This window comes from Streptomyces sp. Ag109_O5-1 (genome assembly GCF_003814875.1).
In the GTDB taxonomy this organism is placed as follows: Bacteria; Actinomycetota; Actinomycetes; order Streptomycetales; family Streptomycetaceae; genus Streptomyces; species Streptomyces sasae.
On record NZ_RKQF01000001.1, the window covers coordinates 8726605 to 8782920 of the forward strand.

Consider the following 56316-nt stretch of genomic DNA (forward strand, 5'->3'; position numbering starts at 1 on the left):
TGCCCTACGGGCGCAACGCGCACCACATCGTGGAGTGCCAGTTCAAGGCGCTGGCGAGGGCGCTGCGCTACGCCTCCGAGCGCGACCCGCGCGCGGCCGGCATCCTCCCGTCCACGAAGGGTGCGCTGTAAAGCCATGAACGGGCTGTCCACCGTCCTGATCGTCGTCGGCCTCTTCCTGGTCGGCGGAATCATCTCCTTCGTCAAGCAGAAGATGCCCACCAGCCTGATCGTGCTGCTCTCGATCGGCGCCGCGATGTGCCTGGTGGCGGGTGTCGTGAGGCTGGAGGTGTGGAATTGAGCGGATCCTCCAAGAAGGTCGTCGTCTTCGACTACGGCTTCGGGAACGTCCGGTCCGCCGAGCGGGCCCTCGCCCGCACCGGGGCCGAGGTCGAGATCACCCGTGACTTCGACAGGGCCATGAACGCGGACGGGCTGCTGGTGCCGGGCGTCGGCGCCTTCGCCGCCTGTATGCAGGGCCTGAAGGAAGCTCGGGGGAACTGGATCATCGACCGCCGGCTGTCCGGCGGGCGGCCGGTGATGGGCATCTGCGTCGGTATGCAGATCCTGTTCGCGCGCGGTATCGAGCACGGCGTGGAGACCGAGGGCCTCGACGAGTGGCCCGGCTCGGTCGAGCCGCTCCAGGCCGAGATCGTGCCCCACATGGGCTGGAACACCGTGGACGCGGCGCCCGGCTCCCAGCTGTTCGCCGGCCTGGACGCCGACGCGCGCTTCTACTTCGTGCACTCCTACGCCGTCCACGACTGGTCCCTGGAGACCCACAACGCCTCGATGCGGGCCCCGCTCGTCACCTGGTCCACGCACGGCAAGCCGTTCGTCGCCGCGGTGGAGAACGGCGCCCTGTGGGCCACCCAGTTCCACCCCGAGAAGTCCGGCGACGCCGGCGCCCAGCTCCTCACCAACTGGATCGGAACACTGTGAGCAAGCTCGAACTCCTCCCCGCCGTCGACGTCCGCGACGGCCAGGCCGTCCGCCTCGTGCACGGCGAGTCGGGAACCGAGACCTCCTACGGCTCCCCCCTCGAAGCCGCCCTCTCCTGGCAGGCGTCGGGCGCCGAGTGGCTCCACCTGGTCGACCTGGACGCCGCGTTCGGCACCGGCGACAACCGTGCGCTGGTCGCCGAGGTCGCCCACGCCATGGACATCAAGGTCGAGCTCTCCGGCGGCATCCGCGACGACGCCACGCTGGCCGCCGCCCTCGCCACCGGCTGCACCCGGGTGAACCTCGGCACGGCCGCCCTGGAGACCCCCGAGTGGGTCGCCAAGGTCATCGCCGAGCACGGCGACAAGATCGCGGTGGGCCTGGACGTCAAGGGCACCACCCTGCGCGGCCGCGGCTGGACCCGCGACGGCGGCGACCTCTACGAGACGCTGGCGCGCCTCGACAAGGAGGGCTGCGCGCGGTACGTCGTGACCGACATCGCCAAGGACGGCACGCTGCAGGGCCCGAACCTGGAGCTGCTGCGCAACGTCTGCGCGGCGACGGACCGGCCGGTCGTGGCCTCCGGCGGCGTGTCGTCGCTGGACGACCTCCGCGCGCTCGCCGAACTGGTACCCCTCGGTGTCGAGGGCGCCATCGTCGGAAAGGCGCTGTACGCCAAGGCGTTCACCTTGGAAGAAGCACTGGAGGCAGTGTCACGATGACGTCCGATGCCGTGCGGCGTGTGCAGAGCGGGAGTCCCTGGGAAGAGTCCTTCGGTTTCGCACGCGCCGTGGCGGCGGGCGACCGTGTGCTGGTGGGCGGTACGACGTCCTTCAAGGGCACCGTGCTGTACGGGGAGGGCGACCCGTACGAGCAGGCCAAGGTGGCCTTCACCAGCGCCGTCGAGGCGATCGGCGAGTTCGGGCTGGACATCGGGTCCGTGATCCGCACCCGGATGTACCTGACCCATGTGCGGGACGTGGACGCGGCGGGCCGGGCCCACAAGGAGATCTTCGACGGGGTGCGCCCGGTGTCCACCCTGCTGGTGGTGGAGGGTTTCGTCGACCCGCGCATCCTGGTGGAAGTAGAGCTAGAGGCATACAGAGGAGCCGTGGATTCATGACCCTGGCGGTCCGAGTCATCCCCTGCCTGGACGTGGACAACGGCCGGGTCGTCAAGGGCGTCAACTTCCAGAACCTGCGCGACGCGGGCGACCCGGTCGAGATGGCCAAGGTCTACGACGCGGAGGGCGCCGACGAGCTGACGTTCCTGGACATCACCGCGTCGTCCGGCAACCGGGAGACCACGTACGACGTGGTGCGCCGCACGGCCGAGCAGGTCTTCATCCCGCTGACGGTCGGCGGCGGTGTGCGTGCGGCCGAGGACGTGGACAAGCTGCTGCGGGCGGGCGCCGACAAGGTGGGCGTCAACACGGCGGCGATCGCGCGTCCGGACCTGATCCGGGAGATCGCGGAACGCTTCGGCCGCCAGGTGCTGGTCCTGTCGGTCGACGCGCGCCGCACCGAGTCGGGTTCCTTCGAGGTCACCACCCACGGCGGCCGCCGCGGCACCGGCATCGACGCGGTCGAGTGGGCACACCGGGCCGCCGAGCTGGGCGCGGGCGAGATCCTGCTCAACTCGATGGACGCGGACGGCACCAAGGACGGCTACGACCTGGAGATGATCGCGGCCGTACGCAAGCACGTCACGGTCCCGGTCATCGCCTCCGGCGGTGCCGGGAAGCTGGCCGACTTCGCCCCGGCCGTCGCGGCGGGCGCGGACGCGGTCCTGGCGGCCTCCGTCTTCCACTTCGGTGACCTCAGGATCGGCGAGGTGAAGCAGACGCTGCGGGAGGCTGGCCACCCCGTGCGGTGACGACGCTGCGCAGAGCTTGAGCCCCGGTGCCCGCGGCGGGCGCCGGGGCTTTTCGCCGGGCAGATGTGAAAGAGAAGTTGCGCAAAATATATTGCGCAACTTTTCTTTCGTATCTAGGGTCGGTGGCATGACGGGCAAGGAGCGAGACCTCCACATCACCGACATCGGCACGCTGAAGGCGCTGGCCCATCCGCTGCGCATGAAGCTCTACCGGGGCCTGATCGTGGCCGGCAGGGCGACCGCCTCACAGCTGGCCGAGCAGGTGGACGAGGCCGTCTCGCTGGTCAGCTACCACCTGCGCAAGCTCGCCGAGCACCACCTGATCGAAGAGGCCGAGCCGCAGAGCGCGGACGGCCGGGAGCGCTGGTGGCAGCCCGCCTCCGACGGGATCAGCATCCGGGACCGCGATTTCCGGGACGCGCCCGAGAAGACGGCCGCCCACCTGGCCGCCACCCGGCTCTTCCACGAACAGCGGGCCGACATGTACCGCCGCTACCTCGACGAGCGCGCCACCTGGAGCGCCGAGTGGAACGCCGCCGCGCCCGACAGCGAGTCCCTGCTCCGCCTGACCGCGGTCGAACTGGACGAACTCCGCGAGGAACTGGTCGCGCTGGCCAGGAAGTACGACGAGAAGGGCCGGTCCGCCGAAGCGAACGGCGACACCGAGGGGCGCGAGCACGTCGCGCTGTACATGTACGGCTTCCCGTTCCGCGTCTGAGAAGGGCTCACGTCCATGACCGCGACCCTCGTACCCCCCACGGCCCACCGCCTCGCCCACCGCGACCCCAACGTCCTGCGCTGGCTGGGCGCCTACGCCTCGTCCATGGTCGGCGACAGCGTCTACTACATCGCCCTGTCCTGGGCCGCCGTCCAGGCCGGTTCGCCCGCCCAGGCCGGGGTGGTGATGTCCGTCAGCGCGCTGCCCAGAGCCGTACTGATGCTGTTCGGCGGAGTGGTTGCCGACCGGCTGGGGCCGCGCCGGGTGGTCATCGGCAGCGACGCCGTGCGCTGCGCGGCCGTGCTCGCGGTGGCGGCGCTGCTGTTCCTGACCGGCCCGGGGCTGTGGCCGCTGGCCGCGCTCGCCCTGGTCTTCGGCACCGTCGACGCCGTGTTCATGCCCGCGGTCGGCGCCCTCCCCGCGCGCGTGACCAGCCGTGACCAGCTCGCGCGCGTGCAGGGCATGCGCGGTCTCGCCATCCGCTTCGCGAGCGTCGTCGGCGCCCCGCTGGGCGGCCTCGGGGTCGCCGTCGGCGGCGCGGCGGCCGCCTTCGGCCTGGCCGGGCTGCTGATCGCAGTGTCCGTCCCCCTGCTGATATCCGTACGGGTGCGGGAACTGCCCGCCGAGGACCGCGCCGCCGCGCCGACCCCCTGGCAGGACCTGCGGGCCGGCCTCGCCCATGTCCGCCGCCATCGGGTCCTGGCGCCGCTGATGCTCGCCATCGCACTCGGCGACCTGGGCTTCGTCAGCCCCCTCAACGTCGGACTGACCCTGCTCGCCGACCGGCGCGGCTGGGGCGCCGCCGGGATGGGCTGGGTGCTCGCCGGGTTCGGGGCCGGCGCCGGTGCCGTCTCGCTGCTGCTGACCGTCCGGGGCCGGCTGCCCCGCGCCGGTCTGGTCGCCGCGTACGCGATCCTCGCCGGTTCGGTCGCCATCGGCGCCCTCGCCTTCGTGCCGAGTCTGGTCGGCGCGGTCGGCGTCGCCGTACTGATCGGGCTGCTCGCCGGGCTCAGCGGCGCGATGTGCGGGGCGCTGCTGCAGACCCAGACCGACCCCGCGTACCTGGGCCGGGTGACGGCCCTCTCCGGCCTGGTCAGCCTGGGGCTGGCCCCGCTGAGCATGCCACTCACCGCCACCGCGATCGGCGCCTTCGGGCTCGGACCGGTGTACGTCGTCAGCGCCGCCGTCTGCGGGCTCGGCGGGGTCGTCGCCCTGGCCGCACCGGGACTGCGCCGGGCCGAGCTGCCCCGCTGAGGCCTCCCGGACCGCGCAGCCCTTCGGCTCCTCAGCCCTTCGGCTGGGCCAGCTGGATCAGGTTGCCGACGGTGTCGTCCAGGACCGCGGCGATGATGGGGCCCTGCTCCTGCGGCCCGTGCGTGAACCGGACACCGAGGGCGATCAGCCGCTCGTACTCCGCCTGGATGTCGTCCACCGAGAAGACGATGGCCGGGAGCCCCGCCTCGTACACGGCCTTGCGGTACGGCTCCGCGATGGGGCCCTGGCCGGGCTCCAGGAGCAGCTGGAGGTCCTGCTGGGCCCCGTCGGCCGCGCCGACGGTGACGAACAGGGTGCCGCCGCCCAGGTCGAGGTGGGTGCGGGTCTCGAAGCCGAGGACGTCCGTGTAGAAGGCGTGCGCCCTGGTCACGTCGTCGACGTAGACGCTCGTCATCGCGACCTTGATCATCGTGCGCTCCTCGGATGCCCAGATGCCCAGATGCCCGGCTGCTCGGATACTCAGATGCCCAGCTGCTTCGAGTCGTGCAGCTTGGTGATCGCGTTCTCGTCACCGTCCAGCTCGACCTTGGCCGCGTTCACCCGGCCGAAGGCGAACATCAGCAGTTCGGAGGGCTCACCGGTCGCTGTCACCACGGGAGCGCCGCGGTGGGCGACCGCCGTCTGGCCGTCGGGGCGGCGCAGCACCAGGCCCGTCGGCACGCCCCGGCCCAGCAGCCGCGCCGTGCGCTCCAGACGCGCCCACAGGGCGTCCTGGAAGACCGGGTCCAGCTCGCGCGCCGACCAGTCCGGCTGGGCCCGGCGGACGTCCTCCGTGTGGATGTAGAACTCCACGGTGTTGGCCGCCTCGTCGACCTGCTTGAGCTGGAACGGCGAGAACCGCGGCGGCCCGGTACGGATCAGCTGGATCAGCTCCTCGTACGGCTTCGCGGCGAACTCCGCCGTCACCTTCTCCAGCCGTGGCGCGAGCTGCTTGAGCACCGTGCCCCCGGCCGCGTCGGGCCGGCGTTCGCGCACCACCACGTGCGCGGCCAGGTCGCGGGTCACCCAGCCCTCGCAGAGGGTCGGCGCCTCGGGACCGGCGGTCTCCAAGAGGTCGGCGAGCAGAAGCCGTTCACGCTTGGCGAAGGTCGACATGGAGCCAGCCTACGACCCCACACACGGTCCGGACAGTGGACACGGACCGTGACTGTCGGTGCCGCGCGGCACAATGGCACCCATGACCAGTACGACCGGTACGCCCCAGCCCAGCGGCCTCGCCCCGGAGCTCGCCGCCCGCCTCAAGCGCAGCGCCGACGGGCTCCTCCCCGCCATCGCCCAGCAGTACGACACCGGCGAGGTACTCATGCTGGGCTGGATGGACGACGAGGCCCTGCACCGCACCCTCACCACCGGCCGCTGCACCTACTGGTCGCGCAGCCGCCAGGAGTACTGGGTCAAGGGCGACACCTCCGGCCACTTCCAGTGGGTCAAGTCGGTCGCCCTCGACTGCGACGCCGACACCGTGCTGGTCAAGGTCGACCAGGTCGGCGCCGCCTGCCACACCGGCGACCGCACCTGCTTCGACGCCGACGTGCTCCTCAAGGACGCCGAGCACGCTCACGAAGCCGCCGATTCCGGCGTACCCGCCTCGGATCAGTAAGGTCTGCCGCCATGGACCTCGAGACCTTCCGCAAGCTGGCGACCGACCGGCGCGTCATCCCGGTCACCCGCAAGCTCCTCGCCGACGGCGACACCCCGGTCGCGCTCTACCGCAAGCTCGCCGCCGAGCGCCCGGGCACCTTCCTGCTGGAGTCCGCCGAGAACGGCCGCTCCTGGTCCCGCTACTCGTTCGTGGGCGTGCGCTCCTCCGCCACCCTCACCGCCCGCGACGGCCAGGCCCACTGGCTCGGTGCCCCGCCCGTCGGCGTGCCCGTCGAGGGCGACCCGCTGGCCGCCCTGCGCGCCACCATCGAGACCCTGCACACCCCCCACCAGGAGGGCCTGCCGCCCTTCACCGGCGGCATGGTCGGCTATCTCGGCTACGACATCGTGCGCCGCCTGGAGAAGATCGGCCCCGGCGAGCGGGACGACCTCAAGCTCCCCGAGCTGACCATGCTCCTCACCAGCGACCTCGCCGTCATGGACCACTGGGAGGGCTCGGTCCTGTTGATCGCCAACGCGATCAACCACAACGACCTCGACACCGGCGTCGACGAGGCCTACGCCGACGCGATCGCCCGCCTCGACGCCATGGAGGCCGACCTCTCCCGCCCGGTCGCCCAGCCCCCGGCCGTCCTGCCGCCCTCCGAACTCCCCGAGTACACCGCCCTGTGGGGCGGCCCCGACTTCCGGGCCGCCGTCGAGGACATCAAGGAGCGCATCCGCGCGGGCGAGGCCTTCCAGGTCGTCCCCTCGCAGCGCTTCGAAACCCCGTGCACGGCGAGCGCGCTGGACGTCTACCGCGTCCTGAGGGCCACCAACCCGTCCCCGTACATGTACCTGTTCCGCTTCGACGGCTTCGACGTCGTCGGCTCGTCGCCCGAGGCCCTGGTCAAGGTCGAGGACGGGCGGGCCATGGTCCACCCCATCGCCGGCACCCGGCCGCGCGGGGCCACCCCGCAGGAGGACCAGGCCCTCGCCGACGAGCTGATGGCCGACCCCAAGGAGCGCGCCGAGCACCTGATGCTCGTCGACCTCGGACGCAACGACCTGGGCAGGGTCTGCGAGCCGGGCTCCGTCGAGGTCGTCGACTTCATGTCCGTCGAGCGGTACTCGCACGTCATGCACATCGTCTCGACGGTCACCGGAAAGGTCGCCGAGGGCCGCACCGCCTTCGACGTCCTCACCGCCTGCTTCCCGGCCGGCACCCTCTCCGGCGCCCCCAAGCCCCGGGCCATGCAGATCATCGACGAACTGGAGCCGTCGAGGCGGGGGTTGTACGGCGGCTGCGTCGGCTACCTCGACTTCGCCGGGGACTCCGACACCGCCATCGCCATCCGCACGGCCCTGCTGCGGGACGGGACGGCGTATGTGCAGGCGGGCGCCGGTATCGTCGCCGACTCGAACCCGGTCGCAGAGGACCAGGAGTGCCGCAACAAGGCGGCGGCGGTCCTGCGGGCGGTGCACACGGCCAACAGACTGGGCAAGTAGCCGCCCGGACCGGGCAAGTGGGGCGCTTCTCACTCGACCCCGGGTGACCGTTCGCCCGGGGTTCAAGCGATAGTGGAGTACGTGACTGCTGTTCCTCACCCCCGTTCCGAAGCCGCCGCGACCGAGCGGTCCGGCCGCCGCAGCCTCGCCATCGCGCTGCTGTTCGGTGCGCTCGGCGCGGCCGTGGCCCTGCTGGCCAGCCGGCAGCGCTGGGCGGCGGGCACCGCGACGGTGGCCGGCGGCGCCTTCCCGCTGACCGCCAAGGGCAGCGACGTCACGGGCGTCCCCGCGGCCCTTGCCATAGTGGGCCTCGCCGCGCTCGTCGCCGTCTTCGCCGTCCGCAAGACCGGCCGTTTCCTGGTCTCCGGGCTTCTCGCGCTCTCCGGCGCCGGCATCGCCGCCGCCGCCCTGCTGGGCGCGTCCGACGGCTCCGCGCTCGACGAGAAGGCCGCCACCGCCAGCGGCGACACCTCCGCGACGGTCGACGCCCTCACTCACACCGGCTGGCCGTACGTCGCCGCGGCCGGCGGCGCTCTCATCCTGATCGCCGGGCTGCTCGCGCTGCGCTACGGCCGCCTCTGGCCCGCCATGTCCGGCCGCTACGAGCGCGGCACGGGTACCCCGCGGCCGCGCCGTGCGCCGAAGCCGGTCGATCCCGACCGGCCCGAGGACATCTGGAAGGCGCTGGACCGGGGCGAGGACCCGACCGGCGCGTAGCGCTTCGCTGGGGGCGCCGTTGGGGGGGTGCCGCTCGTCGGCTGTCTCGGGGTGCGTCGTGGCTGGTCGCGCAGTTCCCCGCGCCCCTTACGGGGCGCTACAGCTGACGGGGCGCTTCGGCTGGCGGGGGTCTTCAGTCGATGTGGCGAATCAGACGTCACCCCCGCGTCCCGCACCGGTACTCGTACGGGACAATGGAGGTCGAGCGTCCGGAAGGACACGTACGAGCAACGAGGAGCAAGTCATGGCGGGCAGCAGCCACGGTCACACCCCGGCCGCCTGGACCGGCGTCACCATCGCCTTCATCGGTTTCTGCGTCGCGGGCGCCTTCATGGTGATGGCCCAGCCGCTCGGCTTCTGGGCCGGCATGGTGATCGTGGTCCTCGGTGGTGTCGTGGGCGTGGTCATGCGCTCCATGGGTCTCGGCCAGCCGAAGCAGAGCAACGGCGGCGCCCTGGTGATGTCGCACTCCGCCCCGGTCGTCACCCGCGAGCCGGTCGCCGCCGAGGGCTGACCGACCAGAGCTTTCCCGAGGAGGGGCGCCCGGATCCGGGCGCCCCTCTCGCGCGTGTGCCGACCGTACGGGGCACAATGCGAGGCGTGAACGCCCACAGTCACAGCGCAGCTGCAGCCGCCCCGCCGGCGATGCCCTCCCTCCGGGGCCGGCTGGCGGTGCCCGCGGGAGTGCTGGCCGCCGTCGTCGGGGCCTTCGCCTACGTCGGCACCGTCGACCCCAACCAGCCCGGCCACTACCCGGTCTGCCCCCTCTACCGGCTCACCGGCCTGTACTGCCCCGGCTGCGGCGGCCTGCGCAGCGCGCACGCGTTCGTCCACGGGGACTTCCTGGCAGCGCTGCAGGACAACGCGGCGGGCGTGGTCGCCTATCTGGCCTTCGCCGTGGTGTGGACCGTCTGGGTGGTGCGCGCGGTACGCGGCCGGCCCGCCCGGATCGAGCTCAGACCGGTGCAGATGTGGAGCCTGGGCGCGTTGGTGCTGGTCTTCACCGTTGTCCGGAACCTGCCGTTCGGCGGCTGGTTGCATCCTTGATCAACTGGCGAACGTCCAGGTAGTGGGACCGGCGTCGGCCGGATGTGAGGCCTGTGCCGTCCTGCGGATACCATCGCATTGACCATGAGTTTTCCGGCTCATGGGATTTGACCGCCTGGAAGAACCGTCAGGAAGGGGGCCGCTCGCGTGAGTGTGCTCGACGAGATCATCGACGGAGTCCGTGCCGACCTCGCGGAGCGGCAGGCGCGCGTCAGCCTCGACGAGCTCAAGGAGCGCGCGGCGAAGGCGCCCGCCGCCAAGGACGGTGTGGCCGCGCTGCGCGGTGAGGGCGTCAAGGTCATCTGTGAGGTCAAGCGCTCCAGCCCCTCCAAGGGCGCGCTGGCCGCGATCGCCGACCCGGCCGGGCTCGCCGCGGACTACGAGGCGGGCGGCGCGGCCGTCATCTCGGTCCTGACCGAGCAGCGCCGCTTCGGCGGCTCGCTGGCCGACCTGGAGGCGGTCCGGGCCCGGGTGGACATCCCGGTGCTGCGCAAGGACTTCATCGTCACGTCGTACCAGCTGTGGGAGGCCCGCGCGTACGGCGCCGACCTCGCGCTGCTGATCGTCGCCGCCCTCGACCAGCCGGCCCTGGAGTCGCTGATCGAGCGCGCGGTCTCCATCGGCCTCACCCCCCTCGTCGAGGTCCACGACGAGGACGAGGTCGAGCGCGCGGTGGACGCCGGCGCCAAGATCATCGGCGTCAACGCGCGCAACCTGAAGACCCTGGAGGTCGACCGCACCACGTTCGAGCGGGTCGCCCCGGAGATCCCCGACCACATCGTCAAGGTCGCCGAGTCCGGTGTCCGCGGACCGCACGACCTGATCGCCTACGCCAACGCGGGCGCCGACGCGGTCCTGGTCGGCGAGTCCCTGGTCACGGGCCGCGACCCCAAGGCGGCGGTGGCCGACCTGGTGGCGGCGGGCGAACACCCCGCGCTGCGGCACGGCCGGGGCTGATCACCCGCTAGGCTGAACCCGATGACTCTCACGGTGACGACGACAGTGGACCGGTACGCCCGCCTCGCGCGCGGCTGCCGGCCCCGCGGTTGCCGCGCCCCGGCACGCCGGGTCCACGGCCGCCGCGTCCGCTACGTCATCGGTGACGAACCGGGACAGGTGAACGGCCGCCGATGGCAGCGCGCCCCTCAGGGGCGCGGGGCCGTATCTGATCATGCGACTCCGTCGCGTGAGCGCGACCAGCCACACACGGCCTGAGGTCGTACCACGGACTCCGCCCCCACGGCGAATAGTGTCCTTCAACACGCACTCACCGTGAGGTTCTGGCATGCCCAGCGATTTCTTCTTCCCTGACCCCACCGGTCAGGTGCCCAGCGTCGAGGGCTACTTCGGCGCATTCGGCGGCAAGTTCATCCCGGAGGCCCTCGTCGCCGCCGTGGACGAGGTCGCCGTCGAGTACGACAAGGCCAAGCACGACCCCGAGTTCGCCCGCGAGCTCGACGACCTGATGGTCAACTACACCGGCCGCCCCAGCTCCCTCACCGAGGTCCCCCGCTTCGCGGAACACGCGGGCGGCGCCCGGATCTTCCTCAAGCGCGAGGACCTGAACCACACCGGCTCGCACAAGATCAACAACGTGCTCGGCCAGGCCCTGCTCACCAAGCGCATGGGCAAGACCAGGGTGATCGCGGAGACCGGTGCCGGCCAGCACGGCGTCGCCACCGCCACCGCCTGCGCCCTGTTCGGCCTCGACTGCACCATCTACATGGGCGAGATCGACACCCAGCGCCAGGCCCTCAACGTGGCCCGGATGCGGATGCTCGGCGCCGAGGTCATCGCCGTGAAGTCCGGCAGCCGTACGCTCAAGGACGCCATCAACGAGGCGTTCCGGGACTGGGTGGCCAACGTCGACCACACCCACTACCTCTTCGGTACGGTCGCAGGACCGCACCCCTTCCCGGCCATGGTCCGCGACTTCCACCGGGTGATCGGCGTCGAGGCCCGCCGCCAGATCCTGGAGCGCGCCGGCCGTCTCCCCGACGCGGCGATCGCGTGTGTCGGCGGCGGTTCCAACGCCATCGGCCTCTTCCACGCGTTCATCCCCGACGAGGGCGTCCGCCTCATCGGCTGCGAGCCGGCCGGCCACGGCATCGAGACCGGCGAGCACGCGGCCACCCTCACCGCCGGCGAGCCGGGCATCCTGCACGGCTCCCGGTCCTACGTCCTCCAGGACGACGAGGGCCAGATCACCGAGCCGTACTCGATCTCCGCCGGTCTGGACTACCCGGGCATCGGCCCGGAGCACTCCTACCTCAAGGACTCCGGCCGCGGCGAGTACCGCGCGGTCACCGACGACGCGGCCATGCAGGCCCTGCGCCTGCTGTCCCGCACCGAGGGCATCATCCCGGCCATCGAGAGCGCCCACGCCCTCGCCGGCGCCCTGGAGGTCGGCAGGGAACTCGGCAAGGACGGGCTGATCGTCGTCAACCTGTCCGGCCGCGGCGACAAGGACATGGACACCGCCGCGCGCTACTTCGGGCTGTACGACACCGACGCCGAGGTCGCGGCCGACGCCGCCGACACCGCCGAGATCGAGGGGGACGCCAAGTGAGCGGGAACATTCAGCTGCTGTCCGACACCCTCGCCGGTGCCAAGGCCGAGGGCCGTGCCGCGCTCATCGCCTACCTTCCGGCCGGGTTCCCGACCGTGGACGGCGGCATCGAGGCGATCAAGGCCGTACTCGACGGCGGCGCCGACGTCGTCGAGGTCGGGCTGCCGCACAGCGACCCGGTCCTGGACGGCCCGGTCATCCAGACCGCCGACGACATCGCCCTGCGCGGCGGCGTCAAGATCGCGGACGTCATGCGCACGGTCAAGGAAGCCCACGAAGCCACCGGCAAGCCGATCCTCGTCATGACGTACTGGAACCCCATCGACCGCTACGGCGTCGAGCGCTTCACCGCCGAGCTGGCCGAGGCGGGCGGCGCGGGCTGCATCCTGCCCGACCTGCCGGTGCAGGAGTCGGCGCTGTGGAGGGAGCACGCCGAGAAGCACGGCCTCGCGACGGTCTTCGTCGTGGCGCCGAGCAGCAAGGACGAGCGGCTCGCCACGATCACGGCGGCGGGCAGCGGTTTCGTCTACGCGGCCTCGCTGATGGGTGTCACCGGTACGCGTGAATCGGTCGGCGCGCAGGCCCAGAACCTGGTGGAGCGCACCCGGGCCACCGGCACCGAGCTGCCCGTCTGCGTCGGCCTCGGCGTCTCCGACGCGGCCCAGGCCGCCGTGGTCGCCGGCTTCGCCGACGGTGTGATCGTCGGCTCGGCCTTCGTGAAGCGGATGCTGGACGCGCCGGACGACGCGGCCGGTGTGGCGGCCGTCCGCGAACTCGCCGGGGACCTGGCGAAGGGCGTGCGCGGACAGGCGTAATCCGGCACTGCGGGACACACCGCTGGACACAGCAGAACATTCGGTCACTCGAACGGGTGGACCTGGGACCGGGGAGGCGCGGTGCGCCTCCCCGGTTCGTTCTGGGGGTGTGAGCGAGAAGAATCGTGACGGAAAGCGGATGGCCCGCGAGCGGCTGGCGGCCGAGCGCGAGAAGCAGAGGGCCGCGGAGAAGAGGCGGCGCGCGCTCATCGTGGGCGCGAGCGTGGTCTGCGTCCTGGGTCTGGCCGCGGTGATCGGCATCGTGGCCGCGAACAGGGGCAAGGACAAGAACAGCGCGAGCTCCGGCCCGGTCGTGGCGCCCTCCGGCGCGCAGGGCAAGGACAGCCTCGCGATCCCGGTCGGCAACGACGGCGCCAAGGCGACGCTCACCGTCTGGGAGGACTTCCGCTGCCCGGCCTGCCAGGCCTTCGAGACGGCGTACCGTCCGACGCTCCACGAGCTGGTCGACTCCGGCAAGCTCAGAATCGAGTACCACCTGGCCACGCTGATCGACGGCAACCTCGGCGGCAGCGGCTCCCGGCACGCGGGCAACGCGGCGGCCTGCGCCCAGGACGCGGGCAAGTTCCGCGACTTCCACGACGTGCTGTACGAGAACCAGCCGAAGGAAACGGACGACGCGTTCTCCAACGACGACAAGCTGATCGAGCTGGCCGGCAAGGTCGACGGCCTGGTCACGCCGACGTTCGAGAAGTGCGTGAGGAACGGCACGCACAACGCCTGGGTCGTGAAGTCCAACGAGGCCTTCCAGGCCGGAAACTTCGGGGGCACGCCGACCGTGCTGCTCGACGGCAAGAACATCTACCAGGACCAGACCATGACCCCGGCCAAGCTGAAGCAGCTGGTCGAGGATGCGAACAAGGGTTAGGGCGGGGTAAGCGATTCTCACGCCCCTGTTATGGAGCCGTAGCCGGGCTGGTTGCCGTCGCCCCGGTCCGGCACGGTAGCGTCGACCCTGCCATGGAATATCTTGCCTACATTCCCAGCCCTTCGCGCGGAGTGATCCACCTCGGTCCCATCCCGCTGCGCGGCTACGCGTTCTGCATCATCATCGGTGTCTTCGTAGCCGTCTGGCTCGGAAACAAGCGCTGGATCGCCCGGGGCGGGCGGGCCGGCACCGTGGCCGACATCGCGGTCTGGGCCGTACCGTTCGGCCTGGTCGGCGGGCGTCTCTACCACGTGATCACGGACTACGAGCTGTACTTCAGCGCGGGCCGTGACTGGGTGGACGCGTTCAAGGTGTGGCAGGGCGGTCTCGGTATCTGGGGCGCGATCGCGCTCGGCGCGCTGGGCGCGTGGATCGGCTGCCGGCGCCGGGGCATCCCGCTCCCGGCGTACGCCGACGCCATCGCCCCCGGCATCGCCCTCGCCCAGGCCATCGGCCGCTGGGGCAACTGGTTCAACCAGGAGCTGTACGGCCGCGAGACGCACCTTCCGTGGGCCCTGCACATCACCTCCTCCGAGGGCGGCCGGGTCCCGGGCTACTACCACCCGACGTTCCTGTACGAGTCGCTGTGGTGCATCGGCGTCGCCTTCCTCGTGATGTGGGCCGACCGCCGCTTCACGCTCGGGCACGGGCGGGCGTTCGCGCTGTACGTCGCCGCGTACTGCGTGGGCCGCGGCTGGATCGAGTACATGCGCGTCGACGACGCCCACCACATCCTCGGGCTGCGGCTCAACGACTGGACCGCGATGATCGTGTTCCTGCTCGCGGTGCTGTACATCGTGATCTCGGCGAAGAAGCGGCCGGGCCGGGAGGCCGTGGTCGAGCCGGGCGCCGCCGACGGTGAGGCCGACGGCGACAGCGACGCCGACGCCAAGGCCGACGCCGACGCCGAGGCCACCGAGGCCGGGGCGGCTTCGGAGGCGGAGGCCACGGCTTCCAAGAGCGCGGCCCAGGCCGAGAACGAGGCCGAGGACGTCGAAGCCAAGGACGAGGCGGGGTCGGGCACCAAGCAGAGCTGACCCGCTCCGATACGAGGAAGAGGGCGCCCGGGATCGTACCGGGCGCCCTCTTCGCGTGCGGGCCGACGGGCCGAGGCGAGCCCGGCACCGCCGGACAGCGCCGCGGCGGTCCTCGCCGTCGCGGCGGAGGAAAATCACCGGCGGATCGCGATCACTGGCCTCTCGGGATCGTCGGTTGGCGACGTTACCGGCGGATTGGGCTTGCTGGTTCTTGGGATCGTCGGCCGGAGACATCACCGGCGATTGAGCAAGGAGAGGGTTCTTCGGGCCGTCGCCACCACTGCCGCGTCGATGAAGCTGCCGTCCGGGAGGGCCTGGGCGCCCTGTTCCGTGGTGGCCGCCTTGATGATCGTCTCGGCCTGCTCCAGTTCCGCCTCCGTGGGGAGGTAGGCGCGTTCGATGATCGGGAGCTGGCGGGGGTGGATCGCGGCACGGCCCAGGAAGCCCAGGGCGCGGCCGTGCGCGCAGGACGCGGCCAGGCCCTTGAGGTCACGGGTGTCGGGGTGGACCGACTGGGGCGGTGGCGCGAGGCCCGCCGCCCGCGCGGCCACCACGATCCGGGAACGGGACCAGTCGAGGCCGATGTCGCCCCGTACGCCCAGGTCGGCCTGTAGGTCGGCCTCGCCGAGGGAGATGCCCCGCAGCGCGGGGTGCGCGGCGGCGATGGTGTAGGCGTGCTCGATGCCGAGGGCCGACTCGAGGAGGGCGTAGAGGGGGAGAGCGGTGGTCCGGGCCGCGACGTGGTGGATGTCGGAGGGGCCGGTCACCTTGGGAAGACGCAGTCCGTCGAGGCCGGGCAGGCCGAGCAAGGCCTCCAGGTCGGCCTTGGCCCAGGGCGTGTCCAGAGCGTTGATCCGGACGTGGACCGGAACCGGCTGGGGCTGGGTGAGGAGGTCGGCGGTCGCGGCGCGGGCGCACTCCTTGCGGTCGGGGGCGACCGCGTCCTCCAGGTCGATCACCACCACGTCCGCGCCGGAGGCCAGCGCCTTGGTGACGACATGCGGCCGGTCACCGGGGACGTACAGCCAGGTCAGGGGGAAGGCGTTGGCGGTCATACGGCGCCCTCCTCGCGCAGGGCCCGCTGCTGCGCCCCGGTCAGGCCCAGTTCGGTGAGGACCTCGGCCGTGTCGGCGCCGTGCGGACGGCCGGTCCAGCGGATCGCGCCGGGGGTCGAAGAGAGCCGGAAGAGGACGTTCTGCATCCGCAGCGGGCCGAGCTCGGGGTCGGGGACGGTGGTGATCGTGTCCAGGGCCCGGTACTGCGGGTCCTCCATCACGTCCCGTACGTCCTGGATCGGCGCCACCGCCGCCTCCGCCTTCTCGAACTCGGCCAGCACCTCGGCGCGGGTGCGGGCGGCGACCCAGGCGCCGACGGCCGCGTCGAGGACGTCGGCGTGTGCGGCCCGGTCGGCGCCGGTCGCGAACCACGGCTCGTCGATCAGCTCCGCGCGCCCGACCAGCCGCAGTACGCGTTCCGCGATCGACTGGGCCGAGGTGGAGACGGCGACCCAGTTCCCGTCCGCCGTGCGGTAGGTGTTGCGCGGGGCGTTGTTGGTGGAGCGGTTGCCGGTGCGCTCCTGGACGTAGCCGAGCTGGTCGTACCAGGTGGGCTGCGGCCCGAGGACCGTCAGGATCGGCTCGATGATCGCCATGTCGACGACCTGCCCCGCGCCGGTACGGTCCCGGGCGGCGAGCGCGGTCATGACGGCGTACGCGGTCGCCAGGGCGGCGATGGAGTCGGCGAGCCCGAACGGCGGCAGCGTCGGAGGGGCGTCCGGCTCGCCGGTGATCGCGGCGAAACCGCTCATGGCCTCGGCGAGGGTGCCGAAGCCCGGACGGCGGGCGTAGGGCCCGAACTGGCCGAAGGCGGTGACCCGGGTCAGGATCAGCCCGGGGTTGGCGGCGGAGAGCTCCTCCCACCCCAGGTCCCACTTCTCCAGGGTGCCAGGACGGAAGTTCTCGATGACCACGTCGGCGGTCGCGGCGAGCTTCAGCAGCGTCGCGCGGCCGCCCGGCTTGGACAGGTCGAGGGTGATGGCCCGCTTGTTGCGGCCGAGGATCTTCCACCACAGTCCGACGCCCTGCTTGGCCGGGCCGTGGCCGCGGGAGGGATCGGGCTTGGCGGGGTGCTCGACCTTGATGACCTCGGCACCGAAGTCACCGAGCAGGGTGGCGGCGAGGGGCCCGGCGAAGAGGGTCGCGAGATCGAGGACGCGCAGACCGCCGAGGGGCTGGGGCTGTGTGGTCGTACTCATGGCTGTCGTACTCATCCGGTGTACTGGGCCTCGATCTCCGGGCGGTACGGCATCGACGTCGACGCCCCCTCCCGCTGTACGGCGAGCGCCGCCGCGGCGGCCGCCCAGGACAGGGCCTCGCGGACCGGCTTCTCCTCGGCCAGGGCGACCGCGAGGGCGCCGACGAAGGTGTCGCCCGCGCCCGTCGAGTCGACGGCGGTCACCCGGGGAGCGGGGATGACGAGTGGCTGGGCGCCGCGGGTGAGGTAGAGACTGCCGGCCGCGCCCAGGGTGACGACGACCTGCGGTACCAGGTCGAGCAGGGCGGCGGCCGCGTCACGCGGGTCGAAACGGTCGGTGAGAGCCGCGGCCTCGCGCTCGTTGGCCACCAACAGATCGATGTTGTCGAGGAGTTCGGCCGGGAGGGGGCGGGCGGGGGACGGGGTGAGGATGGTGTGCACGCCGTGCCGGCGGGCGGCCTGCGCGCCTGCCACGACCGCCGCGAGGGGGATCTCCAGCTGGAGCAGGAGCGTGTCCGCGGAGGCGATGACCCCCTCGTCGCCGGGGGAGAGGTGGTCGACGGTGCCGTTCGCGCCGGGGACCACGACGATCGCGTTGCCGCCCTCGTTGTCCACGACGATGTGCGCGGTGCCGGAGTGGCACTCGATCGTGCGGAGCGAGTCGGTGTCCACGCCGGAGTGTTCGAGGGTCTCGCGCAGCCGGACGCCGTAGGCGTCGTGGCCGACCGCGCCGATCATCGAGACGGTGGCGCCGGCGCGGGCGGCGGCGATCGCCTGGTTGGCGCCCTTGCCGCCGGGAACCGTACGGAAATCCCGTCCCGTCACGGTCTCGCCGAGCTGCGGGGCCCGCTCGGCGTACGCGACGAGGTCCATGTTCGTGCTGCCGAGTACGGCGATATGGGTCATGGGCGGGTCGCCTCCAGGTGGGTGAGGTGGGCGAGGGTGTCGAAGCCGGTGCCGTCGAAGCCCGCGACGGAGGTGGCGAGCCGGTTCTTGAGGGGCGTCGTCCAGCGGTCGGGGAGGGCGGCGGGGTCGCCGGCGAGCAGTCCGGCGACGGAACCGGCCGTCGCGCCGTTGGAGTCGGTGTCCCAGCCGCCGCTGACCGCGCGGGTGACGGAGCCGGTGAAGTCGCCGTCCGCGTGGCTGAGGGCGGCGGCGATCAACGCGGTGTTGGGGATGACGTGCACCCAGTGGTGGGTGGGGGAGTGGGTGCGGTGGAGTTCGTCCACGACCGTCTCGAAGTCCTCGTGGGTTCCGGCGAGTCGGATCGCGTGGTCGATCGCGATGGCGAGACGGGAGCGGGGCGGGACGACGGACCGGCCGGTGCGCAGACAGGCGTGGATGTCCTGGGTACCGGTGACAGCGGTGGCGATGACGGCCGCCGTGAACATCGCCGCGTAGACACCGTTGGCCGTGTGGGTGAGGGTGGCGTCGCGGTGGGCCTGCTCGGCCGCGGCGGCCGGATCGCCGGGGTTGGTCCAGCCGTGCACATCGGCACGGATCAGCGCGCCGATCCATTCGCGGAAGGGGTTGCGGTGGCGGGCGGAGTACGGGGGTTCGACGCCGGAGAGGAGATTGCGGTAGGCGACGCGCTCGGCGGTGAAGGTGCGGCCCGCGGGGAGTTCGTCCAGCCAGACCTGAGCCACGTCGGTGGTGGTGAAGCCACGACCGTGGCGTTGGAGGAGGAGGACGTTGAGGAGGGGGTAGTTGAGGTCGTCGTCCTCGGGCATACCGTCGATGTTTTCGACGAGTGAGGTGGCGGCGGAGCGGCGGTTCCAGGGGTGGGCGAGCAGCAGATCGGCGGGTACGCCGTGGCCGGTGAAGTAGTGGTTCAGCGGCCAGTTGCCGGTGGCCCGGGCGAGGTCCCGGATGGCGTGCAGGGGAAGTTTCTCCACGGGTTTCCCGAGCAGACAGCCGACGGCCCGGCCGAGCCAGGCCGCTTCGTAGGCACGGGCGGGGACGCTTACCGACGCTTGCAGGGTGCTGTCGCGCCCACCCGTGCCGCCCCAGCGGCACGACTGCCCGCGACTGGAAATGGACGGCGGCTGCAGCGCCCCGTCAGGGGCGCGGGGAACCGCGCGATCAGCCCCCACGCACCCGCAGTCGCACGACGGCCCGCACTCCCCTCCCCGCTGCGCCCTCGGCCACTCCGGACACAGTGCCTTGATCTCCTCCAGACCCGTCGGCTCGTTCAACCTGCTCGGCAGATCCGCGAGTTCGTCGAGCAGGTCCTCCGCCAGCTGCCGCAGATAGCGGGATGCCCGGTCCGGCGACGCCCCGGCTCGCGCAGGAGCATCCGCACCCCCCGCCGCCCGCCACCGCGCCTCGACCGCCGCCGGCTCCCGGCCGTCCTGCCGCGCCTGGCGCAACTCGTGGCCCAGCAGATCCTCCGGCTGGACCCAGGTCAGTCGGAGCAACTCGGGCCTCCGAGGCGGGCGAAGGACTCCTCGTGGACGCGGTGGCGTTCCGCGTCGCGGGTGAAGATCTCCCTCGTCACGGCTGCGAGGACGCGCGGCGGCTCCCACAGGTCCAGCCGGCTCGCCTCCGCGACCCGTTTCGACCACTCCTCGGGTACGGCGGAGCCGAGCGCACCGGCGATCGCGCCCGCCATCGTCGCGATCGAGTCGCAGTCCCGGCCGTAGTTGACGCAGCCGAGAACGGCCCGGCGGTAGTCGCCGCCCGCCACCAGCAACATGCCCAGCGCGACCGGGAGTTCCTCGATCGAGTGGAGACGGGAGGGGCGGCGGGCGCCGAGCGAGGGGGCGCGGTAGTCGGGGCCGACCGTGTCGTATGGGGCGACCGCTTCCCGGAGCGGGCCCAGCGCCGACTCGAAGTCGGTGTGGTGCGACGCCACTTCACAGACCTGTTCGATCGCCGTCCGGGTGCCGTCCTTCGCCAGGGACAGACAGGCCGTGACGACGGAGTCCGGGGTCGCCCCCGGCGAGGCCGCCGCCGCCACCGCCGCCGCGAAGACGCCCGCCGCCTCCCTGCCGTACGACGACTGGTGGGCGCCCGCGACGTCCAGCGCCTCGGCGTACGCGGCCCGCGGATTCGCCGCGTTGACCAGGCCGACCGGCGCCATGTACATCGCCGCACCGCAGTTGACGATGTTGCCGACGCCGGCCTCCCGGGGGTCGACATGGCCGTAGTGGAGGCGGGCCGCCAGCCATTTCTCCGCGAGGAAGATCCGGTGGAGGGGGATGGTCTCCGTCTCCAGCTCCGGGATCCAGCGGGGATTGGTCATCAGGTCGGGGACCAGATGGTCGGCGATCGCGTACGCGTCCAGGTGGTCGCGGACGCGGTCGTACACCCGTACCAGCGCATGGGTCATCAAGGTGTCGTCGGTGACGTGGCCGTCGCCCTTGTGGTACGGCGCGACGGGGCGGGCGGTGCGCCAGGCGTCGCCGTTCCAGGGGCCGACGATGCCGTGGACGCGGCCGCCGTGGCGTTCGACGATCTGGTCGGGGGAGTAGCCCTCGACCGGGCCGCCGAGGGCGTCCCCGACGGCGGCCCCGACGAGCGCTCCGGTGATCCTGTCGTCGAGTGAAGCTCCGGCGCTTTCTTCTCCTTTGGGCGTCATGCACCGAATCATCCACCTGGACGGGCCGGTTGTGTGGCTTCCAGGAGTTCGGCGAGTTCCACGAGGTCGGTACCGGTCAGGCGGGGGAGGGCGCAGCCGGAGAGGGTGCGGCAGGCGTCCCGCCAGGACGGCGGGACCGACTCGGCGCCGCCGAGGGCGCCGGTGAGCGCGCCGGCCAGGGCGGGGGCCGAGTCGGCGACCCTCGACAGACACGCGGCGGCGGGAACGGCCTCGGCGATCCGGCCGCGCGCGGCGGTGGCGAGGGCGAGGGCGACCGGGACGGTCTCGGCGGCGGCGATGCCGTAGCTGTAGACGTGGTCGACGATTTGGTGTTCGAGGAGGGGGATCAGGGCGAACGCGGTGTCCGCGGTGCCGACGAGGGTGAGGGCGTGCCGGGCGTTGCGGCCGATCTCGGTGGACTCGGGGAGTTCGGCGAGGGCCGCAGCCGCGCAGGTCTCGACCTCGGCGCCGACAAGGGCGAGGGCGAGGGCGGCGGCCATGGCGCGGGCGCCGTGCACCCCGTCGCCGTCCTGGGTGTAGCGGGCGTCGAACTCGGCGAGGTCGGCGGCGCGTTGGGGGTCGCCGGGATGGGCGACGGCAAGGGCGCAGGCGCGGACGCAGGCGGCGTCGTCGAAGTAGTGCGGGTTGTCGTGGCCGGTGGCGGGCGGGCGCAGGCCGGTGGCGAGGTTGCCGAGGCCGGCGCGGACGGAGATACGGGCGCGCAGGGGGAGTACGGCCGACTCGACCTCCGGGGCGCGTTCCGCGGCGGCGGCGACCTCGGAGGCCACGGCGGTCCAGGTCAGGTCGATGGCCGCGCGGGTACGGAGCTCGCGGCTGAGGTCGCCGAGGAGGGTGTCGTCGCCGGCGCGCAGGACGGCCTCGGCGGCGAAGGCAGCCCATTCGGCGTCGTCGGAGGGGCCGAGGCGGAGCGGCTCGGGGGGTTGGTTGAGGGCGATGGGGACGGGGAGGGTGGTGGTCGCGTTCTGCTCGGCGAAGGTGTCGAGTTCGCGGGTGAGGCGCCGGGTCCACTCGGGCATCCGGGCGGCGCGGTGCCGGGCGGAGGGCCAGCCGGCGGCGTCCCCCGCGGCGAGCCCGAGGAGCAGGCCCTCGATACGACGCCGGGTCACCGCTGGACCCCGCTGCGTTCGACGCCCAGGGGACTCCGCCCCCTGGACCCCCGGACCCTCGCCCGCCCACCACCCGACTCGGCCGGGGGAAAGGCCGGCGCCGAGTGTCTTGGCTCGGTCGGCAGAGAGGTCGGCGTGGAGAGTGCCGGCTCGGTCGGCAGAGAGGTCGGCGTGGAGAGTGCCGGCTCGGTCGGCAGAGAGGTCGGCGTCGAGTGTCTTGGCTCGGTCGGCAGAGAGGTCGGCGTCGATACTTCCGGCTCGGTCCTCGCTCGCGCCGTGCTCGTCAGCCGTTCCGCCACCTCCAGCACGTGCTGGCCCGCCATCGACGGCAGGCAGCTCCCCCGGGCCGGGCCGATCGCCGCCGCCCACTCCGCAGGGATCGCCGCCTCCCCTCGCGTCGCCCCCGCCAGCGCACCGGCCACCGCCGCCGTCGTGTCCGCGTCACGGCCCATGTTCACGGCCGTCAGCACCGCCTCCCGGAAGTCGCCGTCCGCCGCCGCGTACGCGCCGAAGGCCAGGGCCACCGCCTCCGGGGCCAGGTCGGTCCACGGATAGCCGCCGATGACGACCGCGGAGCGGACCGCCCGTTCGCCGCGGTGGGCCACCGAGACGGCCCGGCGCAGGGAGCGGGCCGTCCAGGAGTCGTCCGGGACCACCGCGAGCGCGGCCGCGACCACCGCCGTGGGGGGAGCGCCCACCATCGCCGCGGCCACCCCCGCCGCCACTGCCTGGCCGCCGTAGATGCCCTCACCCTCGTGGCTGACCGAGCCGTCGATCGCGACCAGGCGGGCCGCCTCGGCGGGGCGGCCCGCCGCGAAGACGCCGAAGGGGGCCGCCCGCATGGCCAGGCCGTCGCTCCAGGCGTGCCGGTGCTGGGCGGAGATGGGGGCTGCGAGGCCCCGCCGGAGGTTCTCCAGCGTGCCGCGTTCGCTGAAACCCGCGCCCTTGAAGGGGCCCTCGGCGCGGTCGGCGATCCACTCGTGCCAGGCCGCCTCGACATGGGCGGGGGTGAGTGCCGAGCCGTGGCGGGCGAGGAGGAGGCCGGAGAAGATCGCGTACTCCGTGTCGTCCGTGCCCGCGGGGTTGTCGGTGACGTATCCCGTGATGCGCCCCCAGCGGGCGCGGATCTCGGAGGGCTTCATGTTCTCCGCCGGCGCCCCGAGCGCGTCTCCCACGGCCAGGCCCAGCAGCGCGCCCCGAGCCCGGTCGCGCAGTTCCGAGGCGGGCTCGTCGGGGGCGGGGACCGGCGGTGTGCAGACGATCGATGACATGGGCTGACCTCTCCGGGAGGGGCTTCGCGCGGCGGCGCGGAACCGTTTGCGGATGTGTCCCACCAACGGCGGTTGACCGCAGCCTTGGAGGTCCTCACATCACCCGGTCGACATCTGTGCGACTCATCGCACAGGTGAGCGGAGAGAGGTAAAGCCGCAGGTTAGCCGAGCCTTTCCTTGCTGGCGGAAGGGAATGACGCGGCGTACCGTCAGCGTTGTCGAAAGATAGAACTTGTCCAAACTTAGCTTTGCCTCAGCTTATCCGGGGCCGGCTTCAGGACCTGCTTCCAAGATCCGCCGCCTGCTTTCAAGACCTACTGGGGGACCTTCATGGCCGTCATCGAGACCCAAGCGACACTGCACGAAGCCCACCGCGACAACCACACTCACCGGGATGTCAACGGAGGCTGGCTGCGGCCCGCTGTCTTCGGCGCCATGGACGGACTCGTCTCCAACCTCGCCCTGATGACCGGCGTGGCCGGCGGGGCCGTCGGTCATCAGACCATTGTCATCACCGGGCTCGCGGGGCTGGCCGCCGGTGCCTTCTCCATGGCCGCCGGCGAGTACACCTCCGTCGCCTCGCAGCGCGAGCTCGTCGAGGCCGAGCTGGACGTCGAGCGGCGGGAGCTGCGCAAGCACCCGCAGGACGAGGAGGCCGAGCTGGCCGCGCTGTACGAGGCGCGGGGCGTCGAGCCGGCGCTGGCCCGGGAGGTCGCCCGGCAGCTGTCCGCCGACCCGGAGCAGGCGCTGGAGATACACGCCCGGGAAGAGCTCGGCATCGATCCCGGCGATCTGCCGTCGCCGCTGGTCGCCGCCGTGTCGTCGTTCGGGTCGTTCGCGCTGGGCGCACTGCTGCCCGTACTGCCCTTCCTGCTCGGGGCCACCGCCCTCTGGCCCGCCCTGCTGCTGGCGCTCGCCGGGCTCTTCGGCTGCGGTGCCGTGGTGGCCAGGGTGACCGCGCGGAGCTGGTGGTTCAGCGGTCTGCGGCAGCTCGCGCTGGGTGGTGCGGCGGCCGGTGTGACGTACATCCTGGGCATGTTGTTCGGGACGGCCGTAGGATAGTGACACTGGTACCTATGCGTTGGGCCGCATAAATACCCGTTACTCGCTGGTTTCGAATGCTTAACCACGGGGCATGAGCCGTAAGCGCTGCGGGCAATGACGCCTGTCGTGCACCCGTGGGGCGACGATCGCGCTCGCTCCCGCCCCCTTGGGCCGATGGACATCGATCTGTCCGGATCGGTCCCCCACCACCTTCACCGCCTTGAGCGGTGCCCCGCCGAAACCCCCACGGCGTCCGCATGTTGAAACGGTGTATCCAGTTCCCGAGAACCGCTTCATCATGTAACCTGCGTGAAATTTTGCAACAAAAACGCAGAGGGCCAACGTCGTCCCTCGGCACCTGCTATATGCCACTGACGACGACGGGAGAGCCGATGCGTACGCCGCGCCAGCCGTCCCAGCACTCCACGAATGGCCAGAACTGGTCCTTCATGGATGCTCGCCCTGCTGCGCAGGGTATGTACGACCCCCGCAACGAGCGCGACGCCTGTGGCGTCGGCTTCGTGGCCAACCTCACCGGTGAGGCGAGCCATGCGCTGGTCGAACAGGCGCTCACCGTTCTGCGGAACCTGGAGCACCGCGGCGCCACCGGCTCGGAGCCCGATTCGGGGGACGGCGCGGGCGTCCTCTCCCAGGTGCCCGACGCCTTCTTCCGTGAGGTGGCCAGATTCGACCTGCCGGCGGCCGGTTCGTACGCCGTCGGTATCGCCTTCCTCCCCGAGGACGGCACCCAGGACGCCGTCTCGCGGATCGAGACGATCGCGGGCGAGGAGGGCCTCACCGTCCTCGGCTGGCGTGAGGTTCCGGTCGCCCCGGGGCTGCTCGGCGCCACCGCCCGCTCCACCATGCCGGTCTTCCGGCAGGTCTTCGTCACCGACGGCGCCAGCGAGGGCATCGCGCTGGACCGCAAGGCGTTCGTGCTGCGCAAGCGCGCCGAGCGCGAGGTGGGCGTCTACTTCCCGTCGCTGTCCGCGCGGACCATCGTCTACAAGGGCATGCTGACCACCGGCCAGCTGGAGCCCTTCTTCCCGGACCTGTCCGACCGCCGCTTCGCGTCCGCGATCGCGCTCGTGCACTCCCGGTTCTCCACGAACACCTTCCCGTCGTGGCCGCTCGCGCACCCCTACCGCTTCGTCGCCCACAACGGTGAGATCAACACCGTCAAGGGCAACCGCAACTGGATGGTCGCCCGCGAGTCCCAGCTGGTCTCCGACCTGTTCGGCCCGCAGGACAAGCTCGACCGCGTCTTCCCGATCTGTACGCCCGACGCCTCCGACTCGGCGTCCTTCGACGAGGTGCTCGAACTCCTGCACCTGGGCGGACGCTCGCTGCCGCACTCCGTGCTGATGATGATCCCGGAGGCGTGGGAGAACCACGACTCCATGGACGAGGCCCGCCGCGCCTTCTACGGCTTCCACGCCACGATGATGGAGCCGTGGGACGGCCCCGCCTGCGTCACCTTCACCGACGGCTCCCAGGTCGGCGCGGTTCTCGACCGCAACGGTCTGCGCCCCGGCCGCTACTGGGTCACCGACGAGGGCCTGGTCGTCCTCGGCTCCGAGGTCGGCGTCCTCGACATCGACCCCGCCAAGGTCGTCCGCAAGGGCCGGCTGCAGCCCGGCAAGATGTTCCTCGTCGACACCGTCGAGCACCGCATCATCGAGGACGACGAGATCAAGGCGACCCTCGCCGCCGAGCAGCCGTACGCCGAATGGCTGGAGGCCGGCGAGATCGAGCTGGGCGACCTGCCCGAGCGCGAGCACATCGTCCACACCCACGCCTCGGTCACCCGCCGCCAGCAGACCTTCGGCTACACCGAGGAAGAGCTGCGCGTCATCCTCGCGCCGATGGCCAAGGCCGGCGCCGAGCCGATCGGCTCCATGGGCACCGACTCGCCCATCGCTGCGCTGAGCGAGCGCCCCCGCCTGCTCTTCGACTACTTCACCCAGCTGTTCGCGCAGGTCACCAACCCGCCGCTGGACGCCATCCGCGAGGAGCTCGTGACCTCGCTGCGCTCGTCCCTCGGCCCGGCCGGCAACCTGCTCGACCCGACGGCCGCTTCCTGCCGCTCCGTCGTGCTGCCCTTCCCGGTCATCGACAACGACGAGCTGGCCAAGCTCATCCACATCAACGCCGACGGCGACATGCCCGGCTTTAAGGCCGCGACCCTGTCCGGTCTGTTCCGGGTCTCCGGCGGCGGCGACGCGCTGGCCGCGCGCATCGAGGAGATCTGCGCCGAGGCCGACGCCGCCATCGAGAACGGCGCCCGGCTCATCGTGCTGTCGGACCGCCACTCGGACGCCGAGCACGCGCCGATCCCGTCGCTGCTGCTCACCGCGGCCGTCCACCACCACCTCATCCGCACCAAGCAGCGCACCCAAGTGGGCCTGCTGGTCGAGGCCGGTGACGTCCGCGAGGTCCACCACGTCGCCCTGCTGATCGGCTTCGGCGCCGCCGCGGTCAACCCGTACCTGGCCATGGAGTCCGTCGAGGACCTGACCCGCGCGGGCACCTTCCTGCCGGGCATGGAGGCCGAGCAGGCCATCCGCAACCTGATCTACGCCCTCGGCAAGGGCGTCCTGAAGGTCATGTCCAAGATGGGCATCTCCACGGTCGCCTCCTACCGCGGCGCCCAGGTCTTCGAGGCCGTCGGTCTCGAAGAGGGCTTCGTCGACAAGTACTTCAACGGCACCGCCTCCAAGATCGGCGGCGTCGGCATCGACGTCATCGCCAAGGAGGTCGCCGCCCGCCACGCCAAGGCCTACCCGTCCTCCGGCATCGCGCCGGCCCACCGCGCCCTGGAGATAGGGGGCGAGTACCAGTGGCGTCGTGAGGGCGAGCCGCACCTGTTCGACCCGGAGACGGTCTTCCGCCTCCAGCACTCCACGCGCGCGGGCAGCTACGACATCTTCAAGAAGTACACGGACCGTGTGAACGAGCAGTCCGAGCGCCTGATGACGCTGCGCGGGCTCTTCGGCTTCAAGAGCGACCGGGAAGCCATCTCCATCGACGAGGTCGAGCCGGTCTCCGAGATCGTCAAGCGGTTCTCGACCGGTGCCATGTCGTACGGCTCCATCTCGCGCGAGGCCCACGAGACCCTCGCCATCGCCATGAACCAGCTGGGCGGCAAGTCCAACACCGGTGAGGGCGGCGAGGACCCGGACCGTCTCTACGACCCCGCGCGCCGGTCCGCCATCAAGCAGGTCGCCTCCGGCCGCTTCGGCGTCACCTCCGAGTACCTGGTCAACGCGGACGACATCCAGATCAAGATGGCCCAGGGCGCCAAGCCCGGCGAGGGCGGCCAGCTGCCCGGCCACAAGGTCTACCCGTGGGTCGCCAAGACCCGGCACTCCACCCCGGGTGTCGGTCTGATCTCCCCGCCGCCGCACCACGACATCTACTCCATCGAGGACCTCGCCCAGCTGATCCACGACCTCAAGAACGCGAACCCGAAGGCCCGGATTCACGTCAAGCTGGTCTCCGAGGTCGGCGTCGGCACGGTCGCCGCGGGTGTCTCCAAGGCCCACGCGGACGTCGTGCTCATCTCCGGCCACGACGGCGGTACGGGTGCCTCCCCGCTGACCTCGCTGAAGCACGCGGGCGGTCCCTGGGAGCTCGGCCTCGCCGAGACCCAGCAGACCCTGCTGCTCAACGGCCTGCGCGACCGCATCGTCGTGCAGACCGACGGCCAGCTGAAGACCGGCCGTGACGTGGTCATCGCCGCGCTGCTCGGCGCCGAGGAGTTCGGTTTCGCGACCGCGCCGCTCGTCGTCTCCGGCTGCATCATGATGCGCGTCTGCCACCTCGACACCTGCCCGGTCGGCGTCGCCACCCAGAACCCGGTGCTGCGCGACCGCTTCTCCGGCAAGGCCGAGTACGTGGTGAACTTCTTCAAGTTCATCGCCGAGGAGGTCCGCGAGATCCTCGCCGAGCTGGGCTTCCGCACCATCGAGGAGGCCGTCGGCCACGCGGAGGCGCTCGACGTCACCCGTGCCGTGAACCACTGGAAGGCGCAGGGCCTGGACCTGGCCCCGCTCTTCTATGTGCCCGAGCTCCCCGAGGGCGCCTCCCTGCACCAGACCGTCGCGCAGGACCACGGCCTGGAGAAGGCCCTGGACAACGAGCTGATCAAGCTCGCCTCCGACGCCCTGGCCGCCTCCAGCGCCACCGACGCCCAGCCGGTGCGCGCCCAGATCAAGGTGCGCAACATCAACCGCACGGTCGGCACCATGCTCGGCCACGAGGTGACGAAGAAGTTCGGCGGCGCGGGTCTGCCCGACGACACCATCGACATCACCTTCACCGGCTCGGCCGGCCAGTCCTTCGGCGCCTTCCTGCCGCGCGGTGTCACGCTCCGCCTGGAGGGCGACGCCAACGACTACGTCGGCAAGGGCCTCTCCGGCGGCCGCGTCATCGTCCGCCCGGACCGGGCGGCCGACCACCTCGCCGAGTACTCCACCATCGCGGGCAACACCATCGCCTACGGCGCGACCGGCGGCGAGCTGTTCCTGCGCGGCCGTACCGGTGAGCGGTTCTGCGTCCGCAACTCCGGTGCGCTGGTGGTCTCGGAGGGCGTGGGCGACCACGGCTGCGAGTACATGACCGGCGGCCGCGCGGTCGTCCTCGGCGAGACGGGCCGCAACTTCGCGGCCGGTATGTCCGGCGGCGTCGCGTACGTGATCGACCTGAACGTCGACAACGTCAACGTCGGCAACGTCGACGCCGTCGAGGCGCTCGACGACAGCGACAAGCAGTGGCTGCACGACGTGGTGCGTCGGCACGCCGAGGAGACCGGCTCCACGGTCGCCGAGAAGCTGCTCGCCGACTGGGACGTGGCCGTGCAGCGGTTCAGCAAGATCATTCCTGGCACTTACAAGGCAGTGCTCGCCGCCAAGGACGCCGCCGAGCGAGCGGGTCTCTCCGAGACCGAGACCCACGAGAAGATGATGGAGGCGGCGATCAATGGCTGACCCGAAGGGCTTCCTGAACCACGGCCGTGAGGTCGCCAAGACCCGCCCCGTCGCCGACCGCGTCCGGGACTGGAACGAGGTCTACGTCCCCGGCTCCCTGCTGCCGATCATCAGCAAGCAGGCCAGCCGCTGCATGGACTGCGGCATCCCGTTCTGCCACAACGGCTGTCCGCTCGGGAACCTGATCCCCGAGTGGAACGACTTCGCCTACCGCGAGGACTGGACGGCGGCCTCCGAGCGCCTGCACGCGACCAACAACTTCCCGGAGTTCACCGGTCGTCTCTGCCCGGCCCCCTGCGAGTCGGCCTGCGTGCTCGGCATCAACCAGCCGGCCGTCACCATCAAGAACGTCGAGGTCTCGATCATCGACAAGGCGTGGGACGCGGGCACCGTCGCTGCGCAGGCTCCCGAGCGCCTGTCGGGCAAGACCGTCGCGGTCATCGGCTCGGGCCCGGCGGGCCTCGCCGCCGCCCAGCAGCTGACCCGGGCCGGCCACACGGTCGCCGTCTACGAGCGCGCCGACCGCATCGGCGGCCTGCTCCGCTACGGCATCCCCGAGTTCAAGATGGAGAAGCGGCACATCAACCGCCGTATCGAGCAGATGCGCGCGGAGGGCACCCGCTTCCGTACCGGTATCGAGATCGGCCGCGACCTCAAGGCGACCGACCTCAAGAAGCGGTACGACGCGGTCGTCATCGCCGCAGGCGCCACGACCGCCCGTGACCTCCCGGTCCCCGGCCGCGAGCTCAAGGGCGTCTACCAGGCGATGGAGTACCTGCCTCTGGCCAACAAGGTCCAGGAGGGCGACTACGTCACGTCCCCCATCTCGGCCGAGGGCAAGCACGTGGTCGTGATCGGCGGCGGCGACACCGGCGCGGACTGCGTGGGCACCGCCCACCGCCAGGGCGCGGCCTCGGTCACGCAGCTGGAGATCATGCCCCGCCCGGGCGAGGACCGGGCGCCGCACCAGCCGTGGCCGACGTTCCCGATGCTCTACAAGGTCACCTCGGCGCATGAGGAGGGCGGCGAGCGGGTCTACTCCGTCTCCACCACCCACTTCGAGGGCGACGAGGAAGGCAACGTCCAGTGGCTGCACCTCACCGAGGTGGAGTTCATCGACGGCAAGCTGACCTCGAAGCCGGGCACCGAGCGCAAGATCCCCGCCCAGCTGGTCACCCTGGCCATGGGCTTCACCGGCACCGACCGGGTGAACGGCGTGGTCGACCAGTTCGGTCTCGAGCTCGACGAGCGCGGCAACGTCGCCCGCGACGCCGACTTCCAGACCAACGTCCCCGGTGTCTTCGTCGCCGGTGACGCGGGCCGCGGCCAGTCGCTCATCGTCTGGGCGATCGCGGAGGGCCGCTCGGCCGCCAAGGGCGTCGACCGCTTCCTCACGGGCGCGAGCGACCTCCCGGCCCCGATCCGGCCCACGGACCGCTCGCTGATGGTCTGACCCATCACCCCATAGAACGTCCCGTACAACGGCGTACGGAACACAGACGGCGCCTGCCCCACAGTCCCCGACCGGACGACTGGGCAGGCGCCGCCGAGTGTCCGCTGATCAAGTAGTCTCGGCCTCCTGACCATGGGGTGAGGGGGAGCAGAGGATGGCCGCGATCAGTCTCAGCAAGGTGGAGCAGACCGCGCCCGCCCTCGTCGGCGCCTACCGCTCCGCCGGGATCTCCCTCACCAAGCACGGCCTCGACGGACTGCGCGCCGCCGTCTACCTGGTCGTCGACTACTCCGGCTCGATGAAGCCGTACTACGCGGACGGCAGCGTCCAGGCGCTCGCCGACCGGGTGCTGGGGCTCTCCGCGCACCTGGACGACGACGGTCAGGTCCCCGTCGTCTTCTTCTCCACCGACATCGACGCGGTCACCGACATCAAGCTCGCCGAGCACAAGGGCCGTATCGAGCAGATCGCGGCCGGGCTCGGGCACATGGGCAAGACCAGCTACCACCTGGCGATGGACGCGGTCATCGACCACTACCTCGACAGCGGCGCCACCGATCCCGCCCTGGTCGTCTTCCAGACCGACGGCGGCCCCATCAACAAGCCCGCCGCGGAACGCTACCTGTGCAAGGCGGCCAAGCTGCCGCTGTTCTGGCAGTTCGTCGGCTTCGGCGACCCGAACAGCAAGCAGTTCGACTTCCTGCGCAAACTCGACGAGCTGGCGGTCCCGGGAAAGCGGGCGGTGGACAACGCGGGCTTCTTCCACGCCGGTTCGGACCCGATGCGGGTCCCGGACGGCGAACTGTACGACCGGCTCGTGGGCGAGTTCCCGCAGTGGCTGGCGGCGGCGCGGGCGGCGGGCATCGTACGCGCCGACTGACCCCTTCCGCCCCGGCCGACTTTACGTCGCACCGTTGGCTGTCGGGGTCCTGTCGTGCCACCCTGATGAGTGATCCGGCGGGGAGGCGACGCGACGTATGGACGACGCGGCACGAACGGTGAACGGCCAGGCACGGGTGGGGAGTTCCACTGATTCCGCGCGCAGGGCGGATCCCCCGGGCAAGGGTGAGAAACTCGCGGACTGGGCCGACGGAAGGCTCGGGATCTACTCCCTGGCCAAGGCCAACATGCGCAAGGTGTTCCCGGACCACTGGTCCTTCATGCTGGGCGAGGTCTGCCTCTACAGCTTTCTCATCCTGATCCTCACCGGCATCTACCTCACGCTCTTCTTCGAGCCCAGCGGCGCCGAGGTCGTCTACCACGGCAGCTACGGCCCGATGAACGGCATCATCATGACCAAGGCGTACGAGTCGACGCTGCACATCAGCTTCGACGTACGCGGCGGGCTGCTGATCCGGCAGATCCACCACTGGGCGGCGCTGGTCTTCGTCGCCGGGATGTTCGTCCACATGATGCGGGTGTTCTTCACGGGCGCCTTCCGCAAGCCCCGCGAGATCAACTGGCTGTTCGGCTGGACCCTGCTGTTCCTCGCCATCCTCACCGGCCTGACCGGCTACTCGCTCCCCGACGACCTGCTCTCCGGCACCGGCGTCCGGTTCGCCGACGGCGCGATCCTGTCGATCCCGATCGTCGGGACGTACATCTCGATGTTCCTGTTCGGCGGGGAGTTCCCCGGCCACGACATCATCTCCCGCTTCTTCCCGATCCACGTCCTGCTGCTGCCCGGGATCATGCTGGGACTGGTCGTCGCCCATCTGATCCTGGTCTTCTACCACAAGCACACCCAGTACCCGGGGCCCGGGCACGACCAGAAGAGCGTGGTCGGCATGCCCTTCCTGCCGGTCTACATGGCCAAGGCCGGCGGTTTCTTCTTCCTCGTCTTCGGCGTCCTCGCGATCATGGGCGGCATCGCCACCATCAACCCCGTGTGGGCGTTCGGCCCCTACCGCCCCGACCTGGTCACCACCGGTGCCCAGCCCGACTGGTACCTGGGCTTCTCCGAGGGCCTGATCCGGGTGATGCCCGGCTGGGAGATCAACGCCTGGGGCCACACCCTGGAACTGGGCGTCCTGATCCCCTTCTCGGTCTTCCCGCTGTTCCTGCTGGCCATCGGCGTCTACCCGTTCATCGAGGCGTGGATCACCGGCGACAAACGCGAGCACCACATCCTCGACCGGCCGCGCAACACACCCGTCCGAACCGCCCTCGGCGTGGCCTGGCTCAGCCTGTACGTCGTCCTGCTGATCGGCGGCGGCAACGACATCGTCGCCACCCATCTCCATCTCGCCATCAACTCGATCACCTGGTTCGTCCGGATCTCCGTCTTCGTCGTCCCCGTCCTCGCCTTCGTCGTCACGAAGCGGGTCTGCCTCGGCCTGCAACGCCGGGACCGCGACAAGGTCCTGCACGGCAGAGAGACCGGCCTCATCAAGATGCTCCCGCACGGCGAGTACATCGAGGTCCACGAACCCCTCACCCAGGACCGCCTGTTCACCCTCACCCAGCACGAACAGGACCCGCCGTACGAACTCGGCCCGCTCGAGGACGCGAACGGGGTACGGCGAAAGGTCACGCTCGGGCAGCGGGTACGGGCGAGCCTGGCCAAGGGAATGTTCGGCCCGGACACCCATATCCCGAAGCCGACGGAGCAGGAGTACCGGGAGATCACGAGCGGGGACCACCACTAGAACGCCCCGAGGGGAAGCGCCCCCTTGGGGGCGCGGGGAACTGCGCGACCAGCCCCCACCGGCCCGCAGTCAACGACGCCCGAGAACCACCCCCATGCACTCTTCCGGCGCCCCCCAAGCCGCGCGCAGTGCACGCGCCTTGGTCAGCCAGAGCGACAGGTCGTACTCGGCGGTGTAGCCGATCGCGCCGTGCAGTTGCAGCGCCGCCCGCGCCCCGGCATAGGCGGCCTCGCATGCGTTGAGCTTCGCCGCTGCCACGTCCGACGGAGTCATCGTCACCGCCGCCCCGAAGACCAACGGCCGGGCGAACTCCAGGGCGATCTTCGCGTCGGCCAACCTGTGCTTGACCGCCTGGAACGACCCGATGGGTACCCCGAACTGGGTCCGCTGCCTGACGTACGCCACCGTTCTGTCGAGCAGCGCCAGCCCCACCCCCAGCGCCTGCGCGGCCGTGGCGAGCCGCGCCCAGGACAGCGCCTCCGACCACGCCGGCTTCGCGCTGATCAGCTCACCGACCGGAGGCAGCGGTGTCAGCCGGCGCGCGGGGTCCAGCGACCGGCGCACCGCACCGGCACCGGGCGACAACCGCAGCCCGTCCGGCGTCGCGGCGAGCCGCAGCCCCGCCGCGTCCCCGTCCAGCGCATACCCGTACCCGTGCCCGGCGAAGTCCGTCGTCACCGTGGCCATCGTCCCGCCCGCCGCGATCCCCGGGAGGAACCGCTTGGCGAGGTCGGCACTCTCACCGAGCAGCACCGCCGCGGCCACCGTCTCCACCAACGGCCCCGGCACCGCGTGGCGACCCAACTCGATGAAAGCCACAGCGAGGTCGACAGGCCTGCGCCCCACCCCGCCGTACTCCTCCGGCACCGCCAGCCCGAACACCCCCGCCTCGCCCACCCGCCCCCACAACGCCCGCCCGCTCGCGTGATCCCCGCGGCTCCAGTCCCGTACCACCGCCGGGGTGTCGGCGGCCGTCAGCAGCGCCCGCAGGGCGTCGGCGAAGTCCCGCTGCTCGGTGTCGAGGAGGAAACGCATGTCAGCGGCGTCCCTTCGGCAGGCCGAGCAGACGCTCGGCGATGATGTCGCGCTGGATCTCGTTGGTGCCCGCGTAGACGGGGCCGGCGAGCGAGAAGACGTATCCCTCGCACCACGGCGTGTCGGCCAACTCGCCTTCTGTACCCAGCAGATCGAGCGCCGTCTCGTGCAGCGCCAGGTCCAGCTCGGACCAGAACACCTTGTTCAGGCTGGACTCCGGGCCCAGGGACTCGCCGTCCAGGAAGCGGGAGGCGGCCGCGTAGGTGAAGAGCTGATACGCGCGGGCGCCGATGACGGCGTCGGCCACCCGGGCCGCGGCGGACTCGGGGGCGCCCTGTGCCCGCCAGAGGTCCAGCAACCGGCCGGCGGCGGCCAGGAACCGGCCCGGCGACCGCAGCGTCAGCCCCCGCTCGTTGCCCGCCGTCGACATCGCGATCCGCCAGCCCTGGCCGGGTTCGCCGATCACGTCCTCGTCGGGCACGAACACCTCGTCCAGGAACAGTTCCGCGAACGCCGGCTTCCCGTCGAGCCGGCCGATCGGGCGGACGGTCACCCCCGGTGCGCGCAGGTCGAACATCAGGTAGGTGAGCCCCTGATGCGGTTTCGGCGTCTGCGGCTCGCTGCGGAACAGGCCGAACGCGCGGTCCGCGAAGGCGGCCCGTGACGACCAGGTCTTCTGGCCGCGCAGCAGCCAGCCGCCGTCCGTCCGCACGGCCCTGGAGGTGAGGGCGGCCAGGTCGGAACCGGCCCCGGGCTCGGACCAGGCCTGCGCCCAGACGACCTCGCCGGTGGCCATCCGCGGCAGCACCCGCGCACGCTGCTCCTCCGTGCCGTGGTCGAAGAGGGTCGGCGCGAGCAGGCTGATGCCGTTCTGGCCGACCCGCCCGGGCGCGCCCGCCGCGTAGTACTCCTCCTCGAACACCAGCCACCGCAGCAGCCCCGCGTCCCGGCCGCCGTACCGCTCCGGCCAGGACACCACCGACCAGCGGTCCGCGGCCAGTTGGGCCTCCCAGGCGCGGTGCGCCGCGAAGCCCTCCGCGGTCTCCAGGGAGGGGAGCGGAGGGCTGGGCACATGTTCCGCCAGCCAGGCGCGGGCCTCGGCGCGGAACTCCTCGTCGGCCGGGGTGTGGGTCAGGTCCACGGTCGCCGTCACCGTCCTTCCCTAACAAGTGTTTGGTAGGTTAGCGTGGGCCCATGACAGGCGTCGAGAGTGTCGAGAGTCCGGAGTACGTGCCCGGGCACGGGCTGCTCGCGGGGCGCACCGCCGTCATCACGGCCGCGGCCGGGGCGGGCATCGGCGGTGCGACCGCGCGCCGCTTTCTGGAGGAGGGCGCGCGCGTGCTGATCAGCGATGCGCATGCCCGGCGACTGAAGGAGCACGAGGCCGAACTGGCCGGCCGGCATCCGGGGGCCGTGACCGCACTTCCCTGCGATGTGACCGACGAGACCCAGGTGCAGGCCCTGTTCGACACCGCCGTGCGCACGCACGGACGGCTGGACATCGTCGTCAACAACGCGGGCCTCGGCGGGACTTCGGCGCTCGTCGAGATGGCCGACGAGCAGTGGGAGCGGGTCCTCGACGTCACTCTCAACGGCACCTTCCGGTGTGTGCGCGCCGCCCTTCGGCTCTTTCGTGAGAGCGGGGACGGCGGGGTGATCGTCAACAACTCCTCCGTCGTGGGCTGGCGGGCCCAGGCCGGACAGGCGCACTACGCCGCCGCCAAGGCCGGCGTGATGGCGCTGACCCGGTGCGCGGCGGTCGAGGCCGCCGAGTACGGGGTACGGGTCAACGCCGTGGCGCCGAGCCTCGCCATGCATCCGCACCTGGTGAAGGTGACGTCCGCCGAACTGCTGGAGGAACTCACCGCCCGCGAGGCCTTCGGGCGTTACGCCGAGCCGTGGGAGGTGGCCAACGCGATCGTCTTCCTGGCGTCCGGCTACTCCTCGTACCTCACCGGCGAGGTCCTCTCCGTCAGCAGCCAGCATCCCTGACGGCGGAGCGACGAGAATGTACCCGTGCCGACCAAGAAGAAGCCCCAGGTGACCGCGGCTCCCGCCCGGCGCCGCGAACTCCTCGAGACCGCCGCCGAGGTCTTCGCCGAGCAGGGCTACAACGCCACCACCGTACGCAAGATCGCGGACCATGCGGGCATGCTCGCGGGCAGCCTCTACTACCACTTCGACTCCAAGGAGTCGATGCTGGAGGAGATCCTGCGGACCTTCCTCGATGAGCTCTGGGACGGCTACGACACCGTCCTGGACGCCGGACTCGGCCCCCGCGAGACCCTGGAAGCCCTGGTCACCGAGTCCTTCCGGGAGATCGACCGGCACCGCGCCGCCGTCGCGATCTACCAGAAGGAGAGCAAGCAGCTGGTCGCGCAGGAGAGGTTCGGCTTCCTCGCCGAGTCGCAGCGCAGGTTCGAGAAGGCGTGGCTGGCCACGCTGGAGCGCGGGGTCGCCGCGCACGTCTTCCGCGCCGACCTCGATGTCCGCCTCACCTACCGGTTCGTCCGCGACACCGTGTGGGTCGCGGCCTCCTGGTACCGGCCCGGCGGACAGCACAGCCCGGAGGAGATCGCCCGGCAGTACCTGTCGATGGTGCTGGACGGGATCGCCGTCCGCGAATAGCTCACCCATTCGTTGAAAACCCCTTTCTGACGAGGGAGTTGCTGACATGGCCGAGGCCTACATCGTCGAAGCGGTGCGTACGCCCGTCGGGCGGCGCGGGGGCGGACTGAGCGGCGTCCACCCGGCCGATCTGGGCGCCCATGTGCTGCGGGCCCTGGTCGAGCGGTCGGGCGTGGACCCGGCCGCCGTCGAGGACGTCGTCTTCGGCTGCCTGGACGCGGTGGGACCGCAGGCCGGTGACATCGCCCGGACCAGCTGGCTGGCGGCCGGGCTGCCCGAGGAGGTGCCGGGCGTGACCGTCGACCGGCAGTGCGGCTCCTCGCAGCAGGCCGTGCACTTCGCCGCGCAGGCCGTCCTGTCGGGCACTCAGGACCTGGTGGTCGCCGGCGGTGTGCAGAACATGTCCCAGGTCCCCATCGCCTTCGCCTCCCGCCAGGCCGCCGCGCCGCTGGGCCTGACGGAGGGCCCCTTCCTGGGCAGCGAGGGCTGGCGGGCCCGGTACGGCCGGCAGCCCGTCAACCAGTTCGCCGGCGCCGAGATGATCGCCGCCAAGTGGGACATCAGCCGCCAGGACCAGGAGGAGTTCGCCCTGCGCTCCCACCGGCGGGCCCTGAGCGCCATCGACGAGGGCCGCTTCGAGCGCGAGACCGTCGCCTACGGCCCGGTCGCCGTGGACGAGGGGCCGCGCCGGGAGACCTCCCTGGAGAAGATGGCCGCCCTCAAGCCGGTCGTCGACGGTGGCACCATCACCGCCGCCTGCTCCTCCCAGGTCTCCGACGGCGCCGCCGCGATGCTCCTCGCCTCCGAACGGGCCGTCCGCGAACACGGACTGCGCCCCCGCGCCCGCGTCCACCACCTCTCCGTCCGCGGCGAGGACCCCATCCGGATGCTCTCCGCGCCGATCCCGGCCACCGCGCACGCCCTGAAGAAGACCGGCCTCACCATCGACGCCATCGACCTCGTCGAGATCAACGAGGCCTTCGCCCCGGTCGTCCTCGCCTGGCTCAAGGAGACCGGCGCCGACCCCGCCAGGGTCAACGTCAACGGCGGCGCGATCGCCCTCGGTCACCCGCTCGGCGCGACCGGCGTCAAGCTGATGACGACCCTCCTGCACGAACTGGAGCGCACCGGCGGCCGGTTCGGCCTCCAGACCATGTGCGAGGGCGGGGGACAGGCGAACGTGACGATCATCGAGCGGTTGTGAGCCGTTCCCTGACCTCCGCCGCCTCCTTCATGATCCGCTCCACCAGCTCCGCGCACGACGGCAGGTCGTCGATCACGCCGGCGACCTGCCCGGACGCCATCACCCCCAGATCCGTACGGCCGTCCACCATCGCCGACCTGAGCAGCATCGGCGTGTTCGCGGCCAGCAGGACCTGACTCCAGGACAGTTCCTTCCCGTGCCGCAGCGCCAGCCCGTCCTGGACCATCTGCCGCCAGGTGAGTCCGGACAGCTTCCGGAACCCCGCCGCCCGCCGTAGCGCGTGCAGCAGACTCCGGGCCCGGCCCGAACTCTCCAGCGCGGCCACCAGATCGCTCCGCAGCATCCGGTGCGGCAGCCCGTCCACCGCCCTGGTCACCGTGACGTCCTTGACCGCCGCCGCCAGATAGCGTGCCTTCACCGCGTCCGGTACCGCCGAGTCCGAGGTGAGCAGGAACCGCGTCCCCATCGCGACCCCCGCCGCCCCGTACGCCAGCGCCGCCACCAGCCCGCGCCCGTCGAAGAACCCCCCTGCGGCCACCACCGGTATCCGCACCGCGTCCACCACCTGCGGCAGCAGCACGCTCGTCGCCACCTCGCCGGTGTGCCCGCCGCCCTCACCGCCCTGCACGATCACCGCGTCCGCACCCCACGCCGCCACCTTCTCGGCGTGCCGCCGTGCCCCGACGGACGGGATCACCACCACACCCGCGGCCTTCAGTTCGGCGATCAGCTCGGGTGAGGGGGCGAGCGCGAAGGACGCCACCCGCACACCCCCGTCGATGATCAACCGGACCCGGTCACCGGCGTCGGCCGAGTCCGCCCGCAGGTTCACCCCGAACGGAGCGTCGGTACGGCACCGCACCTCCGCTATCGAGGTACGCAACTGGTCGAGCGTCATCGTCGCGGAGGCCAGGATGCCGAGGGCGCCGGCGTTGGCCGTCGCGGAGACCAGACGAGGGCCCGCCACCCAGCCCATCCCCGTCTGTACGATCGGATGCCGTACCCCGGCCAGCCGGGTGAGAGCGGTCTCCATCAGCCCGCGACCTCCTTCACCCGCGCACCACCCGGATCGAGCACCTCACGGATCAGCCGCAGCTCCTCCTTGCTCGGCTCACGGGTGTACGGCACCTCGTCCGGGACGGTGAGCTCGAAATCCGTCGCCTCCCGCACCCGGTCGACGCTGACCCCGGGATGCAGCGCGGCCAGCCGCATCGAGCGGTCGGGGGTCTCGAAGTCGAGGACGGCGAGGTCGGTGACGACTCTCGGGATGCGATGGAAGCGGCCGATGCCCGGATCCTCGGCCACCCGGTCGTACCCCACCCCGCACACCATGTCGACCTTCGTCACGAACACCCGCCGGGAGTGCTTCGGGACCCAGTAACTCGTCGGGTTGTTCAGTGTGTTCAGCGGTGCCCCGCGCACCCCGAGCAACTGCCGCTTCGGCCGTGCCCAGTCGCCGATGCACGAGATGTTCTGGTTGCCGTACCGGTCGATCTGGCTCGCGCCCATCATCACGTGCCGCCGGCCGCCGGACACCAGGGCCAGGTGCTGCCGGTAGGGCAGCCAGCCCTCCGGTGTCCCGTCCGGGCGGACCAGCAGGGCCTCGCCGTCGGTCAGCAGCAGATCCGGCGCGAAGGTGAGCCGGGCCAGGCGGGCACCCAGGGAGGGGATGAGACCCATCGGGCTGGCCAGGATCTCCCCGGAGCCGCGCCAGGCCTCGGCACAGGCGATGACGCAGTACTCGGAGCGGAGAACACTCATCGGTCCTGTTCCTCCTGCCAGTTCCGCACCGCCGTCCGGTAGGCCTGCTCGTCCCCGGCGAGGAAACGCGTCGCGAACTCCTCCCAGGGCGTGGTCGCGTACAGCCGCTGGAACTCCTCGTCCCGCCCGTAGTCGGGGGCGCAGGAAGTGAAGTGCGCGCCGCCGGGAGCCTCCACGACCCCGGTCACGGCGAGCCGTTTGACCAGCAGTGACTGCGGCGGCGCCTCCTTCGTCAACTCGGCCGTGTCCACGATCCGTTCGCAGGAGACATAGGCCGCGTCCGCCGCCTCGCAGAACAGGTCGTCGAAGTACGGGTCCGGGCCCAGGTACTGCCCGTTGCCCAGCCGGTCGGCTCGGTTCAGATGCACCAGGGCCGCGTCCAGGCGCAGCGCGGGCATCGCCACGAACGTCTCACCGTCGTCGTACGGCGAAGTGACCGTCCGCAGGCCTGGGTTGACCCGCATGACGTCCGAGCCGACGCCGGCCCGCACGGGGAGGAAGGGGAGCCGGTTCGCGGCCGCGTGCAGGCCCCACATGAACATGCCCTCGTCGATCTCCGTCAGCTCGAACGCCCCGCGCTCGCGCGCCGCCCGGTAGTGCGGTTCGAGCGGGACGGAGTCGAGGGTGACGAAGGCCGTCACCAGCCTGCGCACCCGGCCGGCCGCGACCAGCATCCCGACGTCCGGGCCGCCGTACGAGACCAGCGTGAGATCGCCGATACCGCTCCGGAGCACTGCTCTGACCAGGGCCATCGGCTTGCGCCGGGAACCCCAGCCGCCGATGCCGAGGGTCATACCGCTCGCCAGCCGTGCGACGACCTCGTCGGCGGTCATCGTCTTGTCGGTCACTCCCGGCCTGTCAGTCGTTTTCGGCACTCCCAGCACCCTCCTTCCCGAAGGTGTCGCGGACCCGGTCGGCCACCCCGCTGAGGGCGGCCTCGAAGGTGAAGCCCTGTTCGAAGCGGTAGCTCCGCCGTATGTCGACGGGGTCGATACCGTTGATGGCGGCCTTGGCCAGCCGCAGCAGCCGGCCGTCCTTGGCCGCTATCTCCCGCGCCAACTCCATTGCGGTGGAGTCGAGTTCGTCGCGCGGCACGACCCGCCACACCGAGCCGTGCGCGTGCAGTTCGGCCGCGGTCGCCGTGCGCGAGGTGTAGTACAGCGTCCGCATCAGATGCGGCGGGACCAGGCGGGCCAGATGCGTGGCCGCGCCCAGGGCGCCCCGGTCCAGCTCGGGCAGCCCGAAAACGGCGTCCTCGCTCGCCACGATCGCGTCCGCGCTGCCCACCAGGCCTATTCCGCCGCCCAGGCAGAAGCCGTGCACCGCCGCCACCACCGGGGTCTCGCACTCGTACACCGCCGCGAAGGCCTCCGCGCAGCCGTGGTTGACGCCGAGCAGCGCGTCGTTCCCCTGCGCCTGTATCTCCTTGATGTCCACGCCCGCGTTGAAGCCGCGGCCCCGCGCGGTCAGCACGACACACCGGGTCCCGGGGTCGCGGCCCGCCACGCCGACGGCTTCCGCCAGCGCGAACCAACCGCGCACCGGGAGCGCGTTCACCGGCGGGAAGTCGACGGTGACGAGCGCGATTCCCTTTTCCGGACACGAGGTGGAGACACCCATGGACGCATCAGCTACCTTCGCACTCAGCTGCCTTTCCACCAAACATTTGTTAGGTGTGAGGCTTCGAAGCTAGCAGTCGGCGCAGACAAGCGGGAGGCCCTGTGGATAACTCGCTGAGCGGCAGGACTGTCGTCGTCACCGGCGGTACCAGGGGTGTGGGCGCCGGGATCGCGCAGGCCTTCGCCGAGGCCGGTGCCCATGTCGTGGTCTGTGCCCGCCGCCCGCCCGGACAACACCTCGACGGCATCGGGTTCACCCCCCTCGACCTGCGTGACCCACCCGCCGTACGCGCCTTCTTCGACGCCCTGCCCCGGGTCGACGTGCTCGTCAACAACGCGGGCGGCACCCCCTACCGGCGGCTCGCCGAAGCGGACGCCGAGCGGCATGCCCGGGTGATCGAGCTGAACCTCGTCACCCCGCTGACCGCCTCCCTCGCCGCGTACGAGCAGCTCAGACAGGCCAGGGGAGCGGTGGTGATGATCGGCAGCGTCAGCGGCGGCCGCCCCTCGCCCGGCTCCGCCGCCTACGGCGCGGCCAAGGCCGGACTGGAGAACCTCGCCCGCTCCATGGCCGTGGAATGGGCGCCGGAGGTCCGGGTCAACACGCTGGTCGTGGGCATGGTCCGCACCGAGCTGACCCACCTCCACTACGGCGGACAGGACGGCATCGACGCCGTCTCCCGCACCGTCCCGCTCGGCAGGCTCGCCGCCCCGTCCGACGTCGGCGCCGCCGCCGTCTTCCTCGCCTCCGACGCGGCCGCCTACATCAGCGGGGCGAGCCTGCTCGTGCACGGGGGCGGCGAGCGGCCGGCGTTCCTGGACGCGGCGACCGCCAACAAGCCATCGGACAAGGAGGACTGACATGAACGGAATCTGTGCGGGCCGGGTCGTCATCGTCACCGGCGCCGGGCGCGGCCTCGGCCGGGCCCATGCACTCGCCTTCGCCGCCGAGGGTGCCCGGGTCGTCGTCAACGACCTCGGTGTCGGCCTCGACGGCGTACCGGGTCCGGACAGTCCGGCCGGGGCCGTGGTGGACGAGATCCGGACGGCCGGCGGCGAGGCGGTGGCGCACGGCGGTGACATCGCGACGGCCGCCGGGGCCGAGTCCCTGGTGGCAGCGGCCCTGGACACGTACGGCCGGCTCGACACCCTCGTCAACAACGCCGGGTTCCTGCGCGACCGAATGCTCGTCAATCTCGGCGAGGACGACTGGGACGCGGTGATGCGGGTCCACCTCAAGGGCCACTTCCTGCCGCTGCGGCACGCGGCTGCGCACTGGCGGGCCGAGACCAAGGCGGGCCGGACGCCGGTCGCCCGGATCGTCAACACCAGCAGCGGGGCGGGCCTGCTGGGCTCGGTCGGGCAGGGCAACTACAGCGCCGCCAAGGCCGGCATCGTGGGCCTCACCCTGGTCGCGGCGGCGGAACTCGCCCGCTACGGCGTCCAGGTCAACGCCATCGCCCCGGCCGCCCGTACCCGGATGACCGAGCGTACGTTCGCCAGGACCATGGCCGCCCCCGACGCGGGCTTCGACGCCATGGCCCCCGAGAACGTCTCCCCGCTCGTCGTCTGGCTGGGCTCCGCCGCGAGCGCGGGCGTGACCGGGCGGGTGTTCGAGACGGAGGGCGGGCGGATCACCGTCATGGAGGGGTGGCGGCCGGGGCCGACCGCGGACAAGGGAGCCCGCCGGACCCCGGCCGAGGCGGGGGAGACGGCACTGAAACTGCTGGCCGAGGCGGCGGTACCGGGGGCGGTGTACGGGGCTTGAGGGAGGGGCGGGGCCCGGGTGTTGCTCTCCGGCACAGGCCTAGGTGTCACACTCCAGCACCGTCGGGCACGGGCCTAGGTGTCGCACTCCAGCACCGTCCGGCACAGCGAGCACCGCGCCCGTACCCGGCCCCGCACCGGCACCCTGATCCGCTGGTGGCAGGTCGGGCACGGGAACGAGACGCGCAGATGGCCGCCGCTGTCGGGGGTGAAGGTGTAGGGGGCGCCGGGCTGCGGGGACGGCGAGGTGGGGGCGTGGCGGCGGTCACGGGCGTAGCGGCGGCGGCCCGCCCACCCGGCCGCGCTCAGCGGCGGCTGCTCCCCGTCCTGGCGGGCCATGGCCATGCCCTTCTCGTACGCCGTGTAGGCCTGCGGGCTGGTGAACCACACCGAGGGGTCCTCGTGGAAGACGAGGGAGCGTTTGGCCAGGACGTAGCCGAACTCCTCCGGGGTGAGGTAGCCGAGCTTCTGGGACGCCTCCCCGTGCTCCCGGTAGGCGTCGAGCAGCAGCCAGCCGGCGCCCAGGTAGGTGGTCGCCGTGTCCGTGAGGATCTCGTTCTCCCGGGTGCTCGGGAAGGACAGGTCCAGGCGGTGCAGATAGACGTGCATCACCTCGTGGGCGAGCGCCGCGCCGATGTCCCTGCGGTGGGTGCGGAAACGGTCGTTCAGCTCGACGAAGTACTCGGGGCCCGCGGTGAGTTCGACGTTCGCCGCGTGGGTCATGTCCTTGAAGCCGACGATCATACGGGCGTCGGGCAGGCGGAAGTGCCGCACGATCTCGCGGGCGACGCGTTGTGAGCCGAGGCGGAGGTCGTCGGTGTCGCAGAACGCGACGTCGGCGGGGAGCACGCTGGTGGCGAAGGTCTGGACGGTGTCGTGCGACAGGCGGCGGTACAACGCCGTGATGGCGGCCCGCACGGTGTCCAGGTGCGGGTAGCCGTGTTCTACCGGGCCGCCGTTTGCCACGTCCCTTACCCCCACAGACGCCGCCGGAGTTTCCTTCCAGGGTATGCGGGGATGGCGGAGATCGGGGGCGGAGGGACGTGCGGACACCGCGGGCGTGTGGGGGTTGATCGCGCAGTTCCTCCCCCAGCCTTCGGCCGGGGGACCCCCAGCGCCCCTAAAGGGGCGCTATCCGTACCGTTCGCTGCCCGGTCTCCTGGAGTTCCAGGATCCACACCTCGTTCTCGCCCTCCTTCACGACCGGGCCAGGAACGTACAGCGACTCCTGCGGGCCCGCCGACCAGTAACGCCCCAGGTTGAAGCCGTTGACCCAGACGAAGCCCCGGGTCCAGCCGGGCAGTTCCACGCGTGCGTCACCGGCGTCGGCGACCGTCACCGTCCCCCGGTACAGACCCGGTGCGCCGTCCTCCGGAAGAGAGCCGAAGGGCACCGTCCCCACACCCCCCTCGAAGGCGTCCAGATCGAGCGCACGCGCGCGTACCCCATGCAGGAACTGGCGTTCGTGCAGGAGGCCGCCGGTGATGCCCTTCGTCTCACCCGAGCGGGGGCCGTAGTTGACGCGGCCCAGGGACTCCACCCAGAACTCCACGCGCGCGGGGCCCGCGATCGGCTCCTTGAGCTGGGGTTCCTCCTCGGTGAGGACCCCGACGCGCTCGCCGTCGACGTACACGACCGCCAGGTCGCGCAGGCCCCGCGCGGTGAGCGGGTACGGCTGGCGGGGTCCCGGGACGTCCACCTCGTAGCGGACCAGGCCACGGGCGATGTCCAGCTCCTCGAAGGTGGGCGGGACGGCGTGGACGCGTTCCGGGGTGCCCAGGGCCTCCAGGACGCTCGGCAGGGGCGCCCAGGAGGTCAGTTCCACGTGCGTGGCCGAAGCCGAAGAGGCCGGGGCGGGCGGCAGTTCGGGCAGCGGTCCGTCGTGGTACTCGGCGAGGACCTCGCGCAGGCGCCAGAACTTCTCCGTGGGGCGGCCGTACTCGTCGATCGGCGCGTCGTAGTCGTACGACGTCACGTCCGCCTCCAGCGGGCCCTCGTGCAGTTCGCCGCCGGGCCGGTTGGCGCCCGCCCAGCCGGCGAAGTTGGTGCCGCCGTGCGCCATGTAGACGTTGACCGACGCCCCGCACTCCAGGATCTCCCGCAGGGCCGCCGCCGCGTCGTCGGCGTCCCGTACGACGTGCTCGCCGCCCCAGTGGTCGAACCAGCCGCACCAGAACTCCATACACATCAGCGGGCCCTGCGGCTGGTGCCGGCGCAGGGTCTCGAAGGCCACGCGCGCGTGGGAGCCGAAGTTCACCGTCGCCAGCAGTCCGGGGACCGAGCCGCCGGTGAGCATGTGGTCCTCGGGGCCGTCCGAGGTGACCAGCGGCACCGTGACGCCCTCGGTGCGCAGCAGGCCGGTGAGGTGGGCCAGGTAGTCGGCGTCGGAGCCGTAGCTGCCGTACTCGTTCTCGACCTGCACCATGATCACCGGGCCGCCGCGGTCCAGCTGCCGGGACACGACCTCGGGCAGCAGGTGACGGAACCAGCGGTCCACGTATCCGAGGAATCGCTCGTCACGCGTGCGTGCCCGTGCGCCCAGCTCGCCCGTCACCCAGTGCGGCAGACCGCCGTTCTCCCACTCCGCGCAGATGTACGGCCCCGGCCGCACGATCGCCCACAGGCCCGCCTCCCGCGCCGCGTCCAGGAAACGGCCGAGCGCCCCGGCGTCCCGGAAGGTGCCCGGGTGCGGCTCGTGCAGGTTCCACGGCACGTACGTCTCCACGCAGTTCAGACCCATGGCGCGCAGCATCGCGAGCCGGTGGCCCCACTGCTCCTCGTGCACCCGGAAGTAGTGCAGCGCGCCGGACAGCAGCCGCACCGGCCGCCCGTCCAGCAGGAAATCCGTTTCGCCCACCGTGAAGTCGCTCATAGGCTCACTTTGGCCTGCTGGCGAGCGCCGAAACCATGGACAAAGATCGGCAGTACTTGGACGGAAGAGCCGACAGCAAGGAGCGCGCAGTGCCGGGTGGACCGCCGATCTTCCATACCTGGATGCGGTTCTTCACACCGGGCGCCGTGCACCGCCGGCTCGGCCTGGTCTGCTGGGGCGTCGGTCTGCAGTACGGCGCGGTGCCCGCCGTCGGCCCGCGCCTGCTGGAGCACCACGTCGCCGTGGTGATCAGCTCGGGCCGGGGCTGGTACCGCACGCCCGACGGGCGCAGTACCGCCGTCGTCGCGCCCGCGCTGGTGTGGCTCACGCCCGGCGTCCCGCACCACTACGGGCCCGACCCGGACAGCGGCTGGGACGAGGGCTTCGTGACCTTCACCGGGCCCGACACCGCGACCTACACGGAACTCGGCTACATCGAGCCCGAGCGGCCCGTGGTGCCCCTCGCGGACGCCACCGGCCCCCGGGACGTGATCGCCCGTATCGCCCGGGCCGCCCGGCAGGGCAACCCCCTCCTGGAGGTCGAGACCGGCGCCGCCGTCCACGAGCTGCTCGTCGCCCTGCGTCGCGCGCGTGCCGACCTCGCTCCGGACGGCGACCCGGTGCTGCACGCGCTCGCGCGCGACGCCTGCACCGGTATGACCGTCGCCGACCACGCGGCCCGGCACGGCATGACCCCCGCCGAACTGCGCACCGCCGTCCGCCGGGTCGCCGGCTGCAGTCCCAAGGACTATCTGATCGGTGTCCGGCTGGGCCGCGCCCAGGAACTCCTCGCCACCACCGGACTCTCCGTGGCCGCCGTCGCCCGCCGCGTCGGCTACGACGATCCGGCCTATTTCTCCCGCCTGTTCACCCGCCGGGTCGGCACGGCCCCCGTGCGCTTCCGTGCCCAGCAGGGCCGGGCCGTCCCCGACGACTGGAACGACGGACTCCAGGAGCCAGGCGAACCCGAACCGGGGCAGCCGGTGGCCGAACCCGCCGACGGCCCTTAGAGATCGCACGGCCGCCCCCTTAGGGTTGACGCCCATGACCACCAGCAACACCGGTACCGGTGACGTCGACCCTGCCGTCCGCGAGGAGCTCGCGCGGCTGCGCGACAGCATCGACAACATCGACGCGGCCGTCGTCCACATGCTCGCCGAACGCTTCAAGGCCACCCAGCAGGTCGGCCACCTCAAGGCGGTCCACCGGCTGCCCCCGGCCGACCCGGCCCGGGAGTCCCGGCAGATCGCCCGGCTGCGCGCCCTCGCCGAGAACGCCAAGCTCGACCCCGCCTTCGCCGAGAAATTCCTCAACTTCATCATCGCCGAGGTGATCAGACACCACGAGTCCATCGCCGAGGACACCGTCAACAACCAGGGGGCGGCGGACACGCACTGACCCGAAGCGCCCGCCGGATGCCTTGGCGAGCGCCCCGGTACCGCCGGGTGACCCCCGCGGTGACGAGGCGCTCGAACAGGTGCGCAAGGCGCAGGGCGGCGTCCACCAGCGCCGTCTCGGCCCGCACCGAGACCCCCGGGGCGGACATAAGCCGCGTACCGCTCCCACCACTGTGCGTTGTCAGAGTCATCAGGCAGCATGGCGGCATGTCCGTACTGACTCGCGACGAAGCGCAGAGCCGCGCCGAGCTCCTCGACGTCCACCGCTACACGATCGACCTCGACCTGACCACCGGGGACGAGACCTTCGACTCCCGTACCGTGATCAGGTTCACGGCCCGGTCCGACGGCGACACCTTCGTCGAGATGAAGCCCACCGAGCTGCGCGCCGTCACCCTCGACGGACAGCCCCTCGACCCCGAGACGCTGGACCAGGACCGGCTGCCCCTGAAGAACCTCGCCGCCGGGGAACACGAGCTGCGCGTCGACGCCACGATGCGCTACTCCCGCACCGGCGAGGGCATGCACCGCTTCACCGACCCCACGGACGACCGGACGTACGTCTACACGCAGCTGTTCATGGACGACGTGCAGCGCGTCTTCGCCGCCTTCGACCAGCCCGACCTGAAGGCCGTCTTCGAGCTGACCGTCACCGCTCCCGAAGGGTGGACCGTCCTCGCCAACGGCGTCACCGAGCACCTCGGCGAGGGCCGCTGGCGGGCCGCCGCCACCCCGCTGATCTCCACCTACCTGGTCGCCGTCGCCGCCGGCCCCTGGCACTCCGTGCGCACCGAGCACCGCGGACTGCCCTTCGGCATCCACTGCCGCCGCTCCCTCGCGCCCCACCTGGACGCCGACGCCGAGGAACTCCTCGACATCACGCGCGCGTGCTACGACCGCTACCACGAGAAGTTCGAGGAGCCCTACCCGTTCGACTCCTACGACCAGGCGTTCGTCCCCGAGTTCAACGCCGGTGCCATGGAGAACCCCGGCCTGGTCACCTTCCGCGACGAGTTCGTCTACCGCTCCGCCGTCACCGACACCGAGCGGCAGACCCGCGCGATGGTCATCGCCCACGAGATGGCCCACATGTGGTTCGGCGACCTCGTCACCCTCCGCTGGTGGGACGACATCTGGCTGAACGAGTCCTTCGCCGAGTACATGGGCTACCAGACCCTCACCGAGGCCACCCGGTTCACGGACACCTGGGTCGACTTCGGCGTGGCCCGCAAGGCCTGGGGCTACGACGCCGACCAGCGCCCCTCCACCCACCCGGTCGCCCCCGAGGCCGTCGACGACACCGCCGCGGCCCTGCTCAACTTCGACGGCATCTCCTACGCCAAGGGCGCCTCCGCGCTGCGCCAACTGGTCGCATGGATGGGCGAGAAGGACTTCCTCGCCGGCATCAACATCCACTTCCAGCGGCACCGGTTCGGCAACGCCACCCTCGCCGACTTCATCGACTCCCTCGCCGCCGCCACCGAACGCGACGTGCACGCCTGGGCCGACACCTGGCTGCGCACCACCGGCGTCGACACCCTCACCCCGGTCCTGGACACCGCCCCCGACGGCACCCGCACCCTCACCGTCGAGCGCACCGGCAGCCGCCCGCACCACATCAGCATCGGCGTCTACGACCAAGACCTCGCCGACGAGGGCCGGTTCACCCTGCGCGAGCGCATCGACCTCGACATCCCGCAGACCGCCCCGCAGCCCCTGGGCAAGCGCCCCGCCCTCCTCCTGCTCAACGACGGCGACCTGACCTACGCCAAGGTCCGCTTCGACGCCGAGTCCGCCGCCACCGTCCGCGCCCACCTCTCCGGCCTGCCCGACCCGCTCACCCGCGCGGTGGTGTGGAACGCACTGCGGGACGCGGTCCGCGACGGCGAACTCCCGGCCGCCGCATACCTGGAGACCGCCCGCGTCCATCTCCCGCACGAGACCGACCTCGCCCTCGTCCAGGGCGTACTCGCCTTCACCGCGGTCCATGTCGTCGACCGGTACCTCACGCCGGAGGAGCGCCCGGCCGCGCTCGCCACCGTCTCCGCCCTGTGCCGCGACTTCATCCGGCGCACCGAGGACGGCGACAACCCCGGCCTGCGCCTGATCGCCGTACGGCACTTCATCCGTGCCGCCGCCCACCCCGACACCATCGCCGCCTGGCTCGCCGAGGGCACCGTGCCCGGCGGCCCCGAGCTCGACCCCGAGCTGCGCTGGCGCATCATGGGCCGGCTCGCCGTCCTCGGCGCCGTCGACGAGGACCGGATCGCCGCCGAGCTGGCGCGCGACCCCAGTGCCAGCGGCCAGGAGGGCGCCGCCCGCTGCCGGGCCGCACTGCCCGACCCCGAGGCCAAGCGCAGGGCCTGGGAGGCGATGTTCAACGGCGACGACCTGTCCAACTACCTGTTCGCGGCCACGGCCCAGGGCTTCTGGCACCCCGAACAGGCCGACCTGGTCCGGGAGTACGTGCCGCGCTACTACCGGGACGCGGTCGCCGTCGCCGCCCGCCGCGGCCCCGCCATCGCCATGGCCGCGGGCCGCGAGGCCTTCCCCGCCCACGCCGTCGACGCCGAGAACCTCGCCCTCGGCCGGGACTGTCTGCGCGACGCCGGCCCGGCCGCGGCCCTGCGCCGCCGCCTGATCGACGAACTCGACGATCTGGAAAGGGCGTTGCGGGTCCGCGGGGCGTAGGACGACGGATGTAGGACGACACGGGCGCGGCTGGTCCCTGATGACGATGCGGGGGCCGGCCGCCGCTCCTAGGCTCGGTGGCCAAGAGCACTGAACCGAGGGAGAGATCCGTGATCGTAGTCACCGGTGCCACCGGCAACGTCGGCCGTGCCCTGGTCGGGCGGCTCGTCGCCGGCGGGCACGCCGTGCGGGCGCTCACCCGCGAGCCGGAACGGGCCGGACTGCCCGACAAGGCCGAGGTGGTGAAGTACCGGCCGGACGACCAGGCCGGCCTCTTCGAGGGGGCGACCGGACTCTTCCTGTACGTCCAGGGCGCCGGCGGCCGGATGCCCGAACTCCTGGACGCGGCCCGCACGGCCGGGGTGCGGCACGTCGTGCTGCTCTCCTCCGGAATCATCAAGGAGGGCGCCGACGAGACCCACCCGATCCACGTCATGCACGCCACCGCCGAGCGGCAGATCCGTGACAGCGGTCTCGCCTGGACGTTTCTGCGCCCCAACGCGTTCGCCACCAACGCCCTCCAGTGGGCACCCCAGATCCGCGCCGGGAACACCGTCCGCGGTGTCTTCGCCGGGATGCTCACGGCACCCATCCACGAGGACGACATCGCCGCCGTCGCGGAACGCGCCCTCCTCGACGAAGGCCACGAGGGCGCGGCCCACCGCCTCACCGGCCTCGCCGCCACCAGCAACACCGACCAGATCGCCGCGATCGGCCGGGCCGTCGGCCGGGATCTCACCTTCGTCGAGGTGGAGCCGGAGGAGGCGGCACCGCTGTTCCCGGGAACCCCGCCGGAGTTCCTCCAGGGCCTCCTGAAGACCTTCGCGGCCACCGTGGGCGTGCCCCCGGAGATCACCACCACCGTCGAGGACGTCACCGGCAGCCCGGCCCGCACCTTCGGGCAGTGGGCCGACGACCACGCCGCCGACTTCCTCTCCTGAGCCTCAGGGGGCGGGCCGCAGCTCCGCCCTGCGCACCCCGCCCTCCCGAGGCCCCGCCCGCCGGTTGCCCACCTCGGCCGCCCGGGGTGCCTCCGCCCCCAGCGTGAAGCCCAGGCGCTCCAGGAAACGCTCCCCGGAGCGCCACCCCGGCGGCACGCTCGTCGTCACCAGCGACACCCCCTCGGCGTGCGCGAGCAGCGACTCGGCCAGCGCCCGCCCCAGGCCCCGCCCCCGCGCCCAGGGCGCCAGCAGGAACAGCCCCACCGCGACCGCGCCGGGCACCGGATGGTTCCGTACGGCGTCCACCAGGCCCGAGACGACACCGTCCCGCTCCAGCACCAGCAGCACCTTGTCGTCCGGGTCGGCGCCCTCGGGCAGCCCGTAGAACAGGCTCTGCACATCACCGGGCCCCGACGGCAGCCCCGTCGCCGCCACGAACCAGTCCTCGCACGCCTCGAACAGGTCCAGCAGCGGTACCTCGTCCGAGGGCAGCGGCTCCCGCACCACCACCCGCTCACCGGGTACGTCGATCATCCATGCGTCAACCACGCGATCGACGTTAGCCCCGGTCAGCCCAGGTCTCAACGGCCCTTCGCGGCTTGGCCGGACCGCTCGGAGCACATCGCGCGGGCGCAGCGCCCCAACATGTTTTCCCCGCACGGCAGTACCCACTTTCGGGTTCCGATCGTTGGGCTTTATGGGCGCGCAGACCCAATCCCGTACAAGCTGGAACTCCCGCTGCGGACAACCCCCTTCGGCGAGTGCCCCCGAGGAGAGCCCATGAGCATGCCGCCCCTCGCATCCGGACCCCAGGGCCCCGACGCCCTGAGGCCTCTGCTGGACACCGTGCTCGACGCGCTGCGCGAGGGCGGCCGGGGGCGCGGCGGGCCGCTGCCCGCGGGCGGGCCGGAGGCGGTCGTGGAGCGGATCGCGGACGCCGTGGGGGACGTACTCCCGGACGACGGCGACCCGGATGCCCTGCGCACTCTGGTGACCGCCCTCGCCGAAGGCGCCGCCGACCCGGCCGACCCGCTGTGCGCGGCGCATCTGCACTGCCCGCCGCTCGCCGTCGCCACCGCCGCCGACCTCGCCGCGAGTACCCTCAACCCCTCCCTGGACTCCTGGGACCAGGCCCCGGCCGCCTCCGCCCTGGAGGCCTTGGTCACCCGTACCCTCGCCCACACCATCGGCCTCTCCGACGCCGTGGTCACCACCGGCGGCACCGAGTCCAACCAGCTCGCCCTGCTGCTCGCCCGCGAGGCCTCCGGCGGCGGTGTCCAGCTGGTCTGCGGGGCCAACGCCCACCACTCACTGCCGCGCGCCGCCTGGCTGCTCGGCCTGCCCGACCCCGTCGTCGTCCCCGCCCCGAACGGCATCCTCGACCCGTCCGCCCTGCACGACGCCCTCACCCGGCTGCCCCGGCCCCTGCTGGTCGCCGCCACCGCGGGCACCACCGACGCCGGGCTCATCGACCCGCTCCCCGAGATCGCCGGCCTGTGCGCGGCGCACGGCGCCCGGCTGCACATCGACGCCGCCTACGGGGGCGGCCTCGCCTTCAGCGACCGGCACCGGGACAAGCTCGCCGGCCTGGAGCGCGCCCACACCGTCACCCTCGACCTGCACAAACTCGGCTGGCAGCCGGTCGCCGCCGGCCTCCTCGCCGTCGCCCGCCCGACCGAGCTGGGCGTACTCCACCACCGCGCGGACTACCTCAACGCCGACGACGACACCGAGGCCGGCTACCCCGACCTGCTCGGCCGCTCGCTGCGCACCACGCGGCGCCCCGACGTCCTCAAGATCGCGGTCACCCTCAAGACCCTGGGGCGCAGCGGACTCGGCGCCCTGGTCGACCAGGTGTGCCTGAAAGCCAGGGAGTTCGCGGCGCTCGTCCGCGAGCACCCCGGCTTCGAGCTCCACGACCGGCCGAACATCAGCACCGTGCTGTTCCGCCCCGCCGGAGCCACCGACGACGATGTCGCCGACGTACGGCGCAGGCTGCTGCACGACGGCCGGGCCGTACTCGGCCGGGCCCGGATCGACGGCCGGCTCTGGCTCAAGGCCACCCTCCTCAACCCCCACACCCGGCCGGACGAACTGGCCCTTCTCCTCAAACTCGTGGAAGGAACCACCCCCAGATGACCAACCCCCCACGCCACGAGCCCGAAGCACCCCGCGACCTCGTCGGCATCGGTGTCGGACCGTCCAACCTCTCCCTCGCCGCCCTCGCCCACCCGCTCGCCGAACTCGACGCCGTCTTCTACGAACAGCGCCCCGGTTTCGACTGGCACCCCGGGCTGCTGATCGACGGCGCCACCATCCAGGTGCCGTTCCTCGCCGACCTGGTGACCCTCGCCGACCCCGCCAACCCGTGGTCGTTCCTCAACTACCTCAAGGCCCGCGACCGGCTCTTCCCGTTCTACTTCGCCGAGCGCTTCCACATCCGGCGCGCCGAGTACGACGCCTACTGCCGCTGGGTCGCCGAGAACCTCCCCGGACTGCGCTTCTCCCACCAGGTCGACGCCGTCCGCTGGAACTCCGAACGCGACCTGTTCGAGGTCGACTTCACCCAGCTCGACGCCGAGGGGGAGGCCCAGTCCCTCGGACGTGCGTATACGAAGAACGTCGTGCTCGGGGTCGGGACCGTCCCCCATGTGCCCGATCCGCTCAGACCGCTGGCGGAGCAGCAGGGCGTGCCCGTCGTGCACGCCGCCGACTACCTCGACCACCGCGAGGCCTTCCTGGCCGCCGAGCACGTCACCGTGGTCGGCTCCGGGCAGTCCGGCGCCGAGGTCTTCCTCGACCTGCTCCGCCACCGGCCCGCGGGTCGCGAGAAGCTGCACTGGATCGGCCGCAGCGAGGCGTTCGCGCCCATGGAGTACAGCAAGCTCGGCCTGGAGCACTTCACCCCCGACTACACCCGCTACTTCCACGCCCTCGGCGAGCCCGTCCGGGACCGGCTCGTCGCCTCCCAGTGGCAGCTGCACAAGGGCATCGACGCCGACACCATCGCCGCCATCCACGACGAGCTGTACCGCCGTACCCTGCACGGGGGCTGGCCCGACGCCGTCCTCACCCCGGGCGTCCAGGTCCGAACGGCCGGACGGATCGCCACCACCAAGGTCGAACTCCACCTCGAACACGTCCAGCAGGGCAGTCGCTCCCGGCTCACCACCGACGCCGTCGTCCTGGCCACCGGCTACCGCGAGCGCCCCCTCGGCCGGCTGCTCGCCGGACTCGACCCCTATCTGCGCCGCGACAACAGCGAACGCCCGTGCGTGGACGAGCGGTTCCGGCTCGTCCTCGACCCGTCGGTGACCGGATCGGCCTACGTCCAGAACGCCGAACTCCACAGCCATGGCGTCGGCGCCCCCGACCTGGGCCTCGCCGCCTGGCGCAGCGCCACCATCCTCAACTCCGTGACCGGGAAGGACCCGTACCCGCTGCCCGCCCGCACGGCCTTCACCAGCTTCGGCCTGGAACAGCACGGGGAGCGGGTCCCGACGCAACACCGGCAGCAGCCGTTGCAGCTCACCCCGTTGGCCGACTGAGGGAAGGGCGCCGGCCCCGGGGCCGGCGCCCTTCGGGCGGCTCAGAAGACCGGCGTGCCGTTCCGCGTCAGCTTCCAGTCCACCGACGCGAAGTCCTTCGGGTCCAGCACGCCCTTGGCGGTCACCCACTCCGCGATCCGGGTGCGGATCTCCGTCGACTCCGACCACAGCTCCTTGGCCGAGGCGACGTACGGGAACGCGCCGCCGCCGTTGGCGCGGTAGTTGTTGACCGCGAGCACGAACTGCTGCGCGTCGTCCAGGGCGGCACCGTCGTAGGTCAGGTTCCTGATCCGCGACCCGGCCGCCTGGGCGATGTCGATCTCGTACCTCAGGCCCGAGACGTAGTCGTAGTTGTAGTCCGGGCGGTTGTTGGCGTTGGTCAGCTTCTCCACGTCGACGGCCGCGTCCGCCGCCGTCTGCACGAAGTACTCCGCCGAGTACTCCAGGTACGCGCGGATCTGCACGCCCGTCATCAGCTTCGCGACCAGCGTGTTGTCGTACACGTACAGGCTCGACAGGTCCCGGATGGTCACGTTGCCGGCCGGGATCTCCGACGTCCGCGAGAACGGCGAGGCCTGCGCGATCACCGGCAGCGCGGCGTACTCGGTGCCCGTCAGGGCCGCCTTGACCACATCCTCCTGGACCTTGGTGATCAGGTCGATGATCGGGGCGTCCTTGTAACGGGCGTCGACCGTGGTGAGGGTGTCGGTCGCGGTGCCGACGACCTGGTTGACGTATGCGACGACCTTCGCGTGCTCGTCCTTGAGAAGGCGGGTGATCTTCGGGTCGTCGGCGACCGTGTTGGAGTTCAGCAGTGAGGCCGCGACCGACTCGACCTCCCACCTGCCCTTGCTGAACACCAGCTCGACGTCGAAGAGGGCGAGGCGCTCGGCGTAGCACAGCGGCTCGGAGAGCACGACGGTCTTGCCGGTGGCCTCGTTGGTGACCTTCAGCTCCGGGATCTCCACGTGCGCGTGGCCGACCAGGATCGCGTCGATGCCCGGCACCTGCCTTGCGACGTTGGCGGCCGCGTTCTCGACGTACGGCACCTGGTCGCCGTAGGAGGAGGTGCCGGAGGAACCGGAGTGGGCCGAGACCACGACCACGTCGGCGCCCAGCGCCTTCAGCTTCGGCACCCACTTCGCGGCCTGCTCCTCCAGACCGGGGAAGGCCAGCTTGCCCTGGACATAGGCCTTGTCCCAGATGGCGATGCCCGGGTTGGTCAGGCCGAGGACGGCGACCTTGACCGGCGGGGCGCCCGGGACGTGGAACTGCTTGACGAAGTACGGCGGGAAGGCGGGCTTGAGGGTCTTGGCGTCGACCGCGTTGGCGCCGAGCAGCGGGAAGCGCAGCTGGTCCTCGAACTTGCGCAGGGTCTCGATGCCGTAGTTGAACTCGTGGTTGCCGAGCGCCGCAGCGTCGTACCCGATCGCGTTCATGGCCTGCGCCATCGGGTGCA

54 protein-coding genes (2 of these 54 cut by a window edge) are annotated in these 56316 nt (G+C 71.7%); 35 read left to right on the forward strand and 19 right to left on the reverse strand.

What is annotated here, in order from left to right:
* The 8 genes from hisB to EDD90_RS39705 form a co-directional block, all read left to right on the forward strand.
* A protein-coding gene (gene hisB / locus EDD90_RS39675; RefSeq protein ID WP_123977923.1) for an imidazoleglycerol-phosphate dehydratase HisB crosses the window boundary here: on the forward strand, nucleotides 1-131 show its 3' end. It extends 463 nt beyond the left edge of the window; 131 of the gene's 594 nt are visible here — the last part of the coding sequence; its start codon lies beyond the left edge, outside the window; the stop codon is at nucleotides 129-131.
* A gap of 4 nt (nucleotides 132-135) precedes the next feature.
* Nucleotides 136-300: a hypothetical protein gene (locus EDD90_RS55900; RefSeq protein WP_185149395.1), complete on the forward strand. Its 165-nt coding sequence runs from the start codon at nucleotides 136-138 to the stop codon at nucleotides 298-300.
* On the forward strand, nucleotides 291-941 hold the full coding sequence (hisH, locus tag EDD90_RS39680) for an imidazole glycerol phosphate synthase subunit HisH (protein WP_123977924.1): 651 nt from the start codon (nucleotides 291-293) through the stop codon (nucleotides 939-941). Before EDD90_RS55900 ends, hisH begins: the two co-directional genes overlap by 10 nt.
* Complete coding sequence (priA, locus tag EDD90_RS39685) at nucleotides 938-1663, forward strand: bifunctional 1-(5-phosphoribosyl)-5-((5-phosphoribosylamino)methylideneamino)imidazole-4-carboxamide isomerase/phosphoribosylanthranilate isomerase PriA (RefSeq protein ID WP_123977925.1); 726 nt, start codon at nucleotides 938-940, stop codon at nucleotides 1661-1663. The genes hisH and priA overlap by 4 nt, the downstream gene beginning before the upstream one ends.
* Nucleotides 1660-2064: a RidA family protein gene (locus tag EDD90_RS39690; RefSeq protein ID WP_123977926.1), complete on the forward strand. Its 405-nt coding sequence runs from the start codon at nucleotides 1660-1662 to the stop codon at nucleotides 2062-2064. Before priA ends, EDD90_RS39690 begins: the two co-directional genes overlap by 4 nt.
* A complete protein-coding gene (gene hisF / locus EDD90_RS39695) occupies nucleotides 2061-2816 on the forward strand; it encodes an imidazole glycerol phosphate synthase subunit HisF (protein ID WP_123977927.1) in 756 nt (251 codons plus the stop codon). The genes EDD90_RS39690 and hisF overlap by 4 nt, the downstream gene beginning before the upstream one ends.
* Nucleotides 2817-2943: 127 nt before the next feature.
* A complete protein-coding gene (locus EDD90_RS39700) occupies nucleotides 2944-3534 on the forward strand; it encodes a helix-turn-helix domain-containing protein (RefSeq protein WP_123977928.1) in 591 nt (196 codons plus the stop codon).
* A 15-nt stretch (nucleotides 3535-3549) separates the two neighbouring features.
* Complete coding sequence (locus EDD90_RS39705) at nucleotides 3550-4788, forward strand: MFS transporter (RefSeq protein WP_123977929.1); 1239 nt, start codon at nucleotides 3550-3552, stop codon at nucleotides 4786-4788.
* Nucleotides 4789-4819: 31 nt separating this feature from the next.
* Here EDD90_RS39705 and EDD90_RS39710 read toward each other — a convergent pair whose 3' ends face one another.
* On the reverse strand, nucleotides 4820-5218 hold the full coding sequence (locus tag EDD90_RS39710; protein WP_123977930.1) for a VOC family protein: 399 nt from the start codon (nucleotides 5216-5218) through the stop codon (nucleotides 4820-4822).
* 50 nt (nucleotides 5219-5268) lie between these two features.
* On the reverse strand, nucleotides 5269-5904 hold the full coding sequence (locus EDD90_RS39715) for a TIGR03085 family metal-binding protein (protein WP_123977931.1): 636 nt from the start codon (nucleotides 5902-5904) through the stop codon (nucleotides 5269-5271).
* 82 nt (nucleotides 5905-5986) lie between these two features.
* On the opposite strand from EDD90_RS39715, the gene hisI reads away from it, so the two are divergent.
* From hisI to lgt, 11 genes are all read left to right on the forward strand, one after another.
* A complete protein-coding gene (gene hisI, locus EDD90_RS39720) occupies nucleotides 5987-6409 on the forward strand; it encodes a phosphoribosyl-AMP cyclohydrolase (RefSeq protein WP_123977932.1) in 423 nt (140 codons plus the stop codon).
* Nucleotides 6410-6420: 11 nt separating this feature from the next.
* Nucleotides 6421-7899, forward strand: coding sequence for an anthranilate synthase component I (locus EDD90_RS39725; RefSeq protein WP_123977933.1), 1479 nt, complete (start codon nucleotides 6421-6423; stop codon nucleotides 7897-7899).
* A 72-nt stretch (nucleotides 7900-7971) separates the two neighbouring features.
* Nucleotides 7972-8616 carry a TIGR02234 family membrane protein gene (locus tag EDD90_RS39730; RefSeq protein WP_123977934.1) on the forward strand — a complete coding sequence of 215 codons (645 nt, stop codon included), beginning with the start codon at nucleotides 7972-7974 and terminating at the stop codon, nucleotides 8614-8616.
* 244 nt (nucleotides 8617-8860) lie between these two features.
* Nucleotides 8861-9130: an HGxxPAAW family protein gene (locus EDD90_RS39735; RefSeq protein ID WP_123977935.1), complete on the forward strand. Its 270-nt coding sequence runs from the start codon at nucleotides 8861-8863 to the stop codon at nucleotides 9128-9130.
* A 77-nt stretch (nucleotides 9131-9207) separates the two neighbouring features.
* On the forward strand, nucleotides 9208-9663 hold the full coding sequence (locus tag EDD90_RS39740) for a DUF2752 domain-containing protein (RefSeq protein ID WP_185149396.1): 456 nt from the start codon (nucleotides 9208-9210) through the stop codon (nucleotides 9661-9663).
* Nucleotides 9664-9810: 147 nt separating this feature from the next.
* Nucleotides 9811-10620, forward strand: a complete 810-nt coding sequence (gene trpC, locus EDD90_RS39745) for an indole-3-glycerol phosphate synthase TrpC (protein WP_123977936.1) — start codon at nucleotides 9811-9813, stop codon at nucleotides 10618-10620.
* A gap of 21 nt (nucleotides 10621-10641) precedes the next feature.
* Nucleotides 10642-10878, forward strand: coding sequence for a tryptophan biosynthesis modulator TrpM (gene trpM / locus EDD90_RS59165; RefSeq protein ID WP_123977937.1), 237 nt, complete (start codon nucleotides 10642-10644; stop codon nucleotides 10876-10878).
* 70 nt (nucleotides 10879-10948) lie between these two features.
* Nucleotides 10949-12232: a tryptophan synthase subunit beta gene (gene trpB, locus EDD90_RS39755; RefSeq protein ID WP_123977938.1), complete on the forward strand. Its 1284-nt coding sequence runs from the start codon at nucleotides 10949-10951 to the stop codon at nucleotides 12230-12232.
* Complete coding sequence (gene trpA, locus EDD90_RS39760) at nucleotides 12229-13047, forward strand: tryptophan synthase subunit alpha (RefSeq protein ID WP_123977939.1); 819 nt, start codon at nucleotides 12229-12231, stop codon at nucleotides 13045-13047. Before trpB ends, trpA begins: the two co-directional genes overlap by 4 nt.
* Nucleotides 13048-13156: 109 nt before the next feature.
* Nucleotides 13157-13933: a thioredoxin domain-containing protein gene (locus tag EDD90_RS39765; RefSeq protein WP_123977940.1), complete on the forward strand. Its 777-nt coding sequence runs from the start codon at nucleotides 13157-13159 to the stop codon at nucleotides 13931-13933.
* Between the two features lie 92 nt (nucleotides 13934-14025).
* Nucleotides 14026-15030, forward strand: a complete 1005-nt coding sequence (gene lgt, locus EDD90_RS39770; RefSeq protein WP_123977941.1) for a prolipoprotein diacylglyceryl transferase — start codon at nucleotides 14026-14028, stop codon at nucleotides 15028-15030.
* 233 nt (nucleotides 15031-15263) lie between these two features.
* Here lgt and EDD90_RS39775 read toward each other — a convergent pair whose 3' ends face one another.
* From EDD90_RS39775 to EDD90_RS39805, 7 genes are read right to left on the reverse strand one after another with little or no spacing between them, the layout of a single operon-like run.
* A complete protein-coding gene (locus tag EDD90_RS39775) occupies nucleotides 15264-16085 on the reverse strand; it encodes a CoA ester lyase (protein ID WP_123977942.1) in 822 nt (273 codons plus the stop codon).
* Entirely contained in the window at nucleotides 16082-17284 is a 1203-nt protein-coding gene (locus EDD90_RS39780; RefSeq protein ID WP_123977943.1) for a CaiB/BaiF CoA-transferase family protein, read from the reverse strand. The genes EDD90_RS39775 and EDD90_RS39780 overlap by 4 nt, the downstream gene beginning before the upstream one ends.
* A gap of 11 nt (nucleotides 17285-17295) precedes the next feature.
* Nucleotides 17296-18189 (reverse strand): ribokinase, encoded by an 894-nt coding sequence (gene rbsK, locus EDD90_RS39785; protein WP_123977944.1) that lies wholly within the window; start codon nucleotides 18187-18189, stop codon nucleotides 17296-17298.
* On the reverse strand, nucleotides 18186-19700 hold the full coding sequence (locus tag EDD90_RS39790; protein ID WP_123977945.1) for an ADP-ribosylglycohydrolase family protein: 1515 nt from the start codon (nucleotides 19698-19700) through the stop codon (nucleotides 18186-18188). Before EDD90_RS39790 ends, rbsK begins: the two co-directional genes overlap by 4 nt.
* On the reverse strand, nucleotides 19688-20863 hold the full coding sequence (locus tag EDD90_RS39795) for an ADP-ribosylglycohydrolase family protein (protein ID WP_123977946.1): 1176 nt from the start codon (nucleotides 20861-20863) through the stop codon (nucleotides 19688-19690). Before EDD90_RS39795 ends, EDD90_RS39790 begins: the two co-directional genes overlap by 13 nt.
* Nucleotides 20864-20871: 8 nt before the next feature.
* On the reverse strand, nucleotides 20872-21990 hold the full coding sequence (locus tag EDD90_RS39800; protein WP_123977947.1) for an ADP-ribosylglycohydrolase family protein: 1119 nt from the start codon (nucleotides 21988-21990) through the stop codon (nucleotides 20872-20874).
* The gene (locus tag EDD90_RS39805) at nucleotides 21987-23261 is read right to left on the reverse strand and encodes an ADP-ribosylglycohydrolase family protein (RefSeq protein WP_260328432.1); all 1275 of its coding nucleotides are present in this window, start codon (nucleotides 23259-23261) and stop codon (nucleotides 21987-21989) included. The genes EDD90_RS39800 and EDD90_RS39805 overlap by 4 nt, the downstream gene beginning before the upstream one ends.
* 330 nt (nucleotides 23262-23591) lie before the next feature.
* Here EDD90_RS39805 and EDD90_RS39810 point away from each other — a divergent pair, with 330 nt between their 5' ends.
* The 5 genes from EDD90_RS39810 to EDD90_RS39830 all read left to right on the forward strand — a co-directional run bounded on the left by EDD90_RS39810 (nucleotide 23592) and on the right by EDD90_RS39830 (nucleotide 33394).
* Nucleotides 23592-24323 carry a VIT1/CCC1 transporter family protein gene (locus EDD90_RS39810; RefSeq protein WP_123977948.1) on the forward strand — a complete coding sequence of 244 codons (732 nt, stop codon included), beginning with the start codon at nucleotides 23592-23594 and terminating at the stop codon, nucleotides 24321-24323.
* Between the two features lie 374 nt (nucleotides 24324-24697).
* A complete protein-coding gene (gltB, locus tag EDD90_RS39815) occupies nucleotides 24698-29293 on the forward strand; it encodes a glutamate synthase large subunit (protein ID WP_123977949.1) in 4596 nt (1531 codons plus the stop codon).
* Complete coding sequence (locus tag EDD90_RS39820) at nucleotides 29286-30746, forward strand: glutamate synthase subunit beta (RefSeq protein ID WP_123977950.1); 1461 nt, start codon at nucleotides 29286-29288, stop codon at nucleotides 30744-30746. Before gltB ends, EDD90_RS39820 begins: the two co-directional genes overlap by 8 nt.
* Before the next feature lie 154 nt (nucleotides 30747-30900).
* The gene (locus EDD90_RS39825; protein WP_123977951.1) at nucleotides 30901-31626 is read left to right on the forward strand and encodes a VWA domain-containing protein; all 726 of its coding nucleotides are present in this window, start codon (nucleotides 30901-30903) and stop codon (nucleotides 31624-31626) included.
* A gap of 97 nt (nucleotides 31627-31723) precedes the next feature.
* Nucleotides 31724-33394, forward strand: coding sequence for a cytochrome bc complex cytochrome b subunit (locus tag EDD90_RS39830; protein ID WP_185149397.1), 1671 nt, complete (start codon nucleotides 31724-31726; stop codon nucleotides 33392-33394).
* A gap of 69 nt (nucleotides 33395-33463) precedes the next feature.
* Here the strand turns inward: EDD90_RS39830 and EDD90_RS39835 are convergent, their stop codons facing one another.
* Together EDD90_RS39835 and EDD90_RS39840 are read right to left on the reverse strand one after the other, a co-directional pair.
* On the reverse strand, nucleotides 33464-34429 hold the full coding sequence (locus EDD90_RS39835) for an acyl-CoA dehydrogenase family protein (RefSeq protein WP_123977952.1): 966 nt from the start codon (nucleotides 34427-34429) through the stop codon (nucleotides 33464-33466).
* Nucleotide 34430: 1 nt separating this feature from the next.
* The gene (locus tag EDD90_RS39840; RefSeq protein WP_123982129.1) at nucleotides 34431-35570 is read right to left on the reverse strand and encodes an acyl-CoA dehydrogenase family protein; all 1140 of its coding nucleotides are present in this window, start codon (nucleotides 35568-35570) and stop codon (nucleotides 34431-34433) included.
* A gap of 53 nt (nucleotides 35571-35623) precedes the next feature.
* On the opposite strand from EDD90_RS39840, the gene EDD90_RS39845 reads away from it, so the two are divergent.
* The 3 genes from EDD90_RS39845 to EDD90_RS39855 are packed head-to-tail and all read left to right on the forward strand — an operon-like array spanning nucleotide 35624 to nucleotide 38261.
* Entirely contained in the window at nucleotides 35624-36421 is a 798-nt protein-coding gene (locus EDD90_RS39845) for an SDR family oxidoreductase (protein ID WP_123977953.1), read from the forward strand.
* A gap of 24 nt (nucleotides 36422-36445) precedes the next feature.
* Nucleotides 36446-37057: a TetR/AcrR family transcriptional regulator gene (locus EDD90_RS39850; protein ID WP_123977954.1), complete on the forward strand. Its 612-nt coding sequence runs from the start codon at nucleotides 36446-36448 to the stop codon at nucleotides 37055-37057.
* A gap of 46 nt (nucleotides 37058-37103) precedes the next feature.
* Complete coding sequence (locus EDD90_RS39855; protein WP_123977955.1) at nucleotides 37104-38261, forward strand: acetyl-CoA C-acetyltransferase; 1158 nt, start codon at nucleotides 37104-37106, stop codon at nucleotides 38259-38261.
* Here EDD90_RS39855 and EDD90_RS39860 read toward each other — a convergent pair.
* The 4 genes from EDD90_RS39860 to EDD90_RS39875 are packed head-to-tail and all read right to left on the reverse strand — an operon-like array spanning nucleotide 38245 to nucleotide 41642.
* Entirely contained in the window at nucleotides 38245-39294 is a 1050-nt protein-coding gene (locus EDD90_RS39860) for a nitronate monooxygenase family protein (protein ID WP_123977956.1), read from the reverse strand. The genes EDD90_RS39855 and EDD90_RS39860 overlap by 17 nt on opposite strands.
* Nucleotides 39294-40022: a CoA-transferase subunit beta gene (locus tag EDD90_RS39865; protein WP_123977957.1), complete on the reverse strand. Its 729-nt coding sequence runs from the start codon at nucleotides 40020-40022 to the stop codon at nucleotides 39294-39296. The genes EDD90_RS39860 and EDD90_RS39865 overlap by 1 nt, the downstream gene beginning before the upstream one ends.
* Nucleotides 40019-40870, reverse strand: coding sequence for a CoA transferase subunit A (locus tag EDD90_RS39870; RefSeq protein WP_123977958.1), 852 nt, complete (start codon nucleotides 40868-40870; stop codon nucleotides 40019-40021). Before EDD90_RS39870 ends, EDD90_RS39865 begins: the two co-directional genes overlap by 4 nt.
* A gap of 10 nt (nucleotides 40871-40880) precedes the next feature.
* The gene (locus tag EDD90_RS39875) at nucleotides 40881-41642 is read right to left on the reverse strand and encodes an enoyl-CoA hydratase family protein (protein WP_123977959.1); all 762 of its coding nucleotides are present in this window, start codon (nucleotides 41640-41642) and stop codon (nucleotides 40881-40883) included.
* A 101-nt stretch (nucleotides 41643-41743) separates the two neighbouring features.
* Here EDD90_RS39875 and EDD90_RS39880 point away from each other — a divergent pair, with 101 nt between their 5' ends.
* Together EDD90_RS39880 and EDD90_RS39885 are read left to right on the forward strand one after the other, a co-directional pair.
* Nucleotides 41744-42502, forward strand: a complete 759-nt coding sequence (locus tag EDD90_RS39880; protein WP_260328434.1) for an SDR family oxidoreductase — start codon at nucleotides 41744-41746, stop codon at nucleotides 42500-42502.
* 1 nt (nucleotide 42503) lies between these two features.
* Complete coding sequence (locus EDD90_RS39885; protein ID WP_123977960.1) at nucleotides 42504-43409, forward strand: SDR family oxidoreductase; 906 nt, start codon at nucleotides 42504-42506, stop codon at nucleotides 43407-43409.
* A 74-nt stretch (nucleotides 43410-43483) separates the two neighbouring features.
* Here EDD90_RS39885 and EDD90_RS39890 read toward each other — a convergent pair whose 3' ends face one another.
* Complete coding sequence (locus EDD90_RS39890) at nucleotides 43484-44374, reverse strand: hypothetical protein (RefSeq protein ID WP_123977961.1); 891 nt, start codon at nucleotides 44372-44374, stop codon at nucleotides 43484-43486.
* Between the two features lie 154 nt (nucleotides 44375-44528).
* Nucleotides 44529-46280 (reverse strand): beta-galactosidase family protein, encoded by a 1752-nt coding sequence (locus EDD90_RS39895; protein ID WP_123977962.1) that lies wholly within the window; start codon nucleotides 46278-46280, stop codon nucleotides 44529-44531.
* Nucleotides 46281-46387: 107 nt separating this feature from the next.
* Between EDD90_RS39895 and EDD90_RS39900 the strand changes: the two genes are divergently transcribed.
* The 4 genes from EDD90_RS39900 to EDD90_RS39915 all read left to right on the forward strand — a co-directional run bounded on the left by EDD90_RS39900 (nucleotide 46388) and on the right by EDD90_RS39915 (nucleotide 51309).
* Entirely contained in the window at nucleotides 46388-47290 is a 903-nt protein-coding gene (locus EDD90_RS39900; RefSeq protein ID WP_123982133.1) for an AraC family transcriptional regulator, read from the forward strand.
* 34 nt (nucleotides 47291-47324) lie between these two features.
* Entirely contained in the window at nucleotides 47325-47678 is a 354-nt protein-coding gene (locus EDD90_RS39905) for a chorismate mutase (RefSeq protein ID WP_123977963.1), read from the forward strand.
* Nucleotides 47679-47884: 206 nt separating this feature from the next.
* Complete coding sequence (gene pepN / locus EDD90_RS39910) at nucleotides 47885-50368, forward strand: aminopeptidase N (protein WP_123977964.1); 2484 nt, start codon at nucleotides 47885-47887, stop codon at nucleotides 50366-50368.
* Between the two features lie 110 nt (nucleotides 50369-50478).
* Nucleotides 50479-51309: an NAD(P)H-binding protein gene (locus EDD90_RS39915; protein ID WP_123977965.1), complete on the forward strand. Its 831-nt coding sequence runs from the start codon at nucleotides 50479-50481 to the stop codon at nucleotides 51307-51309.
* 3 nt (nucleotides 51310-51312) lie between these two features.
* Here the strand turns inward: EDD90_RS39915 and EDD90_RS39920 are convergent, their stop codons facing one another.
* Complete coding sequence (locus EDD90_RS39920; RefSeq protein WP_260328436.1) at nucleotides 51313-51858, reverse strand: GNAT family N-acetyltransferase; 546 nt, start codon at nucleotides 51856-51858, stop codon at nucleotides 51313-51315.
* 231 nt (nucleotides 51859-52089) lie between these two features.
* Here EDD90_RS39920 and EDD90_RS39925 point away from each other — a divergent pair, with 231 nt between their 5' ends.
* A complete protein-coding gene (locus EDD90_RS39925) occupies nucleotides 52090-53448 on the forward strand; it encodes an aminotransferase class V-fold PLP-dependent enzyme (RefSeq protein WP_123977966.1) in 1359 nt (452 codons plus the stop codon).
* Nucleotides 53445-54857 (forward strand): lysine N(6)-hydroxylase/L-ornithine N(5)-oxygenase family protein, encoded by a 1413-nt coding sequence (locus EDD90_RS39930; protein ID WP_123977967.1) that lies wholly within the window; start codon nucleotides 53445-53447, stop codon nucleotides 54855-54857. The genes EDD90_RS39925 and EDD90_RS39930 overlap by 4 nt, the downstream gene beginning before the upstream one ends.
* 41 nt (nucleotides 54858-54898) lie before the next feature.
* On the opposite strand, the gene EDD90_RS39935 is transcribed toward EDD90_RS39930, so the two are convergent.
* Nucleotides 54899-56316: the 3' portion of a bifunctional UDP-sugar hydrolase/5'-nucleotidase gene (locus EDD90_RS39935; protein WP_123977968.1), read on the reverse strand. Its footprint extends 379 nt past the window's final position; only the last 1418 of its 1797 coding nucleotides appear in the window; its start codon lies off the right edge, out of view; the stop codon is at nucleotides 54899-54901.

What these genes read in the sequence shown, in the direction of transcription:
- EDD90_RS55900 (WP_185149395.1), top strand. Translation starts at nt 136, where the DNA reads ATGAACGGGCTGTCCACCGTCCTGATCGTCGTCGGCCTCTTCCTGGTC.
- EDD90_RS39690 (WP_123977926.1), top strand. Translation starts at nt 1,660, where the DNA reads ATGACGTCCGATGCCGTGCGGCGTGTGCAGAGCGGGAGTCCCTGGGAA.
- hisF (WP_123977927.1), top strand. Translation starts at nt 2,061, where the DNA reads ATGACCCTGGCGGTCCGAGTCATCCCCTGCCTGGACGTGGACAACGGC.
- EDD90_RS39700 (WP_123977928.1), top strand. Translation starts at nt 2,944, where the DNA reads ATGACGGGCAAGGAGCGAGACCTCCACATCACCGACATCGGCACGCTG.
- EDD90_RS39705 (WP_123977929.1), top strand. Translation starts at nt 3,550, where the DNA reads ATGACCGCGACCCTCGTACCCCCCACGGCCCACCGCCTCGCCCACCGC.
- EDD90_RS39710 (WP_123977930.1), bottom strand. Translation starts at nt 5,218, where the DNA reads ATGATCAAGGTCGCGATGACGAGCGTCTACGTCGACGACGTGACCAGG.
- EDD90_RS39715 (WP_123977931.1), bottom strand. Translation starts at nt 5,904, where the DNA reads ATGTCGACCTTCGCCAAGCGTGAACGGCTTCTGCTCGCCGACCTCTTG.
- hisI (WP_123977932.1), top strand. Translation starts at nt 5,987, where the DNA reads ATGACCAGTACGACCGGTACGCCCCAGCCCAGCGGCCTCGCCCCGGAG.
- EDD90_RS39725 (WP_123977933.1), top strand. Translation starts at nt 6,421, where the DNA reads ATGGACCTCGAGACCTTCCGCAAGCTGGCGACCGACCGGCGCGTCATC.
- EDD90_RS39735 (WP_123977935.1), top strand. Translation starts at nt 8,861, where the DNA reads ATGGCGGGCAGCAGCCACGGTCACACCCCGGCCGCCTGGACCGGCGTC.
- EDD90_RS39740 (WP_185149396.1), top strand. Translation starts at nt 9,208, where the DNA reads ATGCGAGGCGTGAACGCCCACAGTCACAGCGCAGCTGCAGCCGCCCCG.
- trpM (WP_123977937.1), top strand. Translation starts at nt 10,642, where the DNA reads ATGACTCTCACGGTGACGACGACAGTGGACCGGTACGCCCGCCTCGCG.
- trpB (WP_123977938.1), top strand. Translation starts at nt 10,949, where the DNA reads ATGCCCAGCGATTTCTTCTTCCCTGACCCCACCGGTCAGGTGCCCAGC.
- lgt (WP_123977941.1), top strand. Translation starts at nt 14,026, where the DNA reads ATGGAATATCTTGCCTACATTCCCAGCCCTTCGCGCGGAGTGATCCAC.
- EDD90_RS39775 (WP_123977942.1), bottom strand. Translation starts at nt 16,085, where the DNA reads ATGACCGCCAACGCCTTCCCCCTGACCTGGCTGTACGTCCCCGGTGAC.
- EDD90_RS39780 (WP_123977943.1), bottom strand. Translation starts at nt 17,284, where the DNA reads ATGAGTACGACCACACAGCCCCAGCCCCTCGGCGGTCTGCGCGTCCTC.
- rbsK (WP_123977944.1), bottom strand. Translation starts at nt 18,189, where the DNA reads ATGACCCATATCGCCGTACTCGGCAGCACGAACATGGACCTCGTCGCG.
- EDD90_RS39795 (WP_123977946.1), bottom strand. Translation starts at nt 20,863, where the DNA reads ATGACGCCCAAAGGAGAAGAAAGCGCCGGAGCTTCACTCGACGACAGG.
- EDD90_RS39805 (WP_260328432.1), bottom strand. Translation starts at nt 23,261, where the DNA reads ATGTCATCGATCGTCTGCACACCGCCGGTCCCCGCCCCCGACGAGCCC.
- EDD90_RS39810 (WP_123977948.1), top strand. Translation starts at nt 23,592, where the DNA reads ATGGCCGTCATCGAGACCCAAGCGACACTGCACGAAGCCCACCGCGAC.
- gltB (WP_123977949.1), top strand. Translation starts at nt 24,698, where the DNA reads ATGCGTACGCCGCGCCAGCCGTCCCAGCACTCCACGAATGGCCAGAAC.
- EDD90_RS39820 (WP_123977950.1), top strand. Translation starts at nt 29,286, where the DNA reads ATGGCTGACCCGAAGGGCTTCCTGAACCACGGCCGTGAGGTCGCCAAG.
- EDD90_RS39825 (WP_123977951.1), top strand. Translation starts at nt 30,901, where the DNA reads ATGGCCGCGATCAGTCTCAGCAAGGTGGAGCAGACCGCGCCCGCCCTC.
- EDD90_RS39830 (WP_185149397.1), top strand. Translation starts at nt 31,724, where the DNA reads ATGGACGACGCGGCACGAACGGTGAACGGCCAGGCACGGGTGGGGAGT.
- EDD90_RS39835 (WP_123977952.1), bottom strand. Translation starts at nt 34,429, where the DNA reads ATGCGTTTCCTCCTCGACACCGAGCAGCGGGACTTCGCCGACGCCCTG.
- EDD90_RS39845 (WP_123977953.1), top strand. Translation starts at nt 35,624, where the DNA reads ATGACAGGCGTCGAGAGTGTCGAGAGTCCGGAGTACGTGCCCGGGCAC.
- EDD90_RS39855 (WP_123977955.1), top strand. Translation starts at nt 37,104, where the DNA reads ATGGCCGAGGCCTACATCGTCGAAGCGGTGCGTACGCCCGTCGGGCGG.
- EDD90_RS39860 (WP_123977956.1), bottom strand. Translation starts at nt 39,294, where the DNA reads ATGGAGACCGCTCTCACCCGGCTGGCCGGGGTACGGCATCCGATCGTA.
- EDD90_RS39865 (WP_123977957.1), bottom strand. Translation starts at nt 40,022, where the DNA reads ATGAGTGTTCTCCGCTCCGAGTACTGCGTCATCGCCTGTGCCGAGGCC.
- EDD90_RS39875 (WP_123977959.1), bottom strand. Translation starts at nt 41,642, where the DNA reads ATGGGTGTCTCCACCTCGTGTCCGGAAAAGGGAATCGCGCTCGTCACC.
- EDD90_RS39885 (WP_123977960.1), top strand. Translation starts at nt 42,504, where the DNA reads ATGAACGGAATCTGTGCGGGCCGGGTCGTCATCGTCACCGGCGCCGGG.
- EDD90_RS39895 (WP_123977962.1), bottom strand. Translation starts at nt 46,280, where the DNA reads ATGAGCGACTTCACGGTGGGCGAAACGGATTTCCTGCTGGACGGGCGG.
- EDD90_RS39905 (WP_123977963.1), top strand. Translation starts at nt 47,325, where the DNA reads ATGACCACCAGCAACACCGGTACCGGTGACGTCGACCCTGCCGTCCGC.
- pepN (WP_123977964.1), top strand. Translation starts at nt 47,885, where the DNA reads ATGTCCGTACTGACTCGCGACGAAGCGCAGAGCCGCGCCGAGCTCCTC.
- EDD90_RS39925 (WP_123977966.1), top strand. Translation starts at nt 52,090, where the DNA reads ATGAGCATGCCGCCCCTCGCATCCGGACCCCAGGGCCCCGACGCCCTG.
- EDD90_RS39930 (WP_123977967.1), top strand. Translation starts at nt 53,445, where the DNA reads ATGACCAACCCCCCACGCCACGAGCCCGAAGCACCCCGCGACCTCGTC.